This window comes from Bariatricus sp. TF06-38A (assembly GCF_027690675.1).
Classification (GTDB): domain Bacteria; phylum Bacillota; class Clostridia; order Lachnospirales; family Lachnospiraceae; genus Allocoprococcus; species Allocoprococcus comes.
The window spans coordinates 1-57,671 of the sequence record NZ_JAQFCE010000008.1 but is presented as its reverse complement, the minus strand read 5'-3'; the positions used below and the strand labels follow the sequence as shown (position 1 = coordinate 57,671).

General features: G+C 41.3%; 59 protein-coding genes, 1 pseudogene and 1 riboswitch (1 of these 61 running past the window's edge). Of the genes and pseudogenes, 11 read left to right on the top strand and 49 right to left on the bottom strand.

What is annotated here, in order from left to right:
- The 15 genes from PG418_RS08440 to PG418_RS08370 all read right to left on the bottom strand — a co-directional run.
- Window positions 1-197 carry the beginning of a response regulator transcription factor gene (locus tag PG418_RS08440; RefSeq protein ID WP_055248353.1) on the bottom strand. Its footprint begins 427 nt before the window's first position, so the window shows 197 of its 624 coding nt (coding positions 1-197); the start codon lies at window positions 195-197; its stop codon lies beyond the left edge, outside the window.
- A complete protein-coding gene (locus PG418_RS08435) occupies window positions 194-1,471 on the bottom strand; it encodes a sensor histidine kinase (RefSeq protein WP_498837284.1) in 1,278 nt (425 codons plus the stop codon). The genes PG418_RS08440 and PG418_RS08435 overlap by 4 nt, the downstream gene beginning before the upstream one ends.
- Window positions 1,468-3,057, bottom strand: coding sequence for a histidine kinase N-terminal 7TM domain-containing protein (locus PG418_RS08430; protein ID WP_498837302.1), 1,590 nt, complete (start codon window positions 3,055-3,057; stop codon window positions 1,468-1,470). The genes PG418_RS08435 and PG418_RS08430 overlap by 4 nt, the downstream gene beginning before the upstream one ends.
- Before the next feature lie 220 nt (window positions 3,058-3,277).
- Entirely contained in the window at window positions 3,278-3,382 is a 105-nt protein-coding gene (locus PG418_RS08425; protein WP_416387131.1) for a 4Fe-4S binding protein, read from the bottom strand.
- A 100-nt stretch (window positions 3,383-3,482) separates the two neighbouring features.
- Complete coding sequence (locus tag PG418_RS08420; RefSeq protein WP_330378273.1) at window positions 3,483-3,710, bottom strand: hypothetical protein; 228 nt, start codon at window positions 3,708-3,710, stop codon at window positions 3,483-3,485.
- 101 nt (window positions 3,711-3,811) lie between these two features.
- On the bottom strand, window positions 3,812-4,063 hold the full coding sequence (locus PG418_RS08415; RefSeq protein ID WP_008373762.1) for a hypothetical protein: 252 nt from the start codon (window positions 4,061-4,063) through the stop codon (window positions 3,812-3,814).
- Window positions 4,064-4,480: 417 nt separating this feature from the next.
- Window positions 4,481-4,597 carry a putative holin-like toxin gene (locus tag PG418_RS08410; RefSeq protein ID WP_022085598.1) on the bottom strand — a complete coding sequence of 39 codons (117 nt, stop codon included), beginning with the start codon at window positions 4,595-4,597 and terminating at the stop codon, window positions 4,481-4,483.
- 182 nt (window positions 4,598-4,779) lie between these two features.
- On the bottom strand, window positions 4,780-5,298 hold the full coding sequence (locus tag PG418_RS08405; protein ID WP_055156133.1) for a GrpB family protein: 519 nt from the start codon (window positions 5,296-5,298) through the stop codon (window positions 4,780-4,782).
- Window positions 5,299-5,314: 16 nt separating this feature from the next.
- Window positions 5,315-6,070: an NUDIX domain-containing protein gene (locus tag PG418_RS08400; RefSeq protein ID WP_498837301.1), complete on the bottom strand. Its 756-nt coding sequence runs from the start codon at window positions 6,068-6,070 to the stop codon at window positions 5,315-5,317.
- Window positions 6,070-6,705 (bottom strand): HD domain-containing protein, encoded by a 636-nt coding sequence (locus PG418_RS08395; RefSeq protein WP_055248363.1) that lies wholly within the window; start codon window positions 6,703-6,705, stop codon window positions 6,070-6,072. Before PG418_RS08395 ends, PG418_RS08400 begins: the two co-directional genes overlap by 1 nt.
- 287 nt (window positions 6,706-6,992) lie before the next feature.
- On the bottom strand, window positions 6,993-7,292 hold the full coding sequence (locus tag PG418_RS08390) for a type II toxin-antitoxin system RelE/ParE family toxin (protein ID WP_055248365.1): 300 nt from the start codon (window positions 7,290-7,292) through the stop codon (window positions 6,993-6,995).
- 1 nt (window position 7,293) lies between these two features.
- Complete coding sequence (locus PG418_RS08385; RefSeq protein ID WP_055248367.1) at window positions 7,294-7,542, bottom strand: type II toxin-antitoxin system prevent-host-death family antitoxin; 249 nt, start codon at window positions 7,540-7,542, stop codon at window positions 7,294-7,296.
- A gap of 127 nt (window positions 7,543-7,669) precedes the next feature.
- Window positions 7,670-8,725 carry a helix-turn-helix domain-containing protein gene (locus PG418_RS08380; RefSeq protein WP_055248369.1) on the bottom strand — a complete coding sequence of 352 codons (1,056 nt, stop codon included), beginning with the start codon at window positions 8,723-8,725 and terminating at the stop codon, window positions 7,670-7,672.
- A gap of 162 nt (window positions 8,726-8,887) precedes the next feature.
- Window positions 8,888-9,475, bottom strand: coding sequence for a helix-turn-helix transcriptional regulator (locus tag PG418_RS08375; RefSeq protein ID WP_055248371.1), 588 nt, complete (start codon window positions 9,473-9,475; stop codon window positions 8,888-8,890).
- 143 nt (window positions 9,476-9,618) lie between these two features.
- Window positions 9,619-10,038 (bottom strand): hypothetical protein, encoded by a 420-nt coding sequence (locus PG418_RS08370; RefSeq protein WP_242859489.1) that lies wholly within the window; start codon window positions 10,036-10,038, stop codon window positions 9,619-9,621.
- Between the two features lie 21 nt (window positions 10,039-10,059).
- Here PG418_RS08370 and PG418_RS08365 point away from each other — a divergent pair.
- A pseudogene (locus PG418_RS08365) lies at window positions 10,060-10,383 on the top strand (helix-turn-helix domain-containing protein); the annotation flags it as partial.
- Between the two features lie 500 nt (window positions 10,384-10,883).
- Here PG418_RS08365 and PG418_RS08360 read toward each other — a convergent pair.
- The 5 genes from PG418_RS08360 to PG418_RS08340 form a co-directional block, all read right to left on the bottom strand.
- Window positions 10,884-12,635: a metallophosphoesterase gene (locus PG418_RS08360; protein WP_195250622.1), complete on the bottom strand. Its 1,752-nt coding sequence runs from the start codon at window positions 12,633-12,635 to the stop codon at window positions 10,884-10,886.
- Between the two features lie 171 nt (window positions 12,636-12,806).
- The gene (locus PG418_RS08355; protein WP_009244191.1) at window positions 12,807-14,012 is read right to left on the bottom strand and encodes a tyrosine-type recombinase/integrase; all 1,206 of its coding nucleotides are present in this window, start codon (window positions 14,010-14,012) and stop codon (window positions 12,807-12,809) included.
- 67 nt (window positions 14,013-14,079) lie between these two features.
- A complete protein-coding gene (locus PG418_RS08350; protein ID WP_004844108.1) occupies window positions 14,080-14,265 on the bottom strand; it encodes a helix-turn-helix domain-containing protein in 186 nt (61 codons plus the stop codon).
- A complete protein-coding gene (locus PG418_RS08345) occupies window positions 14,258-15,394 on the bottom strand; it encodes a replication initiation factor domain-containing protein (protein WP_022431989.1) in 1,137 nt (378 codons plus the stop codon). Before PG418_RS08345 ends, PG418_RS08350 begins: the two co-directional genes overlap by 8 nt.
- 114 nt (window positions 15,395-15,508) lie before the next feature.
- The gene (locus PG418_RS08340; protein WP_009244196.1) at window positions 15,509-15,841 is read right to left on the bottom strand and encodes a hypothetical protein; all 333 of its coding nucleotides are present in this window, start codon (window positions 15,839-15,841) and stop codon (window positions 15,509-15,511) included.
- 283 nt (window positions 15,842-16,124) lie between these two features.
- Here PG418_RS08340 and PG418_RS08335 point away from each other — a divergent pair, with 283 nt between their 5' ends.
- Complete coding sequence (locus PG418_RS08335) at window positions 16,125-16,964, top strand: helix-turn-helix domain-containing protein (RefSeq protein ID WP_117683121.1); 840 nt, start codon at window positions 16,125-16,127, stop codon at window positions 16,962-16,964.
- A gap of 170 nt (window positions 16,965-17,134) precedes the next feature.
- Here the strand turns inward: PG418_RS08335 and PG418_RS08330 are convergent, their stop codons facing one another.
- The 10 genes from PG418_RS08330 to PG418_RS08285 form a co-directional block, all read right to left on the bottom strand.
- Complete coding sequence (locus tag PG418_RS08330; protein ID WP_004844112.1) at window positions 17,135-17,503, bottom strand: hypothetical protein; 369 nt, start codon at window positions 17,501-17,503, stop codon at window positions 17,135-17,137.
- Entirely contained in the window at window positions 17,496-18,629 is a 1,134-nt protein-coding gene (locus PG418_RS08325; protein ID WP_004844113.1) for a hypothetical protein, read from the bottom strand. Before PG418_RS08325 ends, PG418_RS08330 begins: the two co-directional genes overlap by 8 nt.
- Before the next feature lie 232 nt (window positions 18,630-18,861).
- On the bottom strand, window positions 18,862-19,827 hold the full coding sequence (locus PG418_RS08320; protein WP_195250621.1) for a DUF4116 domain-containing protein: 966 nt from the start codon (window positions 19,825-19,827) through the stop codon (window positions 18,862-18,864).
- Between the two features lie 181 nt (window positions 19,828-20,008).
- Window positions 20,009-21,301 carry a plasmid recombination protein gene (locus tag PG418_RS08315; protein ID WP_119998675.1) on the bottom strand — a complete coding sequence of 431 codons (1,293 nt, stop codon included), beginning with the start codon at window positions 21,299-21,301 and terminating at the stop codon, window positions 20,009-20,011.
- Between the two features lie 129 nt (window positions 21,302-21,430).
- A complete protein-coding gene (locus PG418_RS08310) occupies window positions 21,431-21,706 on the bottom strand; it encodes a hypothetical protein (RefSeq protein ID WP_021869279.1) in 276 nt (91 codons plus the stop codon).
- Between the two features lie 74 nt (window positions 21,707-21,780).
- Complete coding sequence (locus PG418_RS08305; RefSeq protein WP_055168133.1) at window positions 21,781-22,014, bottom strand: hypothetical protein; 234 nt, start codon at window positions 22,012-22,014, stop codon at window positions 21,781-21,783.
- A gap of 100 nt (window positions 22,015-22,114) precedes the next feature.
- Window positions 22,115-23,245 (bottom strand): AAA family ATPase, encoded by a 1,131-nt coding sequence (locus PG418_RS08300; RefSeq protein WP_055168131.1) that lies wholly within the window; start codon window positions 23,243-23,245, stop codon window positions 22,115-22,117.
- Complete coding sequence (locus tag PG418_RS08295) at window positions 23,242-23,565, bottom strand: plasmid mobilization protein (RefSeq protein ID WP_021869175.1); 324 nt, start codon at window positions 23,563-23,565, stop codon at window positions 23,242-23,244. The genes PG418_RS08300 and PG418_RS08295 overlap by 4 nt, the downstream gene beginning before the upstream one ends.
- Window positions 23,549-24,649, bottom strand: coding sequence for a site-specific integrase (locus tag PG418_RS08290; protein WP_021869174.1), 1,101 nt, complete (start codon window positions 24,647-24,649; stop codon window positions 23,549-23,551). The genes PG418_RS08295 and PG418_RS08290 overlap by 17 nt, the downstream gene beginning before the upstream one ends.
- A 20-nt stretch (window positions 24,650-24,669) precedes the next feature.
- On the bottom strand, window positions 24,670-24,849 hold the full coding sequence (locus PG418_RS08285; protein WP_021869173.1) for a helix-turn-helix domain-containing protein: 180 nt from the start codon (window positions 24,847-24,849) through the stop codon (window positions 24,670-24,672).
- 217 nt (window positions 24,850-25,066) lie between these two features.
- Here PG418_RS08285 and PG418_RS08280 point away from each other — a divergent pair, with 217 nt between their 5' ends.
- Window positions 25,067-25,627, top strand: coding sequence for a helix-turn-helix domain-containing protein (locus PG418_RS08280; RefSeq protein WP_021869172.1), 561 nt, complete (start codon window positions 25,067-25,069; stop codon window positions 25,625-25,627).
- Window positions 25,628-25,805: 178 nt separating this feature from the next.
- Here the strand turns inward: PG418_RS08280 and guaA are convergent, their stop codons facing one another.
- The 4 genes from guaA to PG418_RS08260 form a co-directional block, all read right to left on the bottom strand.
- Window positions 25,806-27,353, bottom strand: coding sequence for a glutamine-hydrolyzing GMP synthase (guaA, locus tag PG418_RS08275; RefSeq protein ID WP_008374035.1), 1,548 nt, complete (start codon window positions 27,351-27,353; stop codon window positions 25,806-25,808).
- Window positions 27,354-27,553: 200 nt separating this feature from the next.
- On the bottom strand, window positions 27,554-28,918 hold the full coding sequence (locus PG418_RS08270) for an MATE family efflux transporter (protein WP_498837283.1): 1,365 nt from the start codon (window positions 28,916-28,918) through the stop codon (window positions 27,554-27,556).
- Between the two features lie 100 nt (window positions 28,919-29,018).
- The gene (spoIIID, locus tag PG418_RS08265) at window positions 29,019-29,273 is read right to left on the bottom strand and encodes a sporulation transcriptional regulator SpoIIID (protein WP_055155744.1); all 255 of its coding nucleotides are present in this window, start codon (window positions 29,271-29,273) and stop codon (window positions 29,019-29,021) included.
- A 63-nt stretch (window positions 29,274-29,336) separates the two neighbouring features.
- A complete protein-coding gene (locus PG418_RS08260) occupies window positions 29,337-29,522 on the bottom strand; it encodes a hypothetical protein (RefSeq protein ID WP_055297325.1) in 186 nt (61 codons plus the stop codon).
- Window positions 29,523-29,757: 235 nt separating this feature from the next.
- On the opposite strand from PG418_RS08260, the gene PG418_RS08255 reads away from it, so the two are divergent.
- Together PG418_RS08255 and PG418_RS08250 are read left to right on the top strand one after the other, a co-directional pair.
- The gene (locus tag PG418_RS08255; RefSeq protein ID WP_055155742.1) at window positions 29,758-31,128 is read left to right on the top strand and encodes an MATE family efflux transporter; all 1,371 of its coding nucleotides are present in this window, start codon (window positions 29,758-29,760) and stop codon (window positions 31,126-31,128) included.
- Window positions 31,129-31,769: 641 nt separating this feature from the next.
- The gene (locus PG418_RS08250) at window positions 31,770-32,858 is read left to right on the top strand and encodes a DUF3810 domain-containing protein (protein WP_498837282.1); all 1,089 of its coding nucleotides are present in this window, start codon (window positions 31,770-31,772) and stop codon (window positions 32,856-32,858) included.
- A 16-nt stretch (window positions 32,859-32,874) separates the two neighbouring features.
- On the opposite strand, the gene PG418_RS08245 is transcribed toward PG418_RS08250, so the two are convergent.
- The 6 genes from PG418_RS08245 to PG418_RS08220 form a co-directional block, all read right to left on the bottom strand.
- Window positions 32,875-33,774, bottom strand: a complete 900-nt coding sequence (locus PG418_RS08245) for a LysR family transcriptional regulator (RefSeq protein ID WP_498837300.1) — start codon at window positions 33,772-33,774, stop codon at window positions 32,875-32,877.
- 47 nt (window positions 33,775-33,821) lie between these two features.
- Window positions 33,822-34,079, bottom strand: a complete 258-nt coding sequence (locus PG418_RS08240) for an HPr family phosphocarrier protein (RefSeq protein WP_022220417.1) — start codon at window positions 34,077-34,079, stop codon at window positions 33,822-33,824.
- A gap of 155 nt (window positions 34,080-34,234) precedes the next feature.
- On the bottom strand, window positions 34,235-35,623 hold the full coding sequence (locus PG418_RS08235; protein ID WP_008374090.1) for a citrate/2-methylcitrate synthase: 1,389 nt from the start codon (window positions 35,621-35,623) through the stop codon (window positions 34,235-34,237).
- A gap of 110 nt (window positions 35,624-35,733) precedes the next feature.
- Window positions 35,734-36,417, bottom strand: a complete 684-nt coding sequence (locus tag PG418_RS08230; protein ID WP_055248162.1) for a TIGR00266 family protein — start codon at window positions 36,415-36,417, stop codon at window positions 35,734-35,736.
- On the bottom strand, window positions 36,407-37,291 hold the full coding sequence (gene rsmA, locus PG418_RS08225) for a 16S rRNA (adenine(1518)-N(6)/adenine(1519)-N(6))-dimethyltransferase RsmA (protein WP_008374094.1): 885 nt from the start codon (window positions 37,289-37,291) through the stop codon (window positions 36,407-36,409). The genes PG418_RS08230 and rsmA overlap by 11 nt, the downstream gene beginning before the upstream one ends.
- A gap of 33 nt (window positions 37,292-37,324) precedes the next feature.
- On the bottom strand, window positions 37,325-38,086 hold the full coding sequence (locus tag PG418_RS08220) for a TatD family hydrolase (protein ID WP_055155738.1): 762 nt from the start codon (window positions 38,084-38,086) through the stop codon (window positions 37,325-37,327).
- A 206-nt stretch (window positions 38,087-38,292) separates the two neighbouring features.
- Between PG418_RS08220 and PG418_RS08215 the strand changes: the two genes are divergently transcribed.
- The 4 genes from PG418_RS08215 (at window position 38,293) to PG418_RS08200 (ending at window position 41,606) form a co-directional block, all read left to right on the top strand.
- Window positions 38,293-38,583, top strand: coding sequence for a hypothetical protein (locus PG418_RS08215; RefSeq protein WP_022220418.1), 291 nt, complete (start codon window positions 38,293-38,295; stop codon window positions 38,581-38,583).
- Window positions 38,584-38,757: 174 nt separating this feature from the next.
- Window positions 38,758-38,865, top strand: a riboswitch (TPP riboswitch).
- 162 nt (window positions 38,866-39,027) lie between these two features.
- On the top strand, window positions 39,028-39,534 hold the full coding sequence (thiW, locus tag PG418_RS08210; RefSeq protein WP_008374099.1) for an energy coupling factor transporter S component ThiW: 507 nt from the start codon (window positions 39,028-39,030) through the stop codon (window positions 39,532-39,534).
- Window positions 39,535-39,830: 296 nt separating this feature from the next.
- The gene (thiC, locus tag PG418_RS08205) at window positions 39,831-41,141 is read left to right on the top strand and encodes a phosphomethylpyrimidine synthase ThiC (RefSeq protein WP_498837281.1); all 1,311 of its coding nucleotides are present in this window, start codon (window positions 39,831-39,833) and stop codon (window positions 41,139-41,141) included.
- A 204-nt stretch (window positions 41,142-41,345) separates the two neighbouring features.
- Window positions 41,346-41,606 (top strand): hypothetical protein, encoded by a 261-nt coding sequence (locus tag PG418_RS08200; protein ID WP_498837280.1) that lies wholly within the window; start codon window positions 41,346-41,348, stop codon window positions 41,604-41,606.
- 147 nt (window positions 41,607-41,753) lie between these two features.
- Here the strand turns inward: PG418_RS08200 and metG are convergent, their stop codons facing one another.
- The 5 genes from metG to nadA form a co-directional block, all read right to left on the bottom strand.
- Window positions 41,754-43,658: a methionine--tRNA ligase gene (metG, locus tag PG418_RS08195; RefSeq protein ID WP_498837279.1), complete on the bottom strand. Its 1,905-nt coding sequence runs from the start codon at window positions 43,656-43,658 to the stop codon at window positions 41,754-41,756.
- Window positions 43,659-44,165: 507 nt separating this feature from the next.
- Entirely contained in the window at window positions 44,166-44,681 is a 516-nt protein-coding gene (locus PG418_RS08190; RefSeq protein WP_118218414.1) for a transcription repressor NadR, read from the bottom strand.
- Window positions 44,682-44,797: 116 nt separating this feature from the next.
- Window positions 44,798-45,649 carry a carboxylating nicotinate-nucleotide diphosphorylase gene (gene nadC, locus PG418_RS08185; RefSeq protein WP_498837278.1) on the bottom strand — a complete coding sequence of 284 codons (852 nt, stop codon included), beginning with the start codon at window positions 45,647-45,649 and terminating at the stop codon, window positions 44,798-44,800.
- Between the two features lie 127 nt (window positions 45,650-45,776).
- Complete coding sequence (locus PG418_RS08180; RefSeq protein WP_498837277.1) at window positions 45,777-46,979, bottom strand: L-aspartate oxidase; 1,203 nt, start codon at window positions 46,977-46,979, stop codon at window positions 45,777-45,779.
- A 70-nt stretch (window positions 46,980-47,049) separates the two neighbouring features.
- A complete protein-coding gene (nadA, locus tag PG418_RS08175) occupies window positions 47,050-47,958 on the bottom strand; it encodes a quinolinate synthase NadA (protein ID WP_498837276.1) in 909 nt (302 codons plus the stop codon).
- Window positions 47,959-48,143: 185 nt separating this feature from the next.
- Here nadA and PG418_RS08170 point away from each other — a divergent pair, with 185 nt between their 5' ends.
- Entirely contained in the window at window positions 48,144-49,907 is a 1,764-nt protein-coding gene (locus PG418_RS08170; protein WP_055248149.1) for a DUF885 domain-containing protein, read from the top strand.
- A gap of 95 nt (window positions 49,908-50,002) precedes the next feature.
- Here the strand turns inward: PG418_RS08170 and PG418_RS08165 are convergent, their stop codons facing one another.
- From PG418_RS08165 to PG418_RS08150, 4 genes are all read right to left on the bottom strand, one after another.
- On the bottom strand, window positions 50,003-51,055 hold the full coding sequence (locus PG418_RS08165) for a PTS sugar transporter subunit IIC (RefSeq protein WP_195255441.1): 1,053 nt from the start codon (window positions 51,053-51,055) through the stop codon (window positions 50,003-50,005).
- Between the two features lie 212 nt (window positions 51,056-51,267).
- Window positions 51,268-53,511: a beta-L-arabinofuranosidase domain-containing protein gene (locus tag PG418_RS08160; RefSeq protein ID WP_498837275.1), complete on the bottom strand. Its 2,244-nt coding sequence runs from the start codon at window positions 53,509-53,511 to the stop codon at window positions 51,268-51,270.
- Window positions 53,512-53,697: 186 nt separating this feature from the next.
- The gene (locus PG418_RS08155) at window positions 53,698-54,222 is read right to left on the bottom strand and encodes a spore maturation protein (protein WP_008374123.1); all 525 of its coding nucleotides are present in this window, start codon (window positions 54,220-54,222) and stop codon (window positions 53,698-53,700) included.
- Between the two features lie 87 nt (window positions 54,223-54,309).
- Entirely contained in the window at window positions 54,310-55,674 is a 1,365-nt protein-coding gene (locus PG418_RS08150; RefSeq protein WP_498837274.1) for an MATE family efflux transporter, read from the bottom strand.
- A gap of 203 nt (window positions 55,675-55,877) precedes the next feature.
- On the opposite strand from PG418_RS08150, the gene PG418_RS08145 reads away from it, so the two are divergent.
- Window positions 55,878-57,641 (top strand): ABC transporter ATP-binding protein, encoded by a 1,764-nt coding sequence (locus tag PG418_RS08145; protein ID WP_498837273.1) that lies wholly within the window; start codon window positions 55,878-55,880, stop codon window positions 57,639-57,641.
- Window positions 57,642-57,671: the final 30 nt, after the last annotated feature.

The following is a 57,671-nucleotide window of genomic DNA, read 5'->3' as shown; positions in this document are numbered from 1 at the left end:
GCCACAAGACCACTCTCATCATTCTCCGTACAGACATCCATCAAGACAAGTTCACACCTGCTCTGTCTGCATACGGTTTCTGCCATAGCTGCGTTTGTGATAGAAGCCGCCAGACAATATCTCCCACTGGACTGAATATAATTTTCCATATCTTCCCGAGCCATACGCTGGTCTTCCACGATTAGTACCCGTATCATCTCCGCACCTCCTTTGGTATCTTAACGATTATTGAAAATTTTGACTCCGCACAAATTCTCAATGTACCTCCATATTGCTCCACCCTTTTTCGTATACCGGATAATCCTCCTCCTTCTTTGACATCCTTCTCCGTTGTTTGTCCATTATCTGTAATCACCATAATCCATTCTTGTTCCCCACTACTGCATTTTACATACAGTTCGCTTGCCCCTGCATGGCGGACACAGTTGGAAAGTGCCTCCAAAAGTATTATATCCATCAGTTCGAAAATATGAGATTCCCAGACTTGTTCTCCTGTATAAATGATTTTCACACCCAAAATCTCCGCTCTTTCCTGCACCTGCCTGTGCAGTTGTTCGCCTTTCACGGACTCGTTATCTTTATTCAGCAAGTCTAATGTCTGCTTCCATTGCGAAAGGAAAACATCCCGGTCTGCTTCCGATTCGCGCAGCAACATCCGCTGTGCCGCCAGGACGCTATATCCCAGATTATCATGCACTCTCATTTTCATAGATAACATTTCTTCTTCTCTGGTCAGCGTTATTACATTCTTAGAAAGTTCTTTCATAGCCACAGACATTTCCTGAAGTTTCTGATTTTCTTCCTTCAGCGACACTTTGTTCCGATATAATTCCGACACTTCAGAAGCAAGAACTTGAAAAAAATGATCTCCGGCTGTCGTAATAATCTCTTTCTCTGAAAATTTCCACACACTTCCATCGGCTAAGCAATATACTTTCAAATCAACATCATAAAATACATTCTCTTTCAGAGGATGTCCCAGTGCTTCCTCCAGTTCTGTAATATTCTGTATATCTCTTCCCGCCAGATTCTGGCAAATTTGATACATTTTTCGATTCATCAGTTTAGGCATTCCGTTCCCATCAAAAAAAACAATTCCACTCGGCAAATTGTCCAGACTTTCCTGAACTGCATTTTCCCTCAGGCAGCTCTTGCGGTACTTATAAATTCCAAAAATCTTCAATCCCACATATAAAAAAACACCAATTCCTATAACAATTAAAATCACATACGGTATTTTAAATAATATCATGGAATCTTCTTCGTAAAACGCCCGTTGCCACACACACAAGACAGCTGTTATAAGGAAAATAACTATAAGCAATACACTGTCCAGCAGCAACATCTTTCTTTGTCTTTTTCCTGTTCCTTCATAAATAACCAGAATCATACACAGCAAAGTCAAAAAAATAAAAAAACAAACAATCGTAATCTGATACTCCGGTGAACAGTTTTCAAATGTTTTTATCATTTGCCGCTACCTCCTCCCAGAATCAGAGAAAGCAGCCATGATCCGTCAAAATCCTGCTCCGCATAAGCTCCATATCGTCTTGCAATTTCCTGCAGATCTGTTTTGCATTCCACACTCATAGACATGATGATCCGCGCCTCTATGCGTTTCAGATTTACATTAAATGCCGACAGATCTTCCAAAGATTCCTCTATGACTGCTTCAAAAAAATCATAAATCTGCATAGCATCTTCACTTCGTATTTCTTCTAACGCGGTGGAAAAACCTGCCTCAACATGATTCCATTCCAGATTCTTTATCGTTTCCCTGAAACATAACTCCAACTCTCTTATCGGAAATTTTACTGTCTGCTCCGCAATAAAAATAAGATTACTACGCCTTTTTATATAGGCTCCGATCACAACTATCTTCCCTAATATTTTTTCCCTTTTGTTCTCATCTTCTTCCATAGAATATGCTTCAATGAATTCCGTCAAAAGTTTACTCTGCCTTGCCGTCTGTTTCTGTATTTTATCATACAGCTGATTCTTCACAGAAAGTTTTTCTACTTCTCTTTTTGTTCTCAGATTTTCTTCCTCAATCAGATTCGCATCTTTTAATTCTTCCTTCCGATCTTCAAGCTCTCTTACGATTTCCTGTAATTCTGACAGGTTTTCCTTCCACAACACATAGCCTCCCAAAATTGGTTTTCCCGACAGCCTGATCCCATTTTCTAACATGATCGGACATTGAACTACCTGCCTTACGATTTCCGGTGCAATACATTCCGAATCCTGAGATTGATAAATGCATTTTCCACTCTGATCTGTAATCTGTGCTGAAATTGTAGATGCTGCAAATAATTGTGCGTATCCTGTATTGGAAGGAATCAATCCGCACTGGATGCAACTTTCAATGATCAAAGCAAACAGAAGGCATAATGCAGCTGTCATATCGCTCGAAAATATTTTCCAGAAGGGCAGATTCAGATAATAGGCGATGCCATAGACAACCGACAGACCATAAGCACCAAAAGGCATCCAAAGCATTTTCCTGTTTTTAATTTTTCTACACCTTAATAGAATAATCAAGAGTGCTGCCAGCAGACATCCAAGATCCCAGGCGACTATAGCATAATACATTGCTCCATATCCATAGACTCCTACTTCATAGGAAGCTGCTTCCCCCAGTCTTCCCTCCGGGAAAGTAAAAACTAACTGGTGCAGATCATTCGTTAATACAATCCCTATCAGAAACAATGCCGGAAAAAACAGCAGACACCGTCTTTCCGGTAATTTATAATTCTCCGGCTGCCGTATATAAAATGCCAGATAAAGACTGACCGTAGGGAGTAACAGCATAGGAATATAATAAAGATACCAGGCGTAGCGCAGTGCTGTCGGCATCTCATACGGTATTTCAAATTTACACATACGAACGAGCATCCAAAAAACCATCATCACTGCAACCATTATTAAACAACGACGGGGTTCCTTTTGGATAATTCTCTTTTGAAAAGAAATCGCCCATACCAGATAAAGTCCTATATAAATAAAAGGCCTTAAAAGGTGACAAATAGATTGCAGATAAGGATTGGTAAAGGACACATAATGAAGCAGAACTGCCACACCTACGCATAGTACTACACTTCCGACGTATACTGTAAATTTCTTTTTCTCTGACACTGTGCGTACTCCTTCCTGTTACATTTTGCACTATATCTTGTTTGCAGTATATCATAATCTACATTCCAAATTATATCTTTTATTTTTGGTGTATGTACAAAACTCGACTTTGCCATTGCAGCTATATCTCCAACTCCATTTTTTAATGCAATGCTTTGGTCGGACAGACCTTCGTACATTCATAACAGAGTATGCACTCCGTTCCTCTCTTTCGTTTGCGGGATTCCTTATTGACCTCCACATTCATTGGGCAGACACACAGACATTTTCCACAATGAACACATTTGCTTTCATCGCAGTGAACACGCAGGATTGAAAAACAGTGGACCGAATATCTTCGCGACTGCTTAGTGGATTGTTGCCGCCTCAAAAACACCAAGAAAATGTCGGGCATAGCGTTTTCCTGCAGTAAAAAGTGCTGTTCCCAACGCAAGGCATCCTCCAATGTAGCTGAAATTCAACAGATAGAACAAGTTTCCTTTAGCCTTCCACAACGTGATTGCCACTGTCTCAAATAACAAAAATAATAGAAGTGACGCTATATATTTGCGAAGCACATTATTCTTTCTCATCATTATCCTCTTGCTCCTCTGATTTCTTATTTTTTCTCAGCACATCAATTGCAGGGCCGATGCTAACACCCATCATAACCCCCAGACACATTCCAAGACCAATATCATCTATTAGAAACCCAATAACTATACCTAAGCTTAGTCCGATAGCAATCCAGTAAAATATCATGTTCTTTTGCAGTAAGAGGTAAAATCTTATCTTCCCATATATCCTGTGCATTAGCTAAATCAATAATCCTGGACTCATTGATTTCATACTGTCCTGGTAATGGAATATACTCTTCTATAAATGAATCTTCTATTTCTTCAATAAGTTCTGAATTATCTTCGCCATCATCTTCTAATTTAACCTTCATTTTCTATCATCCCGCTAATTTTCTATAATCTCCCAGTAGCCGCTCTTAGGCGATCCATGTCTTATAAGTATGGATGATGTTTCGTTTTCCTTCTGTCATTTGTATACGATGTACAGGTTTCTTTTATCTTGCCATAATAAAAGGCCCTCCTAATGATATTTATTGTATCATAGAAGAACCTTATAAACATTATTTTACAGAAAAGGTTTCATACTCTCATGGTTGTCAAAAAAGACACTGACCGCCTTACTGTAAAAATTTTTCCAAATTAGTGAAACCTCTTGAATTATTAGACATAAGATGATAATATCTAATTAAACAGAAAGCACCCACTCCAAAGGTGGATGCTCCGAGTTTAGGTTAATGAATGTCCTTAAGGACACCGCCTATCCTGTGGATCAGACAGGATAGGCATTTTTATTTTCGCTTGTTTCTCTTATCGAGAAAGGCAAGCAACGCTACAATCAAGCTACCAAAGGACATCAACAATGCTAATATCCCAATGAAAATCGAAATGATCTCATAAGCTGTCATCGGCGCCACCTCCCTTCCTATGTATTCCGGTTGCCCGGTATCATAAAACTCGGGAGGCTACCTCTACGCTCCGCTCCGGTCGGCGCTAAACAAGCGTCCCCCGGACGCTTAACGCCCTGTCATGGGTACTTTCCTTAGATAGTATCCTAACATAAGAACTAATGCCTCTGCAAGGGAAAAAATTATTGGTTATCAAGAATAAGGTCTATCATATCTTGCTTTCCATTAGTGTATGCTACTCTATCATCTGCATACTTACTTTCCAGTTCTTCCTTTACCTTCTGATACTGCAAAGCCATATTCTCATTATCATTTAGATAATCTCTGAAATGAATATAATTTTTCCACTCAGTTCCGTTCCATTTCACAATATGAATATGGTGCGTTCTTGTATCATTTTCCATATCGCCCATTACATAAAGAAACTGACGTTCCACATCTGAACCACGATAAAATATTCCCACTTGTCGTAATTGCTCATTATGTAACATTACTTTATCAAAATCAGTTACCCCAACGACAATATCAATAATCGGTTTTGCTTTAATTGCCGGTATTGCTGTACTTCCAATATGCTGTATATCAATAGCATCATCTCCTAATATAGATTTAAGTATTTTGATTGTTTGAATGGCAGCCTCATCCCACTGTTTATCATGTGGTTCAAGCTGCACTATTCCTCTTTTTAATCCTAATGACATAGCAATCTCCTTAATATTACATCACAATTTCACTGTCGAAATATTGTTCCTGAAAATGAATCTGTCTCCTGATTTCTTCCTTTGAAAAAGTTACTCCGTCTGGCACAACTACCCACTTTTCTTCTATATCATCTTTTCTCCGAACAATGGCAATAATTTTACCTGTAAACTTCTTTACTGGTTCATTTACACCTAATATATAAGCGTCCTGCTCTTCTCCATCTGGTGCCATAACTCCTTCAATGTAACCATAATTTATTGGATAATACATATCCTTATATTCAGGATGATAACTTCCTAATGGTCTATCGACTGTGACAGTTACTGTTGTTCCAATTATAGAATTATTTTTTACCTGTAAATACTTCTCTATCAATTTCGGCTGTATCAACGGATATGTCCAGTTCTCAGGCAACTCATCCATAAGCACAACTTTCTCCATTTCGCTATGTAATTCTTTCGCAAACTCTGTTATCTCTGCAAAACAAAGCAGTCCAAATGTTTCTTCACCTGTATCATTTACTCTAGTCTTACCTGTCACCGAATATACACATATTGGTTTTATCTCAAATTTGATAGCTTCAGTCTCTTCCTGCAACTCCCTTTTAGCTGTTTCAAAAATATCCTCTCCAGCTTCTCTATGCCCTCCCGGCACTTCATATGTATCTCTTTCTTTATGTTTGCAGAAAACCCACTTGCCATTACTTTGTGAGATAATTACTGCAAATTTTAATAGTTCATCATTAACTGTATCATAAAATTTTACTTCCATCACATTTTCCCTTCCCATTCCAGCATAAACTCATTCAGAAATTCCTGCATTACAACCTGTCTATGTTCTGCCAGTTTCTTTCCCTCAGTCGTATTCATCATGTCTTTTAACAAGAGCAACTTTTCATAGAAATGATTGATGCTTGTAGAATCTTGATTATTCCGATACTCTTCTTTGTTCATTCCCATTTTAGGTTTTATTTCCGGATCATAAATCTTTCTTCCCCTACTACCACCATATGCAAGTGTTCTGGCAATTCCAATAGCTCCTATAGCATCAAGTCTGTCTGCATCCTGCACACATTTTCCTTCTATGGTATCAGGTACGACTGAATCAGCTCCTGCAAATGAAACTTCATCTATAATTTTGCATACCGCCTCTATCCTTTTACCATCTATTTTGTTAATTGTCATAAAATCAACTGCATTTTTCTTGGTAGCATAAGTGTCCGGAGAAAGCTTAATATCGTCCACATCATGTAACAGAGCCGCCAACCGCACTGTTTTAACATCTGCATTTTCCTGTTTTGCGATTTTAGTAGCCAGTTTATATACTCGTATCGTATGATAATAGTCATGACCACTACTGTCTCCCGAAAATATACTTTTTATAAATCTCTTTTCATTATCTGTCATCTTTTCTCCTAATCAACCTAACAACGCAATATATTGATTTATGAAAGTCATTACTCTCCCCACAAATAGAGCCAAACCAGAGCCATTTGATAAAACAAATGCCGGAAACCCGCATAAATACAGGCTTTCGGCATTTTAGTCCGTTATTCAAACTCGCAAATAAAATCTTATCACTATACACTTTTGTATAGGGATTATGGTTCTATCTGGTTTTATATGTGTTCCACTGTCCAAAGTCCACAGACTGTACTGAACGGTGTTATCAATTTGTTATCACATCTCTGTTATCAATCAAAGATTCTCGTGATATCCTGATATCGGTTAACTACACGATAAATCTCTACATATTCGTTACCGACCTTGTAGATAATAACATAATCTTCCCATATCGCATATTTATAATCTGTCCGAAAGCTGACCCGTTTGGAGAGATCCGACCCCATTTCAGGAAACATCTGAAGGTTTTCAAATTTACCGTAAATTTCCTTTATGGTCTTTGCTGCATATTCTTCGTTATCTTCAGCAATATAATCTCGGATGTTTTTCAAATCCTTTGCAACAATCGGATTGATCCGCAATTTTAACATCTTATTCCCCCACAAGTGCTTTCAGTTCGTCCAGATCCAGCCAACCTTCGCCATCTTTCACTGCTTCTTCAGCTTCCTGCAGCTTCAAGAGAAGCTTTTTCTCTGCACGGTCACGCTCATAATCTTCAATATCCATGACAACGAAACGTCCTCTGCCATTCTTAGTCAGATATACTGGTTCTCCTTTATGACATTTTTTCAGGACTTCATTATAATTTCTCAAATCAGATACTGGTAAAATATTTGCCATATTCTTTCAGCTCCTTCCTTTGATTTTAAATTGTTTCTGCTACTTCTATTATACACAAAAAGCTGTAAAATTCAACGTATATTTTTACAGCTTTTATTTTATCATTTCTATATATTTTTATCACAATCTATTTCAAATATTGAGAAAAAATCGCCTCCATTTCTTTATTTCCTTTCAAAAATTCATACTCTTCTTTATTTTCAATTTCTGTAGCTAATGCATGAACAAAATTATTTCCAACGCCTGAAAAAGACTTTCCCTGTACTGTATCCACATATCTGTAATATAAAGGTGATTCCACCATCTTCCATGGCTTCTGTGACTCCATCAGCACTTCTTTTATCAACTGAATACATTTTTCTACATCCTTTCGATACACGGCAATCAATAGATATGGTACTACTTTACCGTAATCCCACAGACCAAATAATGATACCATATGTTCTGTGATTTCGGCAATCTCCTCTGCTTTACAATGATTTCCGGTTTCTTCTTCCATTTCTATCAACTTATACAGATAGTTTTGTATATTCGTAACTGTCTGCATCAGTTTTCCCTCTAAAAAGAACGCTGCAATATCTGTCCCTTCCTGGTGTGCTAGTACATTCGTTTTCATAATTGTGGCATCTATCACAGTATCTGGAATTTTATCCAAAAAGATATTTGCTTCTTTATATTTTTCCATTTGTATATATTTCGCTGCAAGCATAAAAATACTGGAAATCCTTACCTTTTCATTCGGACTTTCAGCAGTTCGTTCCAGCCATTCAACAATCACATTATTGCATTCCAACTTTTTCTCATCATCGACATCGGATAAAGTTAACGCCGCATTTAAAACAGTAGCAATTGAATAAATCAACGAATCACAATGAGGATATTCCTTTATTTTATTTTTTCCCATCTCAAAAGCTTTTATAAAGCTATCCAATGAAACTTCCGAAAGCTCATTCACAAATTGTCCAATCTCTTTTTCTGTCAATTCTTCACGAAATGAAAATAGTTCATTCATATCAATTTTTAATAATCGAGCAATTGCCGGAAGTAATGATATATCTGGATATGTGTTTCCTTTTTCCCATTTATTTACCGCAGGAGTAGAAACGTCCAAATAATCCGCCACCTGTTCTTGCGTTAATCCCGCAGTTTTCCGATAGTTTTTTATCTTCTCACCAATTTGCATTGTTCCTACCTCCTGTTTATATTCTCATTATAGTATTTCTAATATGTGTTTACAATTGAGCCTTCGTTTAATTATGGCTTCGATTTCTTAACTACCGGTTAAAATCTGCGAGAAAAATGCTCTATTTTATAATTCTACAAATCAAAATATACTTAAATTTAATTAATTCAAGAATACGTGCATCAGTACTCCAATTAAGAAGCAAATCATCGCTGTAACACCCGCACTGATAATAACCTTTAATATATTTTGATAAGGACGTTTTCCCACTTCAACTGCCTTATGAAGTTCATCCAATTTTTTTCCCTCCGTAAATGCAACAATTTCCTTATAGGTTTGTATATCATTTTTCTTTTTTAGTTTTTCAACCTTTAACGCCCAGTATATTGTAATAATAAATAAAATCCCAAACGGAATATACGCATACCTTCCGAGCCACATAAACAAAGGTACTGCCGATATAATCAACACGGCCAAATGAACTGTATAGATGGAACCATAATAATTAAACTTTTTAATTTCTTGCTCGCTAATAATTTCTTTCATTTTCTCTATATCTCCTTTAATTAATTGATCGAGAGACACATTAAACAATGAACTAAGAAGTAACAAGCTATGAATATCAGGATAACTCTTTTCGTTTTCCCAATTAGAAATTGTCTGTCTTGTTACATATACCTTTTCTGCCAATTCCTCCTGTGATAGATGAAGCTCTGTTCGGTATTTTTTTATCTGTATACTCAGCTCCATATAATTTCCTCCCTTCGCAAGTAATTTGTTCTCTTGATCTGAGCCAAGAATAATCATTTTTTCATTATCTGTCTATCAAAGATATTTTACTTAACGGAAAACACAATGTCAAAAGAGTTTTACACTACAAAACTCATACCTTTTCAGCAATTTTTATTTTCATCTTTGTAAAGAGCAGCCTTTCGACTACCCTTTCGACTCACATATATACTCTTCCAATTTTCCACCTCTTTTGTAAGTTCTTTAACCTGCACAGCCATTGCCGCAACCTTATTTTTTATCTGAAGAAACAGCGGTTTGATTTTTTTGTCCCGGTAGGTCGCTGCCCGTTCCAACGTACCAGCTTCCGGTAACAACATTTTAACTGTTCCATATTCTTTTATTTCCTTACTCACATTATCCATAATCGGCTGTAACTGTTCCCTGCGTTCTTCCAGGCTTTTTAATTGTTTTTCTGCTGTTTCTGCACGCTTTTCTGCTGCTTTTTTATCTCTGACCGCCTGTTCTTTACTTTCCTTCAAAAGCTGTATATCTTCTCTGGATTCTGCGATTTGTACGGCCAATCCTTCGTTCTCTGCTGAGGTGCCCGCAGTCCAAAAGAAAACTATCTGAATGCACTGGCTGATATTTTTGATGTCTCTCCGCATGCACTGGCTGTCCCGGATATTGACAGCTATGTAGGACTTATGCATACCTTATTTACATTAGAAGACCTTTACGGACTTCATATTGGTGAGATTGACGGAGAACTCTGCCGCCGGCTGGACAAATCCAAAGGAACCACCTACCTTTCTATGTTTGATATGTTCCATGCATGGCAGGAGCAGGCAGAAAAACTGAAATCCGGAGAAATCACTCAGGAAGAATATGACCAGTGGCGGTATAATTATCCAAAAAACTACAAATAAAAACCAACGAAAAAAGGCCTTACCAAATTGATTTCACTCAATTCAGTAAGACCTTTTTGTTGGTTTCACACATATTACCTGATAACCACAAGATTCCGGATAAATAATGCCAAAATCTCTCGTGTTATCATTTTGTTATCAAATAGAACTTTATCTGCCCTGAAATGCCCTGTTTATAAGGGATTCCAGAAAATTTTTATTACTCAAACTCGGCGTGTCCCTCGTTGTTATTAACTGTATTTGTTTAATTTTTATGCAAATACACACCGATTTTTACTTCGATTACATCATTTATTCTGGCTTGCTGATTTTCTGTTGCCAAAATGTTGCCACGCCTTTATTATAGCAAATCTTCGCAGATTGACAATACATTTTTGAAATGTTACGCAATAGAAGCCCGTTTTCGAGGATATAGGTATAAAGTATCACACCCTCTCCCACAGCGTTTGAAATTCCTTACAAAACAAGCATTTCAGAATGTCTAAAACGTAACATTACCATTAAATACTCTTTTCATCAATCATTAGTCTGTCATCTACAATTTCGTCAATTTTGTTCGATTGTTTAATCCTATTTACAAAATCGTAATTGAGTAATTCTTCATTCCAAAGACGTACAATATTTTTCTCCGCACAATACTGTAAACTTTTTATAATTCGAGAAATTTTATATAGATAACCTCCCTCATCATACATGGAATCTTCATTTTCCCATTCTTCCATCTGCCCCGAATACTGAATAGTCGGTAAATTATGCACAGATTCTTTTTCAAGCCTCAAATAATTATTAGCCATTAACTTGCAACTATCATGTGCTTGCAGTAAAGCCTTAAAATCTTTGTATACAATTCTTGATTTTACATCATAAGCAAAATATGGTGTCACTTTCCCATCTATCGGATTAACAAACAAATGACAATATGAAAATCCTTCTAATTCATTAGGTCTTTCTACATCAACAATGCAACCATGTATCTTTCCAGAACCGCCAAGATGTTTGATAAATTCGGAAATTCTCTGTTGACCTCCCACGTACCTGTATAGTAGTTGATTTACATTTTCCACATATTTTTTGAGGTTATCATAATAATAAGCTAAATCCTCTATCCTATTTCGTCCTAATCTCCCCAACTTTCCACCATTCATAAGATATAGTGATTTTCCTCTTGAACGTTTGGAGTATTCACAGTATATCAAAAATAAATATATACTATTTCTTTTTAGCATATAAATTGTTCCATCTTCCCTTTTAAATGACATGGAAACCAATTTCCCTCTGTTAAAATCAATATACTGCTCCCGTGTTATTTCATGTATTCCGTCTTGATAATAAGCAAATATATCATAATTATTATCACAATAGAAATATTTTAACCCAATATTCTTTGTTCTATATCCAATTTGGTTATCAGCATATATAGTTCTTCTATCGCTCACTTCATAAAAGTTTTGGTGATTGTGCCCATTCAAATATATCCAATACGGATTATGTGGTTCAGTATTCCAGTCTCCTTTTTTGACGTGTGTAAGGACAATAACTCTGCTTTTGTCTAAGCTTTTTAATATTTTGGTGTATATCGTATTAAAACGAATTGCCTCTTGTATATCTTTCCTCAAAGCTGCTTCTCTTGATAATTCATCAAAACTTTTCCCATATCGAATATTTGAGGCATTGAATTTTTCATTTAAACCACTAAATCCTATTCCACCCAAAATAATGACCGAACAACATTGAGACTTGCTCCTTATTTCTTCTTCACTCATTTTCAATATTTCTACTTCACTGAATATCTCACATTTTTTCCTATCTTCTACACACATTAAATCATTTTGTAAAAATATTATACCTAAATCATCAAAAAATTTCCTATATATTTCTATATTATCTTCCATGTCAATACAAGGATCCCATAATTCGTGATTACCAGGCACAACCACTATCTGATTTGGATTCCACCACTGTATAAGTTCGTTATAAAAAATAGCGGCAAACTCAAAAATAGATGAAGTATCTCCTGCAATCAGCAAATAGCTATTATATGGCCTGGTTCCAATGGAAGAAACCATACTTCTTGCTAAATACTTTATATATGAGCGTATTTCTTCTTTTGTTGCCTTATCCTTAAATTTATTGCAAACTCGATGTGCTAAGTGAATGTCACTAATATAAAAAAACGGAATATGACTAATATCAAATCGCTCATGTTCATCATCATCTATAGGTTTGGGATAACAAAATTCATTAGGTATCATAATCTCATTCCTTTAGATAACTATAAAACAACGAAGCCCGTTAGCCCTTGTGGTTAGCGGGTTTTCGCTGTTCTGTACTTGTTGCAAAATCCGCTTCGGTCAAATCTCGGTCAAATAATTTTCTAAAGAAATGTTGCACCTTTTCTATTCTCTTTCTTATTCTTGTTCTGATTATATGATTTCCTTATACAAATTCTGTAATTTATCCATTTCCGATTTTGCTTTATCATCTGTGACGTGCGTATACAAATCCAGTGTGATTGCTATGGAATAATGTCCGAGGAATCCTTGTACTACCTTTGCGTCAATCCCGGCTTCAAAACAACGCGTTGCAAAAGTATGACGAAGTGCATGTGGATAAAAATGCGGAATCGGTATAAACACTGTCTTGTTTTTCTCTGCCTGCTTTTTTCGTTCCTTATTGATAGATTTTTCTATCCAGTCTAACGTCACTTGAAAGGTGTGTTCTGTAATCGGTTTTCCGTTCTTTCCAACAAACACAAGATTTTCAAATCCCTCTAATGGTTGCCATTCACTAGCTGACAACTGCATTTCTTTCAACTGAATCCACTGACGTTTTAAAGCCTTATACACACTGTCCTGCATGGGAATCGTCCGTATACTGTTCTTTGTCTTTGGTGTCTGGTACTTGAATACATACTTCTTTGTTTCCTTATCTTTGATATACACCAACGTTTTATTTACAGAAATTTCCCGTTTCCGAAAATCTACATCATCCCATGTAAGCCCAAGCAGTTCTCCGCCACGCATTCCCGTTCCGAGTGCTACCTGTATGAGATTCTCGTGTATTCTCTCCTTTGCGTGTTCCAATACTTCCCGTTGTTCTTTCACAGTCAGTACCCGTATCTGTTTTGTCTTTGTTTTGGGAACTTCCACTCCTGCACATGGGTTGAATGTAAGAATCCTGTTATGCACTGCATATTTGAACATAGCATTGAGAATATTATACACATCCCGTATAGTCTTTGTGCTGTAATCATCATCTGCCATATTCTGAAGCAGACGTTCCAAAATAATCGGATTAAAATCTGCCACACGTTGTTTTCCTATCTGCTTCTTTATGTAACGTCTGTAAAAATCATCATAACGTACTTGTGTACTCTCCTTGATAGTCCGCTTCTTATGGGTATTCAGCCAGATATCAAACCATGTATCCAGAGTGATATTATCGCCCTTTCCTTTCAACCCATGCTTGACTTCATAGCGTAAATCTTCCATTTCTTGAACTAACTTTTTTAAGTCCGCATTATCTTTTGTATACGTTTCTCCTTTGTAATAAAACCGCCCTCTGTAAATTCCGCTTTTTCTCTGCATAATTCCCGGCGGTAATGGATTTCCTTTTAAGTCCTTGCCCAATCTGCACGCTCCTTTCCGTGCAAGGACTATCAGAACTGGTCTGACAGTATTATATGCTTATTTGTGTTTATACTGCAATTACTTCATATTTATTTTTCAGATTATGCCCTTCGTTTTTCTTCAAAAACTGGTCTAAAACCTCAGAGCGTATAAGAATCTTATTTCCAATCCTTATGACCGGAATCTTCTGCCATGTAATCAGCTTTCGCAGATTATTTCTTCCAATTCCCGTATACTCTGACGCTTCATTCACTGTAAGGGCTTTCTTTGTCTGTATCGTTTTCTGTGTATGTTCTGTCAAAGATTCTCCTTTCTTCTTCCCTCAAAAGGAAAGATTTTTTATAGTCCTCATATATGCGTTGTTGTTCTTCGTTCATCTGCCCCCGTTCTATTAGCTGGCGGATATAATCTCTGTTATCCAGTTTTCCGATTTTATCCATTAGCTTTAAAGAGGGCGAAACTGCTACGTTCAGCCACTGCCATGTTCGTTCCAGTGTCTTTTTCTCTGGATTCATGGTCAACTTTATCTTCCCTACATCCTGCATGAGTTCTTCCCACGGGGGATAAGTAGGATAAAGCCGTTTTCTTGTAACCGTGCTGTTTTCCGGCTTCTGTAAAAACCGCACTTTCTCGTTTAATACAGACAACGCAATCCGTGCCACATCCCTGTCTTTCAGAAGTTCTTCTACTAATCTGACCGCTTTTTTGTGCCGGAATCGAAGTTCATATCTGTTCCAGTCCGGGTTGAGTTCTTTTCCGAACTTTTCTGCCTGTTCATATCCCTTTTCATAGAATGTAATCCGAAAATCACTGTGTTTACTGCCGAGATATAGTGTTTTTCCCTGCGCTTCTATTTCATCCTCTTTCAGTCTATCAGAACGATTCTCTGCTGTATCACGCAACTGACTAGATATCAGCCCCTCGTTTTTCAGACGAATCAATTCCGGGATAGACAGATAAGGCTTTGTATCGTCGATTGCCAAGTCTATCCTCGGAAAATTCACCGGGTATCTGCAAACTCTTTCCAGAAAATCAAACCATGTTTCCTTATTCATCATAAGGAAATTTTCATAATTCCTGCACCCCGAACCACTCATAAGAATCTGAAATCCCTCATACTGTGCATTTCCTGTCGGTTTCAGAATCTTGATATTGTCAAATCTTGCTATCAGTTCGTGTCCAGCAATTCCTTTTTCCTTACCATGCAGTTCCATAAAACTCAGTGGAATCCGCAAGATATCTTCTATGATTATGAACACGTCTACACCTTTGACAGTAATCTGACACCAGTCAATCAGTGCTGTCAAATCTTCTTTCTGACGAGTTACCCCCCTGTTAGTATAGGGGGGTTCTGAAATTTTCATTACCTCTGTTATCATCATCCCTGCCTTTCGTAGTATGCCGTGGCTTTCGCCACGTTCCCGGAACTTCCTCTACTCCCTTTGCTCCTTTCACGCTGTACGGAGCAGTCCGCAGAGAATTTCCGGGAACAGTCTCTACACGTTTCCTTTTCCGGTAACAACACGGATACCCTTGCAGGAGATTCTGTCCACCAATACCGGGAAGTTTCCTCTCTGCACATAAGGGGCATATACCGCTTCTTCTAGTTCTACCACTGTGTAAGGCTCTACCTTTGGAAGTTCTGTTGCTTCCAGACGGATATCTACGCTGTTTCCAAGTTTCATGCTTCCGAGGTGAAGTTTCAATGCTTCCACTTCCTCGGTTTTCTTCCGGGTTTCCTTATCATACTTGTAGCAGTAGTCTGCTCCCATGTAACGGAGTTCCCCGAACGCTTCTCTGACCTGTTCTTTTGTCAATGTAATCTGCATGCTACATTTCTCCTTTTTTGAAATCATGGTGAATGAGTGTCTGGTAAGTGTGACAAGTCCTTTTCATATCCACGTCTATATTTATTTCATTACTTTTCTCCTTACCTCTTAACCTCATCATAGACCTGTTTTTTCTTCTTGTCAACAATTATTTTACTTTTTCCCTTACTTTTTATTTTTGTATTTCAAACGCTTAACTATATCTTTTTATAACTTATTATAATTTTACCCTTACATTTATCCTTATCTTGTGTTATGATGAAAACAGAAACGAGGTGTGCATATGTTTGTGAATAAAGAAGCAGTAGGAAAACGAATTTTACAGATACGCAAGAAATACGGTTACAGTATGCAGAAGTTTGGGGAAATCATAGATAATGCCCCGAAAGGCTCTGTAAACAGTTGGGAAAAGGGTGTGAATCTTCCCAATGAGAAACGCTTGAAGCAGATTGCCACGTTGGGCAATATGACGCTGAATGAACTTCTGTATGGTTCATTTAAAGAATATGTAGATATGCTTATCACAGAAAAACTGGGGATTGAACTGCCGGAAGAATTTACCAGAACTTTCTATTCTCTTTTAGAGCAGAACGGATTTACCTACGGGGATGATATCGAGATTGTCCGGCTTGTAAACGGCTTTCTGACTTATCATAACCTTACAACAAAAGAAACCGCCATTTTCTATCAGCCAACTGCATACTCCGGCGATTATTTTGACGGTATCATACAAAAAGAGGATTCTTCCGTTCTGGTCTGCCGGGCATATGCAGATAAGGCAAACAACACCTTACATATCATTCCGGCTTTTGAGAATGGACAGACTGAGGAAGTAGCAGACTTCTTTCATGCACTGAAAAGCATAACCGCTCCACACAACAACAATTATTTCACTTCCGGCTTTCTGACACTCGGACTGGCATTGAGAGATTCCAAAGTAATTATCTATGGAATTGATGAAAAACAGGGAACAGCACAGGTAATCCCTTACGAATATGATTGCGAATCAGACGCTTATATCCAGAATGAACATCTGTCATATACCAGACAGGATAGCTTTTTCCGAGAAGCCACGAAAGAAGCGGTCTATCGGAAAATGCAATCCGACAGAAGTAACCCATAAGATAAACAAGAGGACTTGCAAGGTTTGTGACCTTTCAAGTCCTCTTATGTATCATGATGGTATTGGCTGTGTCCGTTCCGTAAAGGACTGCCCTACGGCGTCTCGGCTTCGCCTTGTTCCTTTACCTCACTAATAATAATGTTCTGATAGCAGAACTCTTACTTATACTTTTATCTTACTATTCTTTCAATTTTTACCGTTTCACCATCAATATTATACTTAAAAAAATAAAATTTAATAACATTTCCTTCTGATACTTGTTCTAGATCACCTTTACACTTAGTACAATCTAAACTAACTTTTGTCGTATCAAAAAATAGACTACTTTCTTCCTTCTCATTTAGTTCTATTAAAAGTGTATCAAAAGTTTTCTCTACAACAACCCCACTCAAATGAAACCAATGAGAATTATCATCTCCACTAGAACGCAACTCCATATTTTGACGATTCTCCTTAAAAACATTTCCTTTTACGCCAAGCACAATTAATACTATTGCAAGCAAAAGTATGATTAACAAAATCAATCGTTTCTTATCCATTAAATGTAGTCCCCGATATGTCTGTCCAACTATCAAAATCAAAATTCAAATAACGTACTGTATCCCCCCATCCATCAAATACCATCAATGTATGTACTGTATTTCCAGAATTATATGCTCGCAAAGTTGCATATCCCTCTGCTGCCATTGAATGCCCCGCACGTTCTCCAGTATCACTGCTAATTATACCACAATGGACAACTGCTATATCTCCTCTATCAATGCAATTAGTGAAAAAATTATAATTGGGACTATAGTCAGTATTTTGTGTTACAGAAACATTCTTTCCAGCACAAAAGTCCACAAATCCAGGTCCAATATTGCCAATAGTTGTTGAACCATATGTTATTCCTCCACTCTCCGATGAAACTGTCGTTCCTGTTGAATCCCAAATATCCATATAATCACCTGCAATATCTGTATAATCAACAGCATTATAATATGCACCACATGCTAATAATGCACTAACTGCACATGCATAATGTCCTGTTACACTTTCTATATACGGCTCATTAAAGGAAATAAATTCTTGAAGATGATTTGTTGAAACAAGCGTGTAGTTTTCATAAACTTCATCAATATCTAGCAAAACCTCATCCCAAGTAGCTGGGTCTTTTCCCCTACTCTCATTCAAGGACAGTACTGTTTTTTCTAATGTTTCACCATAATTCGTTCTAATCTTTCCCAAATTATCAACAATACCATATTCAAACGGAGCTATTTTATATATTTCAGAGGTATTTGCTTTTTCACTAAATACATTTGCTTCACTTTGATAAATCACCTCATATGGATTTGCTGAATTATTACCAAATGAGTATTCTGATATCAAAGATTCACACGTAGTATCAAAAACTACATATCCATATGGTTTGTTTTCTAAATTGTAATTTACAATATATCCAATAGCTTGACCTGTTGTATCATAAAATTTTCTCGGATTATTAGCAACAATATTGCTATTTTCTCCTATTCCCTTTGCAAAACGTTCTGCCATCTGTATCGCCAAATCATCCGTAACATTTACAACAGAAGTATTCTCCGATGCATGGACAGGAACTATTGACATAATAGTCAATATAAAGATTGTCAAAAGTGAAGCAAATCGTTTAAAAATTTTTCTCATAAATATCCTTCCTCCTTAGATTATATATTTACTTTAATATTATATCTTATTCCCTATTTTGTCTATATTTTTTTATGTTTATTTCAAATATTTCATTCTATTTTATTTTTATCAAACTATTTTCAAACAAATCCAAACAAAGAATCTCGGGGCAAATTTCGGTCAAATCAGGATAAATAAATATAACACTTTATATGTAAGTCAATTTTAAAAAAGCCTGTAATTCCGGGCTTTACAACACTTTGTAACACAATATAAACCAGTTCGATAATCCCTCATTACTTCCCATAAATTCATCTGAATCTGTTTCCAAAATCTTTTTAATAGATGAAAAATATGTCCCGTCATATAATCCTTGTAATTGCAATATTTCACTATTGATAGTAGCACCATCAATATTATATTGCTTTAAATCTATTCCTTTAAAATCAAAATTTCTTAATTCTGCATCAAAAAGATCTCCATCTAAAAAGCTATAAAACTTGTCAAAGTCTCCAAATTCCATCACAACACAATATGATTCTTCTATCATCTCATTTTCATCAAATATTGAGGCATGTTGTCCACATACAACCTTAATTTTTACACAAAATTTTCCTTCTTCGGAATTATAATACTTGTGTATAAAATGTAATTTTCCTTTCGTTTTTTGATAGTTCAGAATATCATCAACAATTTTTATCTGCTCTGGCATATACTGTGCAACAGAAAAATCTTCTTCCATACAACTTATACAAAACGCCCTCACATCTGGGCGGTTAGGCATATACATTAACCATTTAGAATTATGCTCTACAACCTTTTTAATTAAATCAATTTCTGTGTTATTGTCAAACAATTCATATCTTTTTTCTCGTGATACATATGATAAAGTACTTACATCTTTTTTAATAGCATTTATACAAATTCTCAATGTCCTAAAATTCTCTGGTACATTATTCAAAAGTTCCGGGTCTGCCTCAACTGCCAATTCGCACATTTTCCTCGTAATAAATTGACTAGGAACATACCGAAATGCCTGTCCATCCTTTTTTACCGCTGCCAAGCACATTTTTGAATCCAAACATTTTCTGGACACAAATTGTAAAGCTAAAGGATTCTGTCTAATAGCCATTTTGCAAATATCTATCGTTTGTTCCTTTTTAGGAATCTTTTTTAGTAACATACCATCCTTTTTTAATTCCTTTGTAATATCCATTCTCCCTTAACCTTTCTTCAGCCTTTATATTTTAATTATAACTTCTTCGTTTGAAAGAGTAAATGGAAATAGCAAATCCCCACCAGCCAGTCAAGAGTAAATTAACGGCTACGCCACTCTTGACTAACTGGCGGGGATTCGCTTCATGCAGCTAAGAGGTCTTTAAGCAGCCCTCCGCCTGTCAGCGGGCTTCCCGATTATGTTTTCTCCTTGCAGCCCGTTTCTGCTCGGCTTCTATCTGTTCCTGCTGCTTTACCCGGTCAATCACAGCATTAACCTGTTCAGAGCCGACCACAGCTTTTATACGCCCAAAATCTTCCACCACTATCCTCAATTCCCGGTTTTCCTCCAAAACTTCTTCCAGCCTGTTTGTCAGTCGCTCGTTTCCGCTCCGTTCCCTGTTATACGCCGCTTGCAGCTTTGTAAACTTATTTGAAATATCCAGATATGCCGAATAAACGGAGCGCATAACTTGTACAATTTTCTTTACCAGCGGTTTTGCTTTCTTTTCCCGATACGACTTTGCAGATTCCATAACCGCCGCTTCTGGAAGCGTCTGCTCCGGATCTGCGGAAAAGTCTGCCGCCAGCTTTTCCATGTTCTTTACCATAGGAGCAAGTTCATTCATGCGCTTCTGATATTTGTCCGCCTGTTTCTGTGCTTTCTCTGCTTCCTGCCGGGACTCCTGCAAATCTTCCTGTAAGGAACGAATCTCATCATCAACCTGTAACAACTGTTCATGCAAATCTTCGTTGATTTCTTGAAAAGTAGCGTTTTCTTCCTGCAATTCCGCTTTTTTCGTTTCCAGTTCTGCAACTTCCTTTGCCCGCTCCTTTTTTTCAAAATCCAAGACAGATAAATGCTTTTCATGTGTGCCTTTCTTCTCCCACTCAATCCCATGTTCCAGCATGACAGCGGCAAGCTGTTCTTTCTCATAAGCCACCCACTGATTTAATTCCGTTTCCCGTCTTGCGCCGCCTTTAAATCCGAGAGCAGATAACGCCTGTTTCAAAGAAACTCTTGTATCAAGTCCCCGCTTGCTTCCTGTCGTATACGGTACAAAATCTATATGCAAGTGGGGCGTTGCTTCGTCCATATGAAGATAGGCACTGAACACCCTCAACGTAGGATTTCGTTGCTGAAAGTCCTGCATATATTTATCCAACACTTTTACCGCAAGCTGTCCGTTCTCCGTTTTCGCTCCCATGTTGTCCTTATCCCCGATTTGCAGGATAATCTCATGGAATGGTTTTTCCTGCTTGCCGGAACAGATTTTCCCATAATAATCATCAATCCGGCGGTCACTTCTAGTCTGCTTCTCATTGTACCGGGCGAGTGCTTCATCAAACAATTCGTGATATACGTCCTTAATATTTTCGTTGCAGTATTCCACGTTCCGACAGCTTCTTTCCGGGTCAGTATTCTTTGCATGAAATTTTCTGCTGTTATGGTTGACAGAGCCTTTTCCTGTCATAAAGCTGATTGTTCGCTTCAATCAATATCCTTTCTCCCTGTTCGGGTAATCAGCGCCGGATACGGCGCATAAGCTTTGTTACTTTCGCCGAAAGTAACGCAAAAGCACTTTTGACAGCCGTTCCGTCCATCAAAAGCTGCCTTTGCGCTCTGCCGAGGGCTTTTCCGTCCTACGGACGGGCGGCTGTTCCCGCCGCTTTGCTTCCGCCATAGCTTTTCGGATAGCCGAAAGTACGTTTTCTACTGTACATTCCTCCCACCCACACAGCCATACCAGCGTCCGCATTTCTGCCGCAGTCAGTTCCACATCTCCAAAGATTTCATTGAATGCGGCAATCCTACGGGCTTCATTTTCGTAAAAATATTTGTTCACGTTCCGGGTTCCCCATTCCGGCTGAATTATCATCAAATCACACCTTTCTCGTTATCTGCTATCCACAGGAGCGTGACACGCTCCTGTCTGTTATCATCAAAGGAAAACTACCAGCGGAAGCTATCCGGCACTCCACGTTTTTCCAGATATTCCTGTCTGGCATTTTCCCGTTCTTCCTGTGTGGGCGCAGTCTTATATTTCGCATATAATTCATGGCGCACCAGAGAATCCAATTTCTGCTCCAATCCCTGCCGGATTTCATTCAGACAATCATCATCTTCCATTAGATGATAGCGGAGCAGAGATACAAACAATTCATAAGGAATTTGCACGTTTTTCATCACTTAATCCTTTCTGCGTCGGTTTGCGTCGATAGCGTCAATATTTTCTATACCAGCCCACTGTAAAAAATACCGTCGCAACCGACGCATATCGTCGCTTTTACTCTCTCGGCTCAAGCCGTTTCAGAACAATCTTCCTTTCATGCCCTCGCTTATTGTCATAGAAAATTCCATAGTTATTAAGCAACTGACTATTGACTACATTCAATTTTCTGGAAAGCACGTTTGCCTGTATCTGCATATCCGGCAACTGGCTCACAAGTTCTGTTGCTGTCCCCTCCCATTCCGGCTTATCCTCTGTCAGAAAATTGTTGATTGCTTCCAGCAGAGGATTCGGCGGTTGTTTCCACAGTTCCGTCTCCGCCTTTTTAAATTTCCAGACGCAGCACTCCCGGTCAAACTCTATGGTCAGTTCCTGATCCGGCTGGTCACGCCCCACAATATCCAGCACCGCCTCATTGTCAGTACGCTTTTTCTTGTGCATGATAAACGCCCCGTCTGCCGCTCCAAGCAACCCATTTGTGCCGGAAATCATATCAAAGCTGTCCTCGGATTCCAGCTTGCGTGTGTGATGAACCACCAGCAGGCAGATACCGTATTTATCGCTGAACGATTTTAACTTTGTCACAATCTCGTAATCACTGGAATAGCTGTACCTGTCCCCGCCAACCTCACGCACTTTCTGGAGCGTGTCAATGATAATCAGCCTTGCGTCTGTATGCTCTTTCAGAAATTCCTCTAATTGCCTGTCTAATCCCTCATTCAAGGTCTTTGCCTGTGTCGCAAAGTACAGGTTATCCGCACATTCCACACCGAACATACCGGAGAGTCGGCGCTGAAGCCTTGCGTAATCATCTTCCAGTGCCAGATACAGCACCGTCCCCTTTCGGACGGGATAATCCCACAGTGGAAGCCCCATTGCCACATGGTAGGCAAGCTGCCCCATAAAGAACGATTTTCCAACTTTCGGCGCACCTACAAAGAGGTAAGTACCGCCGTAGAGAAACCCGTCCACAACCGGTGTTCTCGGTGGATATACGGTATCATACAGTTCCGTCATGGAAACGATTTGAAGCCCGCCGCTCCTGGATTTCTCCGGGTTTTGTGCGGCTTGCAGATTGATTTGTGCTGTTTCATTTGCTATAATTTCTTTGTGATTTTTTGTATTCGGCTGTTCCCTATCTGCGCCAACAGATAATACGGGAGCAGTCGTTTTTATTTTTTCTGTCATTCATCTTCTCCTTTCAGACCGTCTAATGTGATTCCGATTACCTGTAACGTATAGAGCAGTTCGTCATTGTCCGGGCTTAATGCTTCCAGCCGCTTCAATTCCTCGTAGATAGCCGCCATTTGATTTTTCAGAGCCTTATACACCCTCGGATTACCCTGTACCACCACGTCCCGGCACAGCAGCCGCCTTGTGATGTAGTCCTGCTTCGTCAATCCCGACAGTGCCACCAAATCGTTAAGCAGATTCGCTTCCTCGTTCGATACCCGGAACGCTACTGTATGATTGCGCCACCGCCCTTTGTAATCAAGTGTTCTTTCCATTTGTATCCTCCTTTGTCATTCGCTCCATTTCCAATTTTTCTGCCATTTCCGTCTGCACCGTAGGGAATAAATGAGCATAGCGGTAAGTGATTTTCTCCGCTTCATGCCCCATGCGCTCCCCAATCGCCAACACCGAAAATCCCATGTCGATTAACAGAGAAACCGCACTATGACGAATATCATGCACACGAATCTTTTTCACTCCTGCCTGCTTCGCCCCTCGCTCCATCTCATGGTTGAGATAGGATTTCGTGACCGTAAACAACCGCTCGTCTGGCTGAATGTCGTAAAGCATTTTGATATATTCCCGTATTTCCTCACAGAGAAATGGCGGCATTTTGATTGTACGGTTACTCTTTTTTGTTTTCGGACTTGTGATAATATCCCGCCCTTTAGATCGGTGAAACGTCTTGCTGATTGTGACTGTCTGCTTCTGAAAATCAAAATCAGCCGGAGTGAGTGCCAGCAGTTCGCCGGAGCGGATTCCGCACCAGTAAAGCATTTCAAAGGCATAATAGGAACGGGGCTTATCCATCATGGCTTCGGAGAATTTCAGATATTCCTCTTTCGTCCAGAAGTCCATTTCTTTCGGAACCTCATTTCCCATTGTGCCGGCCCGCCTTGCCGGATTGTAGGGCAGGTTATAGAAGTTCACAGCATGGTTGAAAATTGCTGTAAGCTGGGCGTGTATGGTTTTCAGATAATCCGCCGAATAAGGCTTCCCTTTCTCGTCCCGGTACGCCATGAGTTCATTCTGCCATGCGATAATGTCTTTTGCTTCAATCTCCGCTATCTTCCGATTTCCGAAATACGGTAAAATCTTTGTGCGGATTACATGGCTTTTGGATTCCCATGTGCTTTCCTTGACACGCTGTTTCTTGTCGGCTTCGTAAACCTCAAAGAAGCTGGCAAATGTCATATCCAGCTTTGCACCTTGTTTCAGCATGGCTTCATGTTCCCACGCCTGTGCTTCCCTCTTCGTAGCAAATCCTCGTTTCTGGGTCTGCTTCCGCTCCCCTTTCCAATTCGTGAAACGATAGATTACCCGCCACGTTCCTGTAGCATTGTCTTTGTATACAGCCATTCAAATCATCTCCTTTCCGCTTAATCGCTGTAACAAACCTTTTTATGAAAAAATGTAGCGTTCACACGACCAGCCACCGTCAGATAGCCCTGTTTCTGTAATTCTGCGTTTAGTTCCCGCACAATCTGGTAGGCTTTTGACTTTGACACCCGCAGTTCCGCTGCCACTTCCTCCACAGTCATAAATGATTTTTCTGCCATTCAGTTATCCTCTCCTTTCTTTATTTAACTGTTTTTGTTTAAGTTATATCCATGATACTAAATAAATTCCGTTAAGTCAAGTGGTTTGCAGAAAAATCTTAACTTTTTTTATTTAAGTTCCTCTTGCTATTCCTATTGCACAATGTTATACTAACTTCAACAGAAATGTTTAAGTCAAGAATGGTTGTATCACTATAACTACAACGGAGGTTTTATTATGGCAATCGGCAAACGAATCCGCTTTTTCCGTAATCGGAAAGGCATGACGCAAAAGCAGTTAGGCGAAATCCTCGGTTTTCTCGGAAAGACCTCTGATGTCCGTATGGCACAGTATGAATCAGAAGCCAGAACGCCGAAGCAAGACCTTGTAAAAGAAATGGCAAATATCTTTGATGTCAGCCCACGAGCAATCACAGTCCCGGAGATTGACAGCTATATCGGGCTTATGCACACACTTTTTGCGCTGGAAGATATGTATGGACTGAAAATCGGAGAGATTGACGGGGAAGTGTGTCTGCGGTTGGACAAGTCCGACTGTTCCACCTATTCCTCCATGTTCAAAATGTTCCACGCATGGCAGGAACAATCTGCCAAGCTGGAACGGGGCGAGATTAGCAGAGAAGAATACGACCAGTGGCGATACAAGTACCCAGAACTTGACACCTCTGGACATTGGGGGAGTGTTCCCTCGCAGGCGGTCAGTGATATGCTTGCCAAAGAATTTCAGGAAATCGAGAAAGAAGAAAAGAAAGCGTCTAAAAAGAAAAAGCAGAAATAAGCATAAAAAGACCTTGCCGATGTTCAGTTTCCATATCTGAAAATCAGCAAGGTTTTTCTCTTATTGAAGTATTCTGTTATTCAGTGAGTGATACCCAAAATGTTGCCAAATCGTTGCCAAGACTTAAACAAATTTGCTTGCAATCAGCATAAATAAAGGCTTTTTCAAGTTCATTTCATCACTCAAACTCTATCGTTCCCGGCGGTTTACTCGTCAGATCATAGAATACTCTGTTAACCCCACGAACTTCATTGATAATTCTGCTCATTACTTTATCAAGTACTTCATACGGAATCTTCGCTGCCTCAGCAGTCATAAAATCTACCGTATTCACTGCACGAAGTGCAACTGCATAATCGTAAGTTCTCTCGTCACCCATAACACCAACACTTCTCATGTTGGTCAGGGCTGCAAAATATTGTCCGATGCTGCGGTCAAGTCCCGCGTTTGCAATCTCTTCTCTGTAAATTGCATCTGCATCCTGTACGATCCGTACTTTTTCAGCCGTTACTTCTCCGATGATACGGATTCCAAGTCCCGGTCCAGGGAATGGCTGACGGAATACAAGCTTCTCCGGAAGTCCAAGTTCAAGACCTGCCTTGCGGACTTCATCTTTGAAGAGATCACGAAGTGGTTCAATGATTTCTTTGAAATCAACATACTCCGGAAGTCCTCCTACGTTGTGATGAGACTTTATCACTGCTGATTCTCCGCCAAGTCCGCTTTCTACAACGTCCGGGTAAATCGTTCCCTGTGCAAGGAATTCTACTGCACCGATCTTCTTTGCTTCTTCTTCAAAAATACGGATAAATTCTTCTCCGATAATTTTACGCTTTGCTTCCGGTTCTGTAACTCCGGCAAGCTTGTTGTAGTATCTTTCCTGTGCATTGACACGGATAAAGTTCAGGTCAAACTGACCATTCGGTCCAAATACTGCCTCAACTTCATCGCCTTCATTCTTACGAAGAAGACCGTGATCTACAAATACGCAGGTAAGCTGTTTGCCGATTGCTCTGGAAAGCAGTCCTGCTGCCACAGAGGAATCAACTCCGCCTGAAAGCGCAAGAAGTACTCTTCCGTCCCCAACTTTTTCACGGATTTCCTGGATGGTATTTTCAACAAATGCATCCATCTTCCATTCGCCGACACATCCACAGACATTCTTTACAAAGTTGTTGATCATCTTGGTTCCTTCCGGTGTATGAAGCACTTCAGGATGGAACTGGATTGCATAAAGCTTTTCTGCTGCATTTTCTGCTGCTGCTACCGGACAGTCTGCTGTGTGTGCAGTAATCTCAAATCCCGGTGCCACCTGCGAAATATAATCAAAATGGCTCATCCAGCAGGTTGTTGTTGCAGATACATTTTCAAATACTTTGGAATCTTTCTTGTCGATGATGACTTCTGTCTTACCATATTCTCTGACGTCAGCTTTTTCAACTTTTCCGCCAAGTACGTGAGACATAAGCTGTGCACCATAACAAAGACCAAGTACCGGAATGCCAAGCTTAAAGAGTTCTTCAGAATAAGTCGGTGAATCCGGTTCATAACAGCTATTCGGTCCTCCTGTCAGGATAATTCCCTTCGGGTTCATTGCTTTAATCTTTTCGATATCAATCTTATAAGAATAAATTTCGCAATATACATTACATTCCCTGACACGTCTTGCGACAAGCTGGTTATACTGTCCACCAAAGTCAAGTACAATCACTAATTCGTTCTTCAAGGTTTTCCTCCTGTAAAATACGATCCTTTCAGACCGCTTTTTCTATTTATTGCTTTTATATTTTATTATAGTAGAGCTCTGGATGTTTTACAAGCATTTTCTATCGCCCGAACCAAAGTTTGAACTCTGGTTTGCAATTAAAACTCATATTCAGGCATCCTCTTTCTAACCATCTTACAAATGACAACTTTCTTCTGTATTTACACAATTGCCCCATGTTTCCACTTTCCATTAAAGTACCGGATAATAAAACAGATTGCACGTACTACCCAGTCGATCACCATTGCAACCCACACGCCAAATACTCCCAGTCCCATATATTTTCCTACCAGATAACTGAATCCGATCCGGAAAATCCACATCGACACAATCGATGTATACATACAGGCTTTTGCATCTCCTGCCGCACGATACGCTGCTGGAAGAGCAAATGAAAGCGGCCAGATAATCATTGCACTGATTCCATGGAAATGAATAATATTTGTTGCTGCCACAGCTGTCTGATCTGACAAATTGTATGCTTTCAAAATCAATGGAAGTGCAAGGAAAATAAGTGCTACCGTTCCCACCATTGCCACATAAATGATCGCAAGCAGTTTTTTCAGATAGTAATGTACCTGTTCATAGTCATTTGCGCCGACGCACTGGGAAATAACTGTCGTAATTGCCAGCGAGATCGCCATTCCAGGAAGAATCTGGAACAGCGCAATCGCATTGGAAACTGCATTTGCCGCAATTGCATAAGTACCGAAGGTTGAAACCAGACTCAGCACTAAAATTTTGCCCAGCTGAAACATACTGTTTTCCAGACCATTGGGAACCCCAATTGCAAGTATTTTCCGTATCATTCTTCCATCAAACCGGATTTTCAGTGTCCGCTCAATATGCAAGATACGTGTCTGATTGCAGAGCAACACTGTTATCACTATCGCGGCAACCATTCTGGAAATCAGGGTCGGTATTGCAACACCCGCCGTTCCGATCCGTAATCCGAACACAAGAATTGCATTTCCGGTTACATTGATCGCATTCATCAAAAGCGATACCCGCATGGATACCTGCGAATTCCCCATCGCACGGAAAATTGCTGCCCCACCATTATATAACGCGATAAATGGAATCGAAGCTGTTACAATTAGCAGATAAATATCTGCATGTCCTTTTACTTCCGCTGTAATGTGACCAAATACCTGATTCAGAATTATATCTTTTCCGAAGTAAACCAATATCATGATCGCAACCGCACTAAGACTCACAAACCATACCAGCTGGGTAGCCGCTTTACATGCTGATTTTTCATCTTTCCTGCCAATATACTGTCCGGCAACAACTGCTCCACCAGTCGCCAGTGCTGCAAAAATATTGATGATCAGAATCATAATATTGTCAACCAGCGACACGCCCGACACAGCTGCTTCTCCAACATTTGCAACCATAATAGAATCTGCCATCCCAACAAAAACTGCCAATAACTGCTCGATTACCAAAGGTCCGATCAGATTTGCCAGTTCCCGATTGGAAAACAGATAATGACTTCGATCCTGTTTTTGTTTCGTTTTCCCCATTCTTCTCTTTTCCTGTCCCTTCTCTTTTGTATATCCCCGTTTTCTCTATTATATACTGTAAAAATGTAATACACCATCTTTTTGCAAAGAAAAGAATTTTTTATGCGTGCTGATGCAGGTACTTTTCTCTGGTAGCAAGTCCGCCCCGGATGTGCCGTTCCGATTTGTTCAGATCCAGAACCTTTCGCGCCTCACCTGCAAGAGATGGGTTGATCTGGAGAAGACGTTCTGTTACATCTTTATGTATGGTACTCTTACTTACCCCAAACGCCACCGCCGTCTGCCTCACCGTCGCCTTATTTTCAATAATATAATAAGCAATCTCAACCGCTCTCTCCTCAATATAATCTTTCATAAAAACCCCTGCATAGTTTGTTTTTTTTACAATCTATGCAAAGGCGAAGGGATGTATGTCTGATTAAACTTCCTTCAAAAATATCTCATTCAATTTCTCCCAACTTACCTTTTTTTCTTCCCCTAATTTTCCCGCTTTCTCTCTCAATCCTGCTATTTCACTCTCCAGAATCCACTGACCTGCCAGTAATATTTTACCATGCTCTTTTTCTTCTATTTCATGAAGTTTTTGTACTATTATTTTTTCCATCAGCTTCCCCTGCTTTTCCTTTCTAGCATATAGCTGCACGCGGCGTGCAGTCAAAGGCTTTTATTTTGGAATTCTGGTTATCTTCTCCATCACTCCTTTAAAGGGCATGTTTATTTCGCAAATTCTCCAGATTGACTTTCCCCTCCTCATAAGTTATCCTTATCATAGTACGCCATGCTGACATATTTGCAGCATTGGTGAATTTTATTATTTTTACAGGTAAGGATTTGAGAAAATGAGTAAAACAAAAACAATCGACCTGACTTCCGGGCCGATTCTAAAGACGCTGGCAGAGCTGGCACTTCCGATCATGGCTTCCTCGCTGCTGGGGACAGCCTACAATATTACGGACATGGCATGGATCGGCATGCTGGGTTCCAAAGCCGTTGCCGGGGTAGGCGTTGGGGGAATGTACGTCTGGCTCTCACAAGGGCTCGTGGCACTTCCGCGAATGGGCGGACAGGTCAATGTCGCACAGGCCTGCGGACGCGGAGACTATGAACAGGCAAGGGGATATGCCGCTTCCGCTCTGCGACTTACATTTTTACTGGGAATTTTATTTGCTGCAGTATGTATCGTGTTTATTCATCCGCTGCTCGGCTTTTTTAACCTCGGAGATGCAGAAACTTATACCGCTGCGAAATTATATACACTGATCACCTGCGGACTGATTCTGTTTTCATTTTTAAATCTGACTCTGACCGGACTTTCTACTGCGCAGGGAGATTCCAAGACACCGCTTATGGCAAATCTTCTTGGACTGGTTGGTAATATGATCCTGGATCCGATTCTGATCCTCGGATTTGGACCATTTCCAAGGCTTGAGGTTGTTGGCGCTGCAGTTGCTACCGTGACCTCGCAGATACTGGTTCTGATCGTCATGCTGATTCGGATTATGCACTCTGATCTGGAACCAAATATTCTGCAAAACATGCATGTACTGTCGCGTTTCCCTGCAAAATACTACATCAGTATTTTTAAAATTGGATTTCCGACAGCAGTACAGAGCAGTATTTACTGCATGATTTCCATGATTCTCACACGAATGGTTTCTGCATTCGGGGCAGGTGCCATTGCCACACAGCGAGTCGGCGGACAGATTGAATCTGTTTCATGGAACACTGCTGACGGATTTGCTGCTGCGTTAAATGCTTTCGTTGGTCAAAACTACGGTGCAAAGAAACCAGACCGTATTCGGAAAGGATATAATATTTCATTTAAAATCCTCGCTGTCTGGGGACTCATTGTAACCGGTGCTTTCGTATTCCTGCCAGGACCGATTGCTTCCCTTTTCTTCCACGAAAAAGATGTTCTGGCGATTGCGATCAACTATCTGATCATCATCGGATTCAGCGAAACCTTTATGACCATTGAGCTTATGACCATCGGCGCACTTTCCGGTCTTGGTATGACAAAGCTTTGCAGTATCATCAGCATTGTCCTCACCAGTGCCAGAATCCCACTTGCCATGATCCTCACTCAAACCAGCCTCGGTCTGAATGGTGTATGGTGGGCACTTACAATTACCTCTATCACCAAAGGAATTGTTTTCTACTTCACCTTCCACCACACCAGCAGACACCTACCTGACGCTAATGACAATTAATTTAACTACCCACCTTTTTTATTTTTTCCTGTTTTGTTTATTTCTTCTTCATATTTTTTTGATTTTTTTTAGAGTTTGAACATATTTCTGTCACAAATTATCTGTATACTAATAATCAGATAGTTGATAAAACAACTATCTCCCCCTCATAAAGTAGAAGCAGTCAGAATTCTGATTGCTGCACTTTACTCTCATTCCTTTTAGATAACAATAAAAACACCAAGAACCTCTCCATTATGGAGAGGTTCTTGCGTTGTGGATTTTTTTTAATATTCTATAAACCTATCATTTTTATATTTTTAATCAGATTTTATAATTTCTTAACACTTTTGACACATTTTCATCGTATAGTAATAGATGGATAGTTGGGAAACAACTATCTCCCCCCTCATAAAGTGAGCGCAATCGGGCATGCCCGATTGCCACACTTTGATTTTTACAGAATATTATTCTGGGACGAAGGTTATCCTCCGTCCCATATTTTATTTGTAAATACAGTACCGTGTGCCCGGATATCTACCTGCACAGAACGTTAGTCAAGGCCATTCATCATCAAATGAACTCAAACCTTTTACGGCCTTGCACGAATGTCTCTCTGGTACATCATACTTTTTATCCTCAATTACCGGAAAGGATTTATTATGAAACGCCCTACTTTACATAAACTGATTTTTTCAATTCTTTTATTTGCCATAAGTTTCCTTGCTCTTTTCACCAGCCACAAAAGCTCTGCATTCGCGGACTGGTATTCTTCCACCATTTACCCGCTTTCCGTTTCGTCCATCGGACGCTTTTTTGGAATCTTCCAATTTTCTGTTTCTGAAATTGGATTGTATATTTTTGTCATTCTTCTGTTTCTTTCCTTGGTCCGGATGCTGATCAGCTCCATTTACAAAATGTATGCCAAAAAAAAGAACCCTGCCTGGCTCGGCTACGGTTCCTCACTCCTGCTTCTCTGCGGATGTCTGTTTACCATTTATACTTTTTTCTGCGGAATCAACTACGGACATACTTCATTTGCAGAAAAATATCACCTGGAATCCGGTCAGTATACTCAGGCTGAACTGACCTCTTTATGCAACGAACTGACTGATCAGTTAAATGCACTTTCTGACTCTTTAGACCGGGATTCTGACGGTCTTGCTGATATGGGTAAGGATCTGCAGGATCGTGCACGGGCTGCTATGTTCTCCCTCGGTGCTACCTACCCTGAACTTTCCGGATACTATCCACAGCCAAAAGGTCTTTTATTTCCGGCTTTTCTCTCGGTACAGAATCTTTCCGGGATCTATTCACCATTTACCATTGAGGCAAACTATAACTCCGCAATGGTTTCCTACAATCTTCCATTTACCATCTGTCACGAGCTTTCGCATCTGCGTGGATTTATGCAGGAGGAAGAAGCAAATTTTATCGGTTTTCTCGCCTGTGTAAATGCCGACGATACCGCCTTCAACTACAGCGGCTATCTTCTTGGCTGGATCTACGCAACCAATGAACTTTACGAAGCCGACTACGACACCTTTGAGGAAATCTACAACAGGCTTTCTGACAATGTAAAGGCAGATCTTTCGGCTAACAGCAGCTTCTGGAAGCGATATGACAGCAAGGTCGCCGAAGTATCTGGTCAGATCAATGACCACTATCTGAAAGCAAATGGCCAAAGTAACGGGATAAAAAGTTATGACCGGATGGTTGATCTGATGATCACCTGGTTCCGGTCAAAATAATTCTTTCTTATAAAGTTTACTCTTTCTCTCCAGCCCGAAACAGCATCTCTTTCAATACGTTTGCCGCCATGCTGTGAGGGCTGCTCTTATCTTCCACAAAACAGATTTCTCTTACCGGTGGTTCTTCCAATAGTGGAACCTGAATGACAATGCCCTGCTCAATCACTTCCTGTGCAAGCGGTTCCGGAATAAACCCGATTCCCAGATTCTGTCTTACCATCGGCAAAATCTGATCGATGGTTGCTGCTTCGGTATCTGCCGTCATTGCAATTCCATGCTCCAGAAAAAATCTGGTATAAAAATCATAAGTTGACGTGTTTTTCCCAAGGCAGATAAATGGATACTCCACCAGCTTTTTCAAACTTACCGGTTCTTTAAACATATCTTTGTACGCCGCATTCGCAACCAGAATTTCTTTAAATGAAAGAAGCGGAGTTGCCTTTAAAGGTTTTTTCACCTCTGCCGGTGTAGATGCTACCGCAAAATCTGAAAGTCCGTTCCGAACCGTCTGTATCGCCTGTGGTGCTGTATAACTCGAAATGCGAAGTCTGATTTTAGGATACTTTCTTCTAAACTCTCCCAGCACCGGAAGCAGAAGCAAATGCAATGCAATCTCACTTACCCCGATCGTTACGGTTCCCTGTTCCAGCTTCTTTTCATTTTCAAGCTCTAGCTCTGCTGCATGCAGATGATCGTATGCAATTGCAACATGTGAATAAAGCCGTTCTCCCTCCGGTGTAAGCTCTGCTCCCCGGTTAGACCGGATAAATAATCTGCATCCAAGCTGACTTTCCAGATTGTGGATTGCCCTCGTTACATTCGGCTGATTACTCATCAGGATTGTCGCCGCCTGTGAAAAACTTTTATACTTTGCCGCATAATAAAAAATACGGTAATAATCATAGGTAACTTCCATCTTCCTGCTCCTTGTTCCGTATATCTCCGGCATATCCAGTGCCGCCTTTAACTGAACGGAATCGTAACCGGTGTACAGTCAAATTTTTCAAAATAACTGTCGGCCAGATGTTCCTCTTCGCCTTCGATCAGAAGATGCATCTTCTCTCCCATTCTTATCGTCATCAGTCCCACGATCGATTTGGCATCGATCTCGAAACGTCCTGTCACATCCTTTACCGTAATATCTGCATTCATCTTCTGGCAAACATTACAAAAAGTCATCAATTGTCCTGTAGTCATAAAACGTATATTCTTCTGTACCATAATAGGTCAACCACCCTCCGCAAGTCTTTTTTTCCTGATGTCTAGTTTACACAATATCGTACAATTTGAGAAATATCTCTTTGAAATGTCTGATATGTCATTTGAGCATATCAGTTGTTTCTTTATTTTACATACTACATAGCAGTTTGTCAACACTATCGATCATTTAAATTTTTATATTCTCGATACTCTGCCAGTGGCATATATGCCGGACGAATAATCTTATCCACATTGATCAGCTCTTCCAGACGATGTGCACTCCATCCAACGATTCGCGCTGCGGCAAAGATCGGCGTATAAAGCTGCTCCGGAATTCCAAGCATATGGTAAACCAGTCCGCTGTAAAAATCGACATTTGCATTTACCCCTTTATACATCTTTCTTTTTTCGGCAATGATTTCCGGTGCCATATGTTCCACTTTCTCATAAAGTGCGTATTCTTTATCGTATCCTTTTTCATGTGCAAGCTGAGCCACAAATTTCTTGAAAATCTCAGCACGTGGATCAGATACTGAATAAATCGCATGACCCATTCCATAGATCAGACCTTTTTTATCAAACCTCTCCCTTGCAAGCAGACCTTCCAGATAGGCTCTTACCTCATCGTCATCTTCCCAGTCTTTGACCTCTTCTTTCATATCAGCAAACATCTGCGTCACTTTGATGTTCGCACCGCCGTGCTTCGGACCTTTTAACGATGCCATTGCAGCAGAAATTGTAGAATAGGTGTCTGTTCCGGACGAAGTGACAACGTGGGTAGTAAATGTAGAGTTATTTCCACCACCGTGATCCATATGCAGCACAAGTGCCATATCCAGAATCCTTGCTTCCAGCTCCGTATACTGTCGGTCTTCACGAAGCATCATCAGAATATTTTCCGCGGTGGACTTCTGCGGATCCGGTGCATAGATGTACATATCCTGACCCTGACGATAATTGTATGCATGATATCCGTAGACCATCAGCATCGGAAATTCACTGATCAGGTTCAGACACTGTCTGAGAACATTCGGGATTGAAGTATCATCAGCTTTTTCATCGTAAGAATACAGATTCAGAATCGCCCTTGAAATATTGTTCATCATATCATGGCTCGGTGCCTTCATAATAACATCGCGCACAAAATTCGGCGGAAGTGTCCTTCTCTCCGTCAGTGTCTCATGAAACCCATCCAGCTGTACAACCGTCGGAAGTTCACCAAAAAGAAGCAGATATGCAATTTCTTCATATCCAAAATGATCCGCATCCAGGAATCCACGAACCAGATCCTTGATGTTATAGCCTCGATAATACAAATTACCGGCACACGGAACTTCTTCGCCATTTACAATCTTTTTGGCACATACATCGGAAATGTTGGTAAGTCCCGCAAGGACTCCTTTTCCGTTTACATCACGGAGACCTCTTTTTACATCATGCTTTACAAAAAGTTCTTTGTCGATCCCGGTATTCGCTTCACATAATCCGGCAAGTTCCTTGATTTTCGGCGAAATATCAAACAGAATGCTATCCAGATCTTTCGCACTGTTCACTGAATTTGTCATACACCTACTCCTTTCTGTTAAAGACTCTGCAAATACTGCAGAAAGTATGAATGAAGGACGGAAACACGCACTTTTAGCATCGTCCCCCGTCCCTTCTTCTTATTTGTAAACTACTTACTACTTGTTGGAAAATATGGTCTCAATGAATCTGCCACACTGCTGATCGGCATTGTCTGAAGCCATACATGTCCCGGTCCTGTAATAACCGTATTAAATAATCCTTCTCCGCCAAAAACAATATTCTTAAGTCCCGGCACAGTCTGGATATCCATCTGGCATGTTACACTCATCGCTGCCAAATAACCGGAATCAATCACGATCTGCTGCCCCGGTTGTAATTCGTATTCTACCACATGTCCATCGAATTCTGCAAATACAATTCCATTTCCGGATACCTTCTGCAAGATAAATCCTTCTCCGCCAAATAGTCCTGAAGCCACTTTCTTGTGAAAATGAACAGATATATTTACTCCAGGTTCGCCAGCAAGGAATGCTTTTTTCTGAAAAATATATTCTTGCCCCGGTCCGATTTCAAATGCCTTGATCGAACCCGGAAAGCTGGATGCAAATGCGATCAGTCCATTCCCGCCCTGTGCGGTATAGATATTCTGGAACATCGCTTCTCCAGAGAACATTCTTCCAAATGCTTTTCCAAATCCTCCATTTGTCGAAGTCTCCATCTTCATATTCGGAGACATCCATGCCATGGATCCCCGCTCTGTGATCATCCGCTCGCCAGCTTCCAGATGGCAGATCACTACCGGAAGGGTATCACCCTTAATTTCATACCTCATGCTCCATTTCCTCCTTTATAATATTAGTCAGTCTGGCAAATTCTTCCAGATCCAGTGCTTCTCCCCGGACACTGCTTCCTTTTCCGAGTTTCTCTATCGCAGCAGTAATGACTTCCTTCGAAAGATTCAGCTCTCCTGAATTCTTAAGACCATTTGCCAAAGTCTTCCTCCTCTGATTAAAGGATGCCCGTATAAGGCGGAACATCAGCTTTTCATCCATAACCTCTACCGGAGGCTTCTGATGTCTTGTCAGGCGGATTACTGCTGAGCCGACTGCCGGACGCGGCATGAAACAGTTCGGGGGTACATTTGCAACAATATACGGCTCTGCATAATACTGTACAGCAAGTGAAAGTGCACCATAATCCTTTGTTCCCGGTCCTACCTGCATACGGTCAGCCACTTCTTTCTGTACCATAACCGTAATACTCTCAAGCGGCACATGGCTTTCAAATAAGCCCATGATGATCGGTGTCGTTATATAATATGGAAGATTCGCAACCACCTTGATCGGCCGTCCTCCGTTCTTCTCCTTTGCAAGTGCTGCAATATCCACCTTCAGGATATCTTCATTGATGATCGATACGTTGTCATATTCTTTCAGCGTGTCTTCAAGAATTGGAATCAGCGCACGGTCTATCTCAACTGCAGTTACTTCTCTTGCCGCACAGGCAAGGTACTGTGTCATCGTCCCGATTCCAGGGCCGATCTCCAACACGTAATCATCCTTTGTGATCTCGGCTGCACGAATGATCTTATCCAGCACATGCTCATCGATCAGAAAGTTCTGTCCAAATTTTTTCTGAAAATTAAAATTATATTTTTGCAGAATCTCAATGGTATTCTGCGGATTTCCAAGTGTAGGTGTTTTCATCTGTTATTCTCCTGATTATTCATTGCCTGCGTCTTAGATGCCGTACAGATCTCTCGCATTTTTCTCTGTCACAGCGATCACTTCTTCCGGACTCATCTCTTTTAACTCTGCAATTTTCTCAGCCACATACCGGATATAAGAAGACTGATTCCGTTTGCCACGGTACGGCTCCGGTGCCATATACGGGCAGTCTGTCTCCAGCACGATCTTCTCGATCGGGATCGCAGCTGCGACATCTTTTAATTTCTTTGCATTCTTAAATGTGACGACTCCACCGATTCCAATATAGAATCCCATCTTCACATATTCTTCAGCCATTTCACGTGAATAGGAATAGCAGTGAATAACTCCGTCAAGCCCCTGTGCATAATTTTTCATGATATACATGGTATCTGCGGCAGCTTCCCTGCTGTGGATAATTACTGGTTTCTTTACTTCTCCCGCGAGCTCCAGCTGGCGGATAAACCACTTCTGCTGTACCTCATGCGGTTCATTATCCCAATAATAATCCAGACCGATCTCTCCGACTGCAACCACTTTTTTGTTACAGCAGAGTTCTTTCATGTGCTGGATCTTATCTTCGTTAAGTTCTCCAACCTCATCCGGATGCACACCGATTGCAGCATAAACATGTGGATACTTTCCGGCAAGTGCCAAAACCTTCTCACAGGATTCATAAGTCGCACTTACATCCACGATTGTTCCGACTCCAAGATCCGGCATAGATTTTAAAAGCTCATCCCGGTCCCCGTCAAACTGTTCATCATCATAATGTGCATGTGTATCAAATATCATTTCCTTCGTCTCGCTTTCTTTTTACTGACTGCTCTAAGATGTTCTAAGTATACCACACATTCTTAGCCGCTGAATAGTCACTTTTTTTACTTGCTTATCCGGTTTCTTCTATGTATACTATAGATAGTGCAAATAGATCACATCTGCAAATGTATGGGGAATATATTTCTGAAGATTCTGATCAGATATTATAGGAGGATTTTAAAATGAAAGTATTTGACACTGTAAACAATGTCGAGCTGGAAGCCGACACAAAGAAACTTGTAGACATTATGGTAGACGGACGCCAGGTTGATGTATACCTGAAAGAAAAAAAGTCTGATGAAGACGGATACATGAGCTGGGATGTAGAGCATTGGTCAGCAATCGACAAAAAGCGTTTCATCCGCTGCTACTCTCTGGAAGGTCGTGTCCTCAGCGAGTCTACTGGTCACAACATCTATGACCTTTACAATGAATTCAAACCGGAAGATGCTTTAAAGGTAGAGCTCAGCTAATCTCTGCTGTATTCTACATAAGACGGTAATGAAATTCCGGACGGGCAGAATTTTCTGTCCGTCTTTTATTGTACAAAAATGTACTCTGATTCTGCACAATGTCTTTTCTGAGATACTTTTTCATTTCCTCTTGTCAAATCCGGCATACCGCGCTATAATTCTATTTGTACAAGTTCATATGTACCAGGGAGCTGGAGATTGCCGGCTGAGAGGGGATTTATTTATCCCGACCTGTAACCTGATTTGGATAATGCCAACGGAGGGAATGTATACCATGTATTTGATAGAGATGCCTCCGCATCTTTTATTTTTCACATGACATATCAGGAACACGAAGATGATGTGTTCAGTGATTACGGACAGCAGGAACTCCACTCAGGTGTGGAGTTCCTTTTTTGTGTATACAATGAGACAGGAAGTTCATTTTGAAAGGAGAACTCTACTATGAAACAAAATAATACAACAAAGAAACTCGCACTTGCCGGTGTTCTCACCGCGCTTGCAATCGTCGGAAGCTTTATCAGTGTACCGGTTGCCGGAAGCAAATGCGCTCCGGTACAGCATATGGTCAACATTCTTGCCGCCGTAACACTTGGTCCTGCATGGGGCGTCGGCATTGCATTCTGTGCAAGTTTACTCCGCAATCTGCTCGGCCTCGGAAGCCTTATGGCTTTCCCTGGAAGCATGGTCGGTGCTTTATGCTGTGGTCTTGTCTACAAAAAATGCCACATCTTAAGTCTTACCTGCCTTGCCGAAGCGATCGGAACCGGATTCCTTGGCGCACTTGCCGCTTATCCGGTTGCTTTGTATCTGATGGGAATTGCGCCGGCAGGACTTTTCGTTTATGTCGTTCCATTCCTTATTTCCACTGTCGCAGGAAGCATCCTTGCTTTCATCCTGATCACAGTTCTGGAAAAAGGCGGCGTTATGTCACAGATCAAAGAAGCATAATCATCATTCATTCTTACAGCACTCTGCTGTAAATGAAACCGCGTTACACCGGGGACACCACCTTGTATCGCGTAATAAAAGGCAGAGATTTTCAAATAAAATCCTGTTCATTGCCGGAAATTTTCCGACAAAGGCGTTAGCAATTCTATCATTCCGAACTGGAAGTGTACCCATCAGGCTGTGTCTGGTTTTTTTCGTGTACGCTGTCCGTGTTTTGCTGACGCCAGGCAGACTTTTACTTAAATTCTGCCGTTACTTTGTGAGATTCACACAAAAAGAATTGGAGGCAAAACAACATGAGAAATTACACAACCCAGATGGACGCTGCCAGAAAAGGAATTCTGACTCCGGAAATCGAAACCGTAGCAAAAAAGGAACATATGCCTGTTGAAAAGCTGATGCAGCTTGTCGCAGAAGGCAAGGTTGCCATCTGTGCCAACAAGAACCATACCTGCCTTGACCCGGAAGGTGTCGGAAGTATGCTCCGTACCAAGATCAATGTCAACTTAGGCGTTTCCCGCGACTGCAAAGATTATGATATTGAAATGCAGAAAGTTATGAGTGCCGTTAATCTCGGTGCAGAAGCAATTATGGATCTTTCCAGCCACGGTAATACCCAGCCATTCCGTCAGAAGCTGACACACGAGTGCCCGGCTATGATCGGAACTGTACCGGTCTATGACAGTGTCATTCATTATCAGAGAGATCTGGCAACTCTTACTGCACAGGATTTTATTGATGTTGTCCGTCTTCACGCAGAAGATGGCGTTGACTTTGTCACTCTTCACTGTGGAATCACAAGAAAAACCATCGAACAGATCAAAAAGCATAAACGTAAAATGAACATCGTAAGCCGTGGCGGAAGTCTTGTCTTTGCATGGATGTGCATGACCGGAGAAGAGAACCCATTCTATGAGCATTACGATGAAATCCTCGACATCTGCGAAGAATATGATGTTACCATTTCCCTTGGTGATGCCTGTCGTCCGGGATGTCTTGCTGACGCTACTGATGTGTGCCAGATTGAAGAACTCGTCCGCCTCGGAGAACTGACCAAGCGTGCATGGGATCACAATGTACAGGTTATGGTAGAAGGTCCTGGACATGTGCCGCTGGATCAGGTTGCTGCGAACATGAAAGTACAGCAGAGCATCTGCATGGGTGCACCGTTCTATGTACTTGGACCTCTGGTAACAGATATCGCTCCCGGATATGATCATATCACAGCCGCAATTGGTGGAGCAGTTGCAGCTATGAGCGGAGCCGCATTCCTGTGCTATGTCACACCGGCTGAACACCTTGCACTTCCAAACGTAGATGACACCAAGCAGGGAATCATTGCTTCCAAGATTGCTGCCCATGCAGCTGACATTGCAAAAGGAATCCCGCATGCGCGTGATATTGATGACAAGATGGCGGATGCCCGCCGCGTTCTCGACTGGGAAGCGCAGTATGCATGCGCCCTGGATCCGGAAACAGCAAAAGCCATCCGTGACAGCCGCAAACCGGAAGATGACCACAGCGATACCTGCAGTATGTGCGGAAAATTCTGCGCGGTCAGAAGTATGAATAAAGCACTCGCCGGGGAATATATTGATATTCTGTAAACTTAGAATTTTCCCGTGTAGAGTAGAAAATTCTATCACACTTTTGGTGTAAATGAGAAGAGAACTGTATTTTTCAGTTCTTTTCTTTTTGCCTAATTTTTGCTCTGTTTGTTCTATAAAATATAGCACTTTGACAATGGTAAATTTTTCAGTTTGATGTATAATAATTACACAGAAAAAAAGGATATAGCTGGAGGGATTTTTATGAAAAATAAAGTAATGTGGAAAGATGTAGCACTGATCGTTTTAACGATTCTTTTAATTTTTTCTATGTGTAGAATACATACGCTACACCAGTCAAATAAGAAACTCTATTCGCAGACTCTGGAGTTAAATAATCAGCTTGCTACACTCAAGGAAAAGAATGCCGGACTGGAATCAAAACTGAGCAGTGAAGAAAGTATTACAGATTCCGTAAAGACTTCTGATAAAACGACTCACGACACTTCCGATAACACACAGTAATCCCAAAAGAGGAAACAACTACATTATCTGTGGTCGTTTCCTCTTTTTCTGTTACATCACAGCAATCTCTGTGATATATTGATCTCTTATTTTTTTAATCAGGCAGATATTCCCAATCTGCCTCACGACTTGTCCGCTCCGTTTTAATTAACAGATCTCTGCTCCTGCCGGCATCTTCTTCTCCGGTGTCATCAGCGCAAGATTTCCATCTGCATCTTCTGCGCAAAGCAGCATACCTTCGGAAAGAACGCCGGCAAGCTTAGCCGGTTTCAGGTTCACAAGAACCATAACCTTCTTGCCTACCATCTCTTCCGGTGTGTAGTGTGCTTTGATTCCGGATACGATCTGTTTTACCTGGCTTCCGATCTTAACCTGTGAGCAGAGCAGTTTTTTAGATTTCTTCACTGCCTCGCAGGAAATGATCTCACCTACCTGGAACTGCATTTTTTCAAAGTCCTCGAAAGTGATCTCCGGTTTTGCTTCGATGTCGATTCCTTCTTCTTCCTCTTCTTTCTCTTCTTTAACTGGTGGATGAAGTTCTGCTACTTTTTTCATAACTTCTTCCAGATCGAGTCTCTGGAACAGGATTTCCGGTTTGTCAGTTACATTTCCGCCACCAAGCTGTGCAAGAATCTTTTCTGATGTTTCCGGCATGAAGGATTCCAGAAGTTTTGCACCTTCGGAAATACTCTGGATCAGATTCCAGAGTACTGTCTCCAGACGGTCCTTCTTACTTTCATCCTTAGCAAGTGCCCAAGGCATTGTCTCATCAATATATTTGTTGCAGCGTTTAAACAGATTGAAGATCTCTGTGATCGCATCTGCTACACGCAGTTCTTCCATTTTTGCTTCTACGAGCTTCGGTGTATTTTCTGTTACAGCTTTCAGATCTGCATCTACTTCTTCTGTAACACCTTTATTTGTCACAGTTCCACCAAAGTATTTATTTGTCATAGAAATAGTACGGTTTACAAGGTTTCCAAGTGTATTGGCAAGATCTGAGTTCAGTCTCTCTACCATTAATTCCCACGAAATTACACCATCGTTTTCAAACGTCATTTCATGCAGCACGAAGTAACGTACTGCATCGACTCCGAAGAAATCTACCAGCTCATCTGCGTAAAGAACATTTCCTTTGGATTTACTCATTTTTCCATCGCCCTGAAGCAGCCACGGATGTCCGAATACCTGTTTTGGAAGCGGAAGTCCAAGTGCCATCAGGAAGATCGGCCAGTAAATTGTATGGAAACGGATGATATCCTTTCCGATCAGATGAAGGTCTGCCGGCCAGTTCTTGTTGAACAGTTCTTCACTTTCACCGTCACAGTGATATCCGATACCGGTGATATAGTTGGTAAGAGCATCAAGCCATACATAAACAACATGCTTCGGATCAAAGTCTACCGGGATTCCCCATTTGAAGGAAGTTCTGGATACACACAGATCCTGAAGGCCCGGAAGAAGGAAGTTGTTCATCATCTCATTCTTACGTGCTACCGGCTGGATAAATTCCGGATGTGTATTGATATGCTCGATCAGTTTATCTGCATATTTGCTCATTTTGAAGAAGTATGCTTCTTCTTTTGCCGGCTGAACCGGGCGTCCGCAGTCCGGACATTTTCCATCTACAAGCTGGGATTCTGTGAAGAAGGATTCGCATGGAGTACAGTACATTCCTTCGTAGTGTCCTTTGTAAATATCTCCCTGGTCATACAGTTTCTTGAATATCTTCTGTACTTCTTTCTCATGATAATCATCCGTTGTACGGATAAATTTGTCATAAGAAGTGTTCATCAGATCCCAGATTCTCTTAATCTCCCCGGATACGTTATCTACAAATTCCTTTGGTGTAACGCCTGCTTCTTCTGCTTTTAATTCGATCTTCTGTCCATGCTCATCAGTTCCTGTCTGGAAAAATACATCATATCCCTGACTTCTCTTATAACGTGCAATTGCATCTGCCAGCACGATCTCGTATGTGTTACCGATATGTGGCTTGCCTGATGTATAGGCAATTGCAGTTGTAATATAATATTTTGGTTTGTCTGCCATGGTTCTTTATCTCCTTTTTCTTTTAATTATTAAGTAAAAGAATGTGCCTTGGCACATTCTGGTGCCTGCGCGGTCGCTTGCGACATCTTCCTTGTGCGCCGCAGTGCGCATCCTCGCGGAGCGTTTTTTATATATTAGAAAAGAGCATTTTCTAATATATAAAAAAACCGCCTTCTATAAAATATAGAAGACGGGATTATTACCGTGTTACCACTTCTCTTCATCCTTCCCTCACAGGAAGAATCTCACCGGGTACAGTCTGCTGCTTTTGGCAGTCCATATCTGCACTCGCCGCTGTAACGGGCGGAACCCATCGCACGCTTGCACAGGAAACTGATTCGTTGCTTCCTTATGTTCACCTACGCTGCTCAGAAGCCATCTTCAATCCTTCTCCAGTCATCCCTCTCAGCCTCTGCGGGACTTCTCTGTAAACATTCAAAAGACCTACTCTCTTCATCATCGCTTTTCTCATATCAAAAAAATCGTATCACAGATATCAGAAACTTGTCAAGGCGTATTTGACACCAGATAGCCTTTTTCCTTCAATACCTGCTCGATCAGATCCAGTGTCTCTTCCGAATCCGCTTCAACTGTGTGATAGTGATAGTTGGAGGTGATATTCTTAAGCGGACTGGACTTTCCACTGTGGATCCCTTCCATGAATTCTTTTACATTTCTCCGCGATGCCACATCAAGAGGTGCTTCCATATGTCCATAAATCCGGTGATTGATCATTACATTTACCACCTTGCCACCCAGATCTACGATCGAACAAAGCTCATCCTCCATCTGTTCATCCGTATGACTGACTTTGAACACTCTCGTTACCGAATGCGGCGCATTCAGAATATATCCCCGGTTGGTCGAAATGATATCATATCCGGCTGCACGGATCAGCGCAATGTCCTGTACAATGACCTGACGACTTACATCATATACCTTCGCCAGTTCTTTCCCCGGTACCGGAACCTCACTGCTCTTTATTTTGCTGACAATCTCTTCTCTTCGTCTGGAACCTGTCATCCCGATATAACTCTCCTTTTTCTGCAATTCTGCCCTGTATCTGATTCCTTACCTTTCTGTCATCCGGCGTCTTCCCTTTTGCGGAAGCGCTTCTGCATTTTCAGGCTAAGACCATCTTAAACCGCATGCAGATTCTTCAGTGAAATATCAAGAACAGGAGCAGAATGGGTAAGCGCCCCACTTGATATATAGTCTACTCCAAGAGAGGTCAGACGGTCAATATTTTCTTTTGTCACATTTCCGGAACACTCTGTCTCGGCACGTCCGGCAATGATCCTGATTGCCTCCTTCATATCCTCCGGTGTCATATTATCCAGCATAATGATATCTGCTCCGGCATCGGCAGCCTCTCGCACCATATCCAGATTCTCTACCTCCACTTCGATCTTGCGTACAAACGGTGCGTATTCCTTTGCCATCTGTACCGCTTTTGTCACGCTTCCTGCCGCTCCGATATGATTGTCTTTTAAAAGAACTCCGTCGGAAAGATTATATCTGTGGTTATATCCGCCACCGACACGAACCGCATATTTTTCAAAGATACGCATATTCGGTGTGGTCTTCCGGGTATCCAGAAGCTTCGTTTTTGTTCCTTCCAGAAGTTTTGCAACCGAATGGGTATAGGTTGCGATACCACTCATTCTCTGCAGATAATTCAGTGCGACTCTTTCGCCGGAAAGCAGCGCACGGATATCTCCAGTAACAACACCCATCAGCTCACCTTTCTTCACTTCATCGCCGTCTTTGCAATAAAAATCAATCTTCACATTTTCATCCAGGATCTCAAATACTCTGCGAAATACATCCAGTCCGGCAACGACTCCGTCCTGTTTGCAGATCAGCTGCACCTCACCGGTCACTGCTTCTTTCATCACCGCATTGGTGGTTACATCCTCACTGGAAATATCTTCCTGCAATGCTTCTTTGATCAGATGGTCTACATTTAATGTCATTGTAATCTTATTCATTTCTTTTCCTCACTCTATAACAACGTATTCTCTCACTAACTGTTTTCAACTATGGCAAATTACACATTTTCGCGAGTGCGCAATTTTGCTGAAATCTTCTTCAGATTTTCCAGTTCAGTAAAAACTGCTAGACTGCCTCTTTACAGAACACTGCCGGCTTCACTGCATTTTCCACTCCTGATATCTTATGTGCCGCACGTTTTGCAAACACCAGACTCTCAAGCAGAGAATTACTTGCCAGACGGTTTGCCCCATGGACGCCATTGCAGCTGGTCTCTCCAACCGCATACAGATGCTCCATCGAAGTTCTGCTGTCACTGTCTACCCAGATGCCTCCCATGAAATAGTGTTGTGCCGGAACAACCGGAATCCACTCTTTTGTCACGTCATAGCCTTCTTCCCGGCACCGCTCACAGATATTTGGGAAATGCTCCAGGATCGTATTCTTATCAATATTTTCCATGGAAAGCCATACATGATCCGTTCCATCTTTTTCCATCTGCTCACGGATTGCTTTTGTCACCACATCTCTCGGAAGAAGCTCATTTACAAAACGTTCTCCGTCTTTATTATAAAGAACTGCGCCTTCTCCACGGACAGATTCTGAAATCAGAAATCTTCGCCCCGGTTTTGAAGAATACAAAGTTGTCGGGTGGATCTGGACATAATCCAGATGCTCCAGACGGATTCCATGCTTCCTAGAAATATCAAGCGCATCCCCGGTCAGATGTGGGAAGTTCGTAGAATGCTGATATCTTCCTCCGATTCCACCGCTTGCAAAAATCGTATCCTGTGCATAGATCTTCATCTCTTCGCCGTCTGCCGTCTTCGCTAAAATACCTGCACATTTTCCATTTTTAACAATTATGTCTGTCATAGTTGTATATTCGTGTATTTGTACATTTTTTCGTTTCTTTACTTGCGTAAGTAATTTACTTGTGATCTCTTTTCCTGTAATGTCTTCATGGAAAAGGATTCGCGGTCTGGAATGTGCACCTTCTCTTGTAAATGCAAGATTTCCGTCTTTTTTAGCGAAATCCACACCATATTCAATCAGATCATGAATAATTTCCTGCGAGCTGCGGATCATAATATCCACGGATTCTTTCCTGTTCTCGTAATGACCTGCGCGCATTGTATCTTCAAAATACCCCTCATAATCTTCATCATCACGAAGTACACAGATTCCGCCCTGTGCAAGAAATGAATCACTGCTTTCCAGATCTGACTTGGTAATCATAACAATCTGTTTATCCTCCGGAAGATTCAGTGCAGAAAATGCACCACCAACTCCGGTTCCTACGATCACTACATCTGTCTTAATCTCCAACTTTATCCCTCCAACTCCGGTTCTCTTAGCCGGTCACCTGTTGTTTCTTATTTCTGATTTTCCGGTTCTTTTATTTTGCAGCAAGCTCCAGCATTTTCTCTAACGGTTTTTTGGAATTTTCCCGAAGCTTTGCATCTACGTGAACCTCATTTTCACCAGTCTGCAAAACATGCAATACCTTCTCCAGCGTATTCTTTTTCATATTCGGACATACCGGTAGCTTGTCCGGATAATAGAATGTCTTCTCCGGGTTCTGTTCCTTCAACTTGTAACCCACACCCTCTTCTGTACAGACAATAAATTCCTGACAATCACTTGCCGTTACATACTGGATGATTCCTGATGTGCTTCCCACGTAATCTGCCATCGCAAGAAGTTCTGCACGGCATTCTCCGTGTGCGACGATCTGCGCCCCCGGATGTCTCCTTTTCACCTCGGCTACATCCTCCGGTTCCATCCGTTCATGAGTCGGACAGAATCCATTGTTGTAAACAAAATTTTTTTCCGGTACATGATCGGCTACAAAGTGTGCCAGATTCCGATCCGGAATAAAGAAAATATTCTTGTTCGGAAGTTCTTTTACGATCTTCACTGCATTTGCAGATGTCACACAGACATCCGAGTATTCTTTCAGTGCTGCCGTTGAATTGATATAGCAGACAACAGCAAGATCATTATATTCTTTCCGCATCTTCCGGATCGTCTCCACATCTGCCATATGTGCCATCGGACAGTCTGCTGTCATATCCGGCATCAGAACCGTTTTCTCCGGATTCAGGATCTTCGCACTCTCCCCCATAAAAGAAACGCCACAAAATACGATTGTCTTTTCTTTGAGCTTCGTTGCTACCTTGCTCAGGTAAAAAGAATCCCCTATATAATCTGCTATTTCCTGCACCTTCGGCCGCACATAATAATGTGCCAGAATGACAGCATTCTTCTCTTTTTTAAGCTTCTGTATCTCTTCCACCGTTGTCATAACGTGATCCTCCCTTACTGACTCTTTTCTCATCTCTGATCTTTTTTCAGCATAGTGCACATTATAGCACCACACTTTACATCTGACAAGACACTTGTTTTATTTCTGTAAAGTTTCGTTTGAGATACATATTTCCAGAATCAAAATCATATACATAGAAACAACATCATTTCTTCTGGAGTTTTATGTTTCATTTAATTCTTAAACACCGGAAAAAAATTTTTCTGATCCTTCCCTGTTGTCTGCTGGTCATTCTGATTTCTTTTCTGTCTGGCAATGCATTTTGGAGCTCCCTGCATGCAGAATCCTCCGACCGGCAATTCCGTACTTTCACACGTAGTCTCTTCCAGACAGAAGTATCCGCAAATACCATCAGCCTTCACTATACCTTGCGTTCTCCTTCTGACTATGGCATCGCGGACATCCCGGCTACATACGGCAGTCTTTCTTCTGATCCCGTTGCTGCAAAGGCTTCTGTCAGAAATGTTCTCTCTTCTCTGCAGGAATTTGATCCCGACACTCTTTCTTCGGAAAATGCACTAACCTTTAAAATCCTGGATACCTATCTTAAAAATGCATCCACAGGGACAGATTATCTGCTTTATCAGGAGCCTCTCGGCCCCGTATCCGGTATCCATACGCAGCTGCCTGTTCTGCTCTCGGAATACAGCTTTTACGACACACAGGATGTAGAAACCTATCTGGCTCTCTTAAAAGAAACGCCTTCCTATTTTGATTCTGTCATCCGGTTTGAGCAGAAAAAAGCTGCTTCCGGTCTTTTTATGCCGGATTACCAGGCTGATTCTGTTCTGGACACCTGCCAGTCTTTTATCGATATGGGTAAAGAGAATTATCTGGTCAGTACATTTAATGAGCGGATCGCGTCACTGGATCTTTTACCTGAAAACAAAAAAGATTCTTTTCAGAAAGAAAATATGAAACTTGTAACAGAAGAGATTTATCCAGCTTATCAAAATCTGATCACCGCTATCAAATCGCTGAAAGGAAAAGGAATGAATGAACAGGGACTTAGCCATTTCCCTTATGGAAAAAAATACTATGAATATCTGGTGCGTCAGACTACCGGCTGCAATGAGTCCATTTCTCGTCTGCGACTGATGACCAGGGCACAGATACTGGAAGATCTAAGTGCCATGCAGAAGATTCTCTTCCCTGCTGACGCAGCACTTACCCAGGCATCTGTTTTGGAGCAGACATCTCCTGATTCCATGCTGGACGATCTCAGGTCCAAAATCACAGATACATTCCCGGAAATTCCTGATGTTGATTTCCAAGTCAAATATGTTCCGGAATCCATGCAGGATTATCTAAGTCCAGCTTTCTATATGATCCCTGCCATTGACAATCTAACGGAAAATGTCATCTATATTAACAACGGGCAGACCGCCTCAGGGCTGAATCTCTACACAACCCTTGCTCACGAAGGCTATCCCGGACATCTGTACCAGACCGTCTATTTTTCTGCTTCTGAGCCGGATCCTATTCGGAGCATTCTTGATTTTGGCGGATACGTTGAGGGCTGGGCCACCTATGCGGAAATGATGTCCTACTACCTTGCACCTCTCCCTAAGACTGAAGCATCCCTTCTCCAGAAAAATAGTTCTGTCATTCTTGGACTTTATGCGCTTGCAGACATGGGAATTCATTATGACGGCTGGTCTGTAACTGATACAGTCCGCTTCTTCAGCGATTACGGGATCAATGATCCAAATGCAGTACAGAGTGTCTATAAACTGATCATTGGAAGTCCTGCCAATTATCTGAAATACTATATTGGATACCTGAAATTTTATGAATTGAAAAAAGAAATGGCAGATGCCCTGGGAAATCAATTCTCCCAGAAAGAATTTCACAGGGCGGTACTGGATGTGGGGCCGGCGCCATTTGAGATCGTATATGATGAGGTGGAAAAAAATTTATTAGATTGATCCTATTTCACACAAAATAAAACTATCCTGTGAGAATCCGAAACATTCCCACAGGATAGCCCATCAAACACATTTTATATAATTTACACTTGAATCTACAGATCCAGTTTCAGATCATTTTCCTTGATCCAGCCACATTTTCTCATCGGAATCGCAATCGCCCAGGAAAGCACTGCCGGAAGAATAAAACAGATCAGCACCAGACCTGCCCAGTCCATTCCGGTGATCGCAGCTTTGGTTCCTTCTGCAATATCATTTACCCAGCCAGTGTACACACCAATCTGTCCGACCAGTCCGCAGGTTCCCATTCCGGATGCCACTGCCGCACCGTTCATCTTCAAATGGAAGATACAGGTTGCGACCGGACCGGTAATTGCGGATGCCAGTGTCGGCGGAAGCCAGATTCTCGGGTTTCTCACAATGTTTCCCATCTGGAGCATCGAGGTTCCTATTCCCTGTGCAAAAAGACCACCCCATTTATTTTCCTTAAAACTCATAACCGCAAAACCAACCATCTGTGCACAGCAGCCGGCTACAGCAGCACCTCCTGCAAGCCCGGTAAGTGAAAGTGCCGCACAGATCGCTGCACTGCTGATTGGAAGTGTCAGCGCAATACCAACAATCACAGATACGATAATTCCCATGAAAAATGGCTGTAATTCAGTCGCCCACATGATCGCAGTTCCTACGGTACTTGCCGCTGCTCCGATCGCCGGTGCACATCCCAATGAAAGCAGAACCCCCACACAGATCGTCACAAATGGTGTCACAATAATATCTATTTTTGTTTCTTTTGAAACCAGTTTTCCAAATTCTGCTGCAAAAATCGTAACGACCAAAACCGCAAGAGGTCCTCCGGCACCCCCAAGTTCATTTGCTGCCATTCCGACTGCTGCCAGTGAAAACAATACAAGTGGCGGACACTGAAGTGCTACTCCGATTGAAACTGCCATCGCAGCTCCGGTTGCTCCTTTCGCATAACCGCCTACTGTTACAAGGATTCCTATACCAAGCTGTTCTCCGAGTGTGCTGATGATCGTACCGATCAGAAGCGATGCAAACAGTCCCTGCGCCATTGCACCAAGCGCATCGATTCCGTATCGCTTCGCTGAAAAGATAATATTTTTCTTTCTTAGAAACTCTTTCATAACTTTCTCCTGCTCCTGTCATTCTTTTAGTGTATAATCTACTGTCTTGTCACATGTGATTACTGTGCAATATTATCCACTGTTTTGCAGAATCCGTCAAGAAGATTTTATTTAAATCTCTTATCTTCGCAAAAGTATGATATAACTGATATGACTAAAAAGCAGGAGTGTACATTTTTTAACTGCACACTCCTGCTTTTTATTTCTTATTTTTATTCTTTATGAAAATATACATGATAAGCTTCCATATCTACTTTTGGAAGAGGGATCATCTTCATTCCATTCGCTTCAAACTGTAATTTTCCATCAACCATATGAATTTCTTCTACTGCCGGTGCTGTAAGGAATTCTTTTTCCTCTGAAAGTGCCGCAAGAATATATGGCCCATATGCAAGATTGACAAATGCCGCATCAGACTTGTTATCCAACACACGGAATTCCATCGGAAGTTCCAGTCGGATCACATCTCCGGCTTTCGGATCTGCATCAATCACCATATAACCATCATGAAGTGCTGTATCTGCAAGAACTTTTCCATTTACAGACACGTTAAAATCCTTCTGTCCCCATGCCGGAATATGGATTTTAAGAACTTTTTTCTGATCCTTTTGGCAACGTATTTCCATTACACCTTCTTCATCCACACTCTGAAGTTCGATCATCGTTTTTCCATTTTCGTCCGTCAGCACGGAATCTACAAGAAGGTTAATGTAAAGCGCATCTTCATCCTGCGCATAAATATTTTCCATATAGCGGAATCTGCTCTCCATACCGGTTCCATGACAGCAGGAATTCTCTGAAAGGAAGAATTCTTTTCTGCCACCCGGACCAAGTGGAAGAAAATAAGTCGTTCCACCATCACATTTATGACTACTTGATGTCAGGATATGATTTCTCAGCGTATTATCATAATAATCCATCAGATTGCCGCTTCGCGTATATTCAAATAACTGACTGGTCAGGCGCAGCATATTATAACTTGCACAGCTTTCAGCAGCCTTATCCGTAAGATAAGAACACGTTGTATTTGCACGATGGAACATCTCAGTCTCACCAACCCCACCGATACAATATGTATGTCCGCCAGTCACGATATTCCAGAAATCCTTTCCGATTTTCCAATAAATCTCATCACCAGTTGCCCGATACAGATCCATTGCACCGATAATCTGCGGAATATGCTGGTTTGCATGCATATCCTCCAATGTATCGCATTCTTCTTCCATCGGATAGAATAACTTTTCATTTTCAAAAAGTTTTGCAGCCTTCAGATGATTTTCTTTTCCGGTCAGCTCATAGACTTTTACCATTGTTCCAAGCATACCACCAAACTCACCTGCAATATACATTGCCCACATTTTATCCAGTGTTTCTTTTGGCAGACGGGAAAGTCTGTCATATACCCAGTCTCCCATCAAGTCCAAGATCTCTTTTGCCGTCTCATTTCCGGCAAGTACATGACAATCATATAATCCAGACATAATCTTATCCAAAGTATAATACGGAGCCCAGATTTCCGGATACTTGGTATATACTTCCAGAAGATCGAACTGTTCCTCTGAGTATGCACTTAAAAATCCTCTGTGATATTTGCCGGTTGCCGCAAATGCATCCTGGCACTTTTTCAGCTCTGCTACCATGTAATTGACTTTATCTAAAAATTTTGGATTGCCGGTTGCTGCAAATGCAAGTGCAATACCTGACAGATAATGTCCTGTCGTGTGCCCTTTCAGTTTACAGCTTTCCTCATCCCAACCGGTCATCGGAGGTGCCCCTTTTGTATCCAGTCCGGTCGCTTTGCGGAAATTATAAAGCATCTGGTCATCGTCAATTCCAAGAAGATATTCTTCCATCAGCTTCTGGTATTTATAATAAAGAGTTCCTTCTTTCAACCGAACCTGTCCAAGTGGAAAATAACCCACTTTTTTCTCCGGTCCCTTTACTGGTACTATTTCCTTTTTATAATGGATCTCTGCAGATGCTTCCTTTTCTGTTCCATCGATCACACCTGCAACTGCAACCACTGTCTCTTCTTTTGCCGGCTCATATGTATTCCATTTCACCGGCATTGTCATGCGGCGTCCATCTTCTGTATATACGATCACAACAGACGGAAGATGTGCTTCTTCACCGACCAGTGCATTAAGAACGACTTTACGTACTTCTTTTACGATATTTTCTTTTGCTTCCTGCAATATGGTCGCCACATATTCTCTTGACTCACTACGTCCTTCATATGTTGCGGTAACCGTCAGTGTAACTTTACGGTTTCCCATGCCATGCAGCGGACGATGTACCTTTCCTGTATTGTCAATAAATCTTTCTTCCCCTGTCTCCCAGGTAAATTGAGCACCGTATTTTCCATTCTCCGGGAGTGTAAGATTGTCATCTACTGTGCTCAGATTCCCAATATAAATTGCATCCAAATCTTTTTTAATAATTTCTGCTGCGTTCATGTTTTGCTCCTTTTCGTATAAAAATTGGATTCGAACCATCTATAGACTATATTCTATGTTTCTCTCCATTCTTTGTCAAGATTTTGCACATTTTTTGTTAATTGTAGTCATTTTTATTGTGCGATATATACATTTTTCAAAAAAATCTGAATACAACATTCGATAATTTTTATATACAACTTTTATTTATACAAGTGCCGCCAGCCACACACTCGCTGCAAGCCCTGCAAATGTTGCAATAAGTGCTCCGGCAAGAGTATACCTGGTTTTTTTCACCTTTGCTGACATAAAATACACAGACATCGTATAGAAAATCGTTTCCGTACACGCCATCGAAATTGAAGCGATCATTCCGTTTCTCGAATCCGTTCCAAATTCCTTATAGATATCAAGCAATAATCCCGTTGCGGCAGAGGACGAAAACATTTTCACAATCGTAAGCGGAACCAATGCCCCCGGAAATCCAATCTGCTCCGTCACATTTCCAATTATTTCCGATATAAATTCCAGAAAACCCGATGCACGCAAAATCCCCACTGCTGCCATCAATCCGATCAACGTCGGCATCAGCCGCACGACCGTCCAAAATCCACGCTTTGCTCCCTGAATAAAAGTATCATATACATTCACTCCTGCAAAAATTCCATATATAAGAATGGACAAAATCATAAAAGGGACTATAAAGTCAGATATGTATAAAAAAAGGCGCATAAAAACAGCTCCTGGCGAACCACTTTACTAAAAAGTATATTCGCCGGAGCTGTTATTCATTCCGTTTGCTTTATAAAGAAAACTTTTCTATTCCTCATCCGCATACTTCGCAAACCGCTTCTCATTCTGATGGATCACATAATAATACATCACGATCAGCAACGCACTTGCCAGGATCCATGCCGCCGGACTTGCCATGCATACTCCAAAGTAACTCTTCTGCCCTGCCGCGATCATGGCAACAACACCCCTGCCAACCAACTCAGCCACACCAGCCATCATCGGGAGCAGTCCATATCCCATTCCCTGGATTCCATTCCGATAAACATTTACAACGGTAAGCGGAATAAAGAAAGTACCGACGCATTTCAGGTAAATATCCACGGAATGCATAATTTCTGTCAGATCCCCAGACAGGAACAGATACGTCATATATTTCCCAACTGTCATAATGATCGCCGCAACTACGACTGAATAGATACTTCCCATGATCGTAATTGACTTAAATCCATGACGGATCCTTTTGATCTTACCTGCTCCAATATTCTGTGCGCAATAGGTTGCCATCGTGGTTCCCATCGCAACATATGCCTGCGTCACGATCTGCTCGATCTTATTCGCTGCGGTAAATGCTGCTACCTGTGTGGAGCCAAGCAGATTCAGGGCAGTCTGTACCATCATGGTTCCGATCGCTGTGATCGAATATTGAAGAGCCATCGGGATTCCGACTGCAAGCTGGATCTTCAGCAGATGTCCGCTCGGACGCCAGTCCTCCTTATGTAAATGCAGGATCGGAACCGCCTTCACAATATATACCAGACACAGGATTCCCGAAATCCCCTGTGAAATCACGGTCGCCCATGCCGCACCGGCTGCGCCCATGTGAAACGCAATGATAAATACCATATCCAGCACAATGTTGAGCAACGCCGCAAGAATCAGGAAATATAGCGGAACCTTGCTGTTACCAAGTGCCCGCAAGACACTGGATAAAAAGTTATATAGCATCTGCGCCGCAATTCCACCACAGATTACCATAATATACGCATAGGCATCCTTGAAAATATCATCCGGTGTCTTCATAATCCCAAGAAGCGGTTTCATTGCCATCATTCCGAGCACAGTCATAATAAGAGACATAATAATCGCCAGAATCGCGGCATTTCCTACAGTCTTGCGCATTGCTTTCATATCACCCGCGCCAAATTTCTGTGCCGTAAGTACGGTAAATCCTGCCGTCATTCCCAGTATAAATCCATTGATCAGAAACATGATCGTTCCCGTACTTCCAACAGCCGCAAGTGCTTTGGTTCCCACGAACTTTCCTACGATAATCGTATCTGCCATACTGTAGAACTGCTGAAATACATTTCCAATGAAGATCGGCAGTGTGAAATTAAAAATAATTTTTCCCGGATTCCCGGTCGTCAAATCTTTCTGTAATGTTTTCATATATTCCCTCTGTTTATCTTATTAACATTTTACCTTTCGTCATTATAGAAAAATGTATCTTAAATTGCAATTGTCGTTTTCACGAAATTTCCCCTGTTTCACAAAGTATTTCCCGTTTATTTGACGGAATCTTTGACACCCCAGATTCTATCCTCTATAATAGTTTATATAGAAAAAAATTATCATTTTCAGGAGGCATTGATATGAAACCACTGCCCTTTATCATGCAATATGTCAGGCGATACAAATATCGCTATATTGCCGGAATCCTTACTCTTTTTGCTGTAGATGCGGCAAGTGTATTTATTCCAAAACTTACCGGTATCATTACCGATGGTCTTACCACGCGCAGCATTACCTGGAGTTCCATTCGTACCTGTCTTCTTGGGATCTTTCTGATTGGTCTTCTGCTTGCAGTCGGCCGTTTTTTGTGGCGTTATTTTCTTTTTGGAACCGCACGTATTATCGAGCGTGAACTGCGTAATGAAATGTTTTCCCATCTGGAAACTATGGATGTGGAATACTACAACAGCCACAAAACAGGTGATCTGATGACCCGGTTTACCAGTGACTTAAATGCGGTCCGCATGGCACTTGGCCCTGCTGTCATCTGCATCTTTGATTCCGTAGTCATGACGCTCCTGGTCGTCTGCCAGATGATGTATTATGTCAATATAAAACTGACCCTTCTGGCACTGATCCCGATGGTCATCATCTGCCTCGGCTATATGCATTATGGAAAGGTACTGGATGACCTCTACACCGAACGTCAGGACAGTGTTTCCAATCTTGCCGACTTTATACAGGAAAGCTTCTCCGGGATCCGTGTGATCAAGGCCTTTGTTCGCAAGCAGGCAGAAATCCTTTCTTTTTCCAAAAAGAACCAGGATACCATGGATAAAAGTATGCGCATCGCAAAGCTGGAAGCCATCCTGATCCCGCTTCTGGATGTGATCATCGGATTTTCCAGTCTTGCCTCACTCCTTTATGGGGGATACCTCGCCCTGATCGGACAGATTACACTCGGACGCTTCGTAGCTTTCAATCAGTATGTCAATATGCTGGTATGGCCGATGCTCGCCTGTTCGGAAGCTGCCGTCATGTTTTCCCAGGGAACTGCATCCATCCGCCGTGTACAGGAAATCCTGGAAGCACAGACAAATGTAAAAGATACTGCTTCTGTCACAACTTTAGATACCCTGCACGGGGATATCCGTTTTGATCACCTGACCTTTACGCACCTTGGAAATACTTCTCCGGTACTGCATGATATCAATCTGGACATCCCATTCGGGACAACCCTTGCCATCATCGGGCGCACCGGCAACGGAAAGTCCACTCTGGTCAATCTCCTGCTCCGGCTTTACAACACCGAGCCAGGCATGATTTATCTGGATGACCATGATATCAACACAATTCCGCTGAAAACTCTGCGTGAAAATATTGCTTATGTACCACAGGATAATTTTCTTTTTTCCGATACTCTGAAAGCAAATATTGCATTCGGTACAAAATCACAGGATATGAGCCGTATTATCGCCGCAGCAAAATCAGCCTGCATTCACGATAATATTGCAAATTTTCCGGACAACTATGATACGATCGTCGGCGAACGTGGCGTTACGCTTTCCGGCGGTCAGAAACAGCGCAGCTCCATCGCCCGCGCCCTGATAAAAAATGCACCGATCCTGATCCTTGATGACTCCCTTTCCGCTGTCGACACCGATACAGAAGAACATATCCTACATAATCTCAGGGACGATCGTAAAGGAAAAACAACAATCCTGATCGCACACCGAATTTCCACGGTACAGCATGCCGATCTGATCATGGTACTTGAAAACGGGGAAATGAAAGAGCTTGGAACACACACCGAACTGATTCAGAAAAATGGTATTTATAAAGATATGTTTGAAAAGCAACAGTTGGAAGCTTCCATTGGAGAACAGGAGGTCATTAACAGTTAAAGATAAATTATAAAATCATATAAGTAGATA

What these genes read in the sequence shown, in the direction of transcription:
- PG418_RS08305 (WP_055168133.1), bottom strand. Translation starts at nt 22,014, where the DNA reads ATGAAAAACGTGCAAATTCCTTATGAATTGTTTGTATCTCTGCTCCGC.
- PG418_RS08165 (WP_195255441.1), bottom strand. Translation starts at nt 51,055, where the DNA reads ATGAAAGAGTTTCTAAGAAAGAAAAATATTATCTTTTCAGCGAAGCGA.
- PG418_RS08260 (WP_055297325.1), bottom strand. Translation starts at nt 29,522, where the DNA reads ATGGAAAAAATAATAGTACAAAAACTTCATGAAATAGAAGAAAAAGAG.
- PG418_RS08170 (WP_055248149.1), top strand. Translation starts at nt 48,144, where the DNA reads ATGTTTCATTTAATTCTTAAACACCGGAAAAAAATTTTTCTGATCCTT.
- PG418_RS08340 (WP_009244196.1), bottom strand. Translation starts at nt 15,841, where the DNA reads ATGCAGATTACATTGACAAAAGAACAGGTCAGAGAAGCGTTCGGGGAA.
- PG418_RS08285 (WP_021869173.1), bottom strand. Translation starts at nt 24,849, where the DNA reads ATGGCAGAAAAATCATTTATGACTGTGGAGGAAGTGGCAGCGGAACTG.
- PG418_RS08245 (WP_498837300.1), bottom strand. Translation starts at nt 33,774, where the DNA reads ATGGAAGTTACCTATGATTATTACCGTATTTTTTATTATGCGGCAAAG.
- PG418_RS08220 (WP_055155738.1), bottom strand. Translation starts at nt 38,086, where the DNA reads ATGATATTTGATACACATGCACATTATGATGATGAACAGTTTGACGGG.
- PG418_RS08325 (WP_004844113.1), bottom strand. Translation starts at nt 18,629, where the DNA reads ATGAGAAAAATTTTTAAACGATTTGCTTCACTTTTGACAATCTTTATA.
- PG418_RS08420 (WP_330378273.1), bottom strand. Translation starts at nt 3,710, where the DNA reads ATGATGAGAAAGAATAATGTGCTTCGCAAATATATAGCGTCACTTCTA.
- PG418_RS08240 (WP_022220417.1), bottom strand. Translation starts at nt 34,079, where the DNA reads ATGGTACAGAAGAATATACGTTTTATGACTACAGGACAATTGATGACT.
- spoIIID (WP_055155744.1), bottom strand. Translation starts at nt 29,273, where the DNA reads ATGAAAGATTATATTGAGGAGAGAGCGGTTGAGATTGCTTATTATATT.
- nadA (WP_498837276.1), bottom strand. Translation starts at nt 47,958, where the DNA reads ATGACAACGGTGGAAGAGATACAGAAGCTTAAAAAAGAGAAGAATGCT.
- PG418_RS08315 (WP_119998675.1), bottom strand. Translation starts at nt 21,301, where the DNA reads ATGACAGGAAAAGGCTCTGTCAACCATAACAGCAGAAAATTTCATGCA.
- PG418_RS08360 (WP_195250622.1), bottom strand. Translation starts at nt 12,635, where the DNA reads ATGATACCTAATGAATTTTGTTATCCCAAACCTATAGATGATGATGAA.
- PG418_RS08160 (WP_498837275.1), bottom strand. Translation starts at nt 53,511, where the DNA reads ATGAACGCAGCAGAAATTATTAAAAAAGATTTGGATGCAATTTATATT.
- PG418_RS08375 (WP_055248371.1), bottom strand. Translation starts at nt 9,475, where the DNA reads ATGGAGCTGAGTATACAGATAAAAAAATACCGAACAGAGCTTCATCTA.
- PG418_RS08330 (WP_004844112.1), bottom strand. Translation starts at nt 17,503, where the DNA reads ATGGATAAGAAACGATTGATTTTGTTAATCATACTTTTGCTTGCAATA.
- thiW (WP_008374099.1), top strand. Translation starts at nt 39,028, where the DNA reads ATGAAACAAAATAATACAACAAAGAAACTCGCACTTGCCGGTGTTCTC.
- PG418_RS08215 (WP_022220418.1), top strand. Translation starts at nt 38,293, where the DNA reads ATGAAAGTATTTGACACTGTAAACAATGTCGAGCTGGAAGCCGACACA.
- PG418_RS08390 (WP_055248365.1), bottom strand. Translation starts at nt 7,292, where the DNA reads ATGTTAAAATTGCGGATCAATCCGATTGTTGCAAAGGATTTGAAAAAC.
- PG418_RS08190 (WP_118218414.1), bottom strand. Translation starts at nt 44,681, where the DNA reads ATGACAGGTTCCAGACGAAGAGAAGAGATTGTCAGCAAAATAAAGAGC.
- PG418_RS08395 (WP_055248363.1), bottom strand. Translation starts at nt 6,705, where the DNA reads ATGACAGATAATGAAAAGAGATTTATAAAAAGTATATTTTCGGGAGAC.
- rsmA (WP_008374094.1), bottom strand. Translation starts at nt 37,291, where the DNA reads ATGAAAACACCTACACTTGGAAATCCGCAGAATACCATTGAGATTCTG.
- PG418_RS08295 (WP_021869175.1), bottom strand. Translation starts at nt 23,565, where the DNA reads ATGGAAAGAACACTTGATTACAAAGGGCGGTGGCGCAATCATACAGTA.
- PG418_RS08230 (WP_055248162.1), bottom strand. Translation starts at nt 36,417, where the DNA reads ATGAGGTATGAAATTAAGGGTGATACCCTTCCGGTAGTGATCTGCCAT.
- PG418_RS08345 (WP_022431989.1), bottom strand. Translation starts at nt 15,394, where the DNA reads ATGATGATAACAGAGGTAATGAAAATTTCAGAACCCCCCTATACTAAC.
- nadC (WP_498837278.1), bottom strand. Translation starts at nt 45,649, where the DNA reads ATGAATAAGATTACAATGACATTAAATGTAGACCATCTGATCAAAGAA.
- thiC (WP_498837281.1), top strand. Translation starts at nt 39,831, where the DNA reads ATGAGAAATTACACAACCCAGATGGACGCTGCCAGAAAAGGAATTCTG.
- PG418_RS08320 (WP_195250621.1), bottom strand. Translation starts at nt 19,827, where the DNA reads ATGGATATTACAAAGGAATTAAAAAAGGATGGTATGTTACTAAAAAAG.
- PG418_RS08145 (WP_498837273.1), top strand. Translation starts at nt 55,878, where the DNA reads ATGAAACCACTGCCCTTTATCATGCAATATGTCAGGCGATACAAATAT.
- PG418_RS08335 (WP_117683121.1), top strand. Translation starts at nt 16,125, where the DNA reads ATGTTTGTGAATAAAGAAGCAGTAGGAAAACGAATTTTACAGATACGC.
- PG418_RS08255 (WP_055155742.1), top strand. Translation starts at nt 29,758, where the DNA reads ATGAGTAAAACAAAAACAATCGACCTGACTTCCGGGCCGATTCTAAAG.
- PG418_RS08400 (WP_498837301.1), bottom strand. Translation starts at nt 6,070, where the DNA reads ATGGAAGTAAAATTTTATGATACAGTTAATGATGAACTATTAAAATTT.
- PG418_RS08150 (WP_498837274.1), bottom strand. Translation starts at nt 55,674, where the DNA reads ATGAAAACATTACAGAAAGATTTGACGACCGGGAATCCGGGAAAAATT.
- PG418_RS08200 (WP_498837280.1), top strand. Translation starts at nt 41,346, where the DNA reads ATGAAAAATAAAGTAATGTGGAAAGATGTAGCACTGATCGTTTTAACG.
- PG418_RS08280 (WP_021869172.1), top strand. Translation starts at nt 25,067, where the DNA reads ATGGCAATCGGCAAACGAATCCGCTTTTTCCGTAATCGGAAAGGCATG.
- PG418_RS08425 (WP_416387131.1), bottom strand. Translation starts at nt 3,382, where the DNA reads ATGAATGTGGAGGTCAATAAGGAATCCCGCAAACGAAAGAGAGGAACG.
- PG418_RS08415 (WP_008373762.1), bottom strand. Translation starts at nt 4,063, where the DNA reads ATGAAGGTTAAATTAGAAGATGATGGCGAAGATAATTCAGAACTTATT.
- PG418_RS08410 (WP_022085598.1), bottom strand. Translation starts at nt 4,597, where the DNA reads ATGACAGCTTATGAGATCATTTCGATTTTCATTGGGATATTAGCATTG.
- PG418_RS08250 (WP_498837282.1), top strand. Translation starts at nt 31,770, where the DNA reads ATGAAACGCCCTACTTTACATAAACTGATTTTTTCAATTCTTTTATTT.
- PG418_RS08405 (WP_055156133.1), bottom strand. Translation starts at nt 5,298, where the DNA reads ATGTCATTAGGATTAAAAAGAGGAATAGTGCAGCTTGAACCACATGAT.
- PG418_RS08385 (WP_055248367.1), bottom strand. Translation starts at nt 7,542, where the DNA reads ATGGCAAATATTTTACCAGTATCTGATTTGAGAAATTATAATGAAGTC.
- PG418_RS08300 (WP_055168131.1), bottom strand. Translation starts at nt 23,245, where the DNA reads ATGACAGAAAAAATAAAAACGACTGCTCCCGTATTATCTGTTGGCGCA.
- PG418_RS08380 (WP_055248369.1), bottom strand. Translation starts at nt 8,725, where the DNA reads ATGCAAATTGGTGAGAAGATAAAAAACTATCGGAAAACTGCGGGATTA.
- PG418_RS08310 (WP_021869279.1), bottom strand. Translation starts at nt 21,706, where the DNA reads ATGATAATTCAGCCGGAATGGGGAACCCGGAACGTGAACAAATATTTT.
- PG418_RS08290 (WP_021869174.1), bottom strand. Translation starts at nt 24,649, where the DNA reads ATGGCTGTATACAAAGACAATGCTACAGGAACGTGGCGGGTAATCTAT.
- PG418_RS08235 (WP_008374090.1), bottom strand. Translation starts at nt 35,623, where the DNA reads ATGACAAATTCAGTGAACAGTGCGAAAGATCTGGATAGCATTCTGTTT.
- PG418_RS08435 (WP_498837284.1), bottom strand. Translation starts at nt 1,471, where the DNA reads ATGATAAAAACATTTGAAAACTGTTCACCGGAGTATCAGATTACGATT.
- PG418_RS08270 (WP_498837283.1), bottom strand. Translation starts at nt 28,918, where the DNA reads ATGGGGAAAACGAAACAAAAACAGGATCGAAGTCATTATCTGTTTTCC.
- PG418_RS08155 (WP_008374123.1), bottom strand. Translation starts at nt 54,222, where the DNA reads ATGCGCCTTTTTTTATACATATCTGACTTTATAGTCCCTTTTATGATT.
- metG (WP_498837279.1), bottom strand. Translation starts at nt 43,658, where the DNA reads ATGGCAGACAAACCAAAATATTATATTACAACTGCAATTGCCTATACA.